Origin of the sequence: Membranihabitans maritimus, from assembly GCF_021729145.1 — a bacterium.
GTDB lineage: Bacteria > Bacteroidota > Bacteroidia > Chitinophagales > Saprospiraceae > Membranihabitans > Membranihabitans maritimus.
On record NZ_JAJSLW010000023.1, the window covers coordinates 1 to 57,671 of the forward strand.

At 39.1% G+C, this 57,671-nt stretch carries 48 protein-coding genes (1 of these 48 running past the window's edge); 16 read left to right on the plus strand and 32 right to left on the minus strand.

Annotated elements, in window-relative coordinates; all coding sequences use genetic code 11:
• Positions 1-378: 378 nt before the first annotated feature.
• The 13 genes from LVD47_RS20230 to LVD47_RS20290 form a co-directional block, all read right to left on the minus strand.
• A complete protein-coding gene (locus tag LVD47_RS20230; protein ID WP_236980113.1) occupies positions 379-945 on the minus strand; it encodes a HEAT-like fold family protein in 567 nt (188 codons plus the stop codon).
• Positions 932-2,080: a PQQ-dependent sugar dehydrogenase gene (locus LVD47_RS20235; RefSeq protein ID WP_236980115.1), complete on the minus strand. Its 1,149-nt coding sequence runs from the start codon at positions 2,078-2,080 to the stop codon at positions 932-934. The genes LVD47_RS20230 and LVD47_RS20235 overlap by 14 nt, the downstream gene beginning before the upstream one ends.
• Positions 2,073-2,747 carry an NUDIX hydrolase gene (locus LVD47_RS20240; protein WP_236980117.1) on the minus strand — a complete coding sequence of 225 codons (675 nt, stop codon included), beginning with the start codon at positions 2,745-2,747 and terminating at the stop codon, positions 2,073-2,075. The genes LVD47_RS20235 and LVD47_RS20240 overlap by 8 nt, the downstream gene beginning before the upstream one ends.
• Entirely contained in the window at positions 2,734-3,513 is a 780-nt protein-coding gene (locus LVD47_RS20245; RefSeq protein WP_236980119.1) for a uroporphyrinogen-III synthase, read from the minus strand. Before LVD47_RS20245 ends, LVD47_RS20240 begins: the two co-directional genes overlap by 14 nt.
• Positions 3,514-3,537: 24 nt before the next feature.
• Complete coding sequence (locus tag LVD47_RS20250; protein ID WP_236980121.1) at positions 3,538-4,602, minus strand: DUF4271 domain-containing protein; 1,065 nt, start codon at positions 4,600-4,602, stop codon at positions 3,538-3,540.
• Positions 4,603-4,605: 3 nt separating this feature from the next.
• Positions 4,606-5,577, minus strand: a complete 972-nt coding sequence (gene hemB / locus LVD47_RS20255; protein ID WP_255785378.1) for a porphobilinogen synthase — start codon at positions 5,575-5,577, stop codon at positions 4,606-4,608.
• 55 nt (positions 5,578-5,632) lie between these two features.
• Complete coding sequence (yidD, locus tag LVD47_RS20260) at positions 5,633-5,869, minus strand: membrane protein insertion efficiency factor YidD (protein ID WP_236980126.1); 237 nt, start codon at positions 5,867-5,869, stop codon at positions 5,633-5,635.
• The gene (locus LVD47_RS20265; RefSeq protein WP_236980128.1) at positions 5,866-6,351 is read right to left on the minus strand and encodes a DUF6702 family protein; all 486 of its coding nucleotides are present in this window, start codon (positions 6,349-6,351) and stop codon (positions 5,866-5,868) included. Before LVD47_RS20265 ends, yidD begins: the two co-directional genes overlap by 4 nt.
• Positions 6,352-6,427: 76 nt before the next feature.
• The gene (gene ahcY, locus LVD47_RS20270) at positions 6,428-7,738 is read right to left on the minus strand and encodes an adenosylhomocysteinase (RefSeq protein WP_236980130.1); all 1,311 of its coding nucleotides are present in this window, start codon (positions 7,736-7,738) and stop codon (positions 6,428-6,430) included.
• Between the two features lie 52 nt (positions 7,739-7,790).
• Positions 7,791-8,891: a glycosyltransferase family 4 protein gene (locus LVD47_RS20275; protein ID WP_236980132.1), complete on the minus strand. Its 1,101-nt coding sequence runs from the start codon at positions 8,889-8,891 to the stop codon at positions 7,791-7,793.
• Positions 8,875-9,933 carry an SDR family NAD(P)-dependent oxidoreductase gene (locus LVD47_RS20280; protein ID WP_236980134.1) on the minus strand — a complete coding sequence of 353 codons (1,059 nt, stop codon included), beginning with the start codon at positions 9,931-9,933 and terminating at the stop codon, positions 8,875-8,877. Before LVD47_RS20280 ends, LVD47_RS20275 begins: the two co-directional genes overlap by 17 nt.
• 8 nt (positions 9,934-9,941) lie before the next feature.
• Positions 9,942-10,256 (minus strand): c-type cytochrome, encoded by a 315-nt coding sequence (locus LVD47_RS20285; protein ID WP_236980136.1) that lies wholly within the window; start codon positions 10,254-10,256, stop codon positions 9,942-9,944.
• Between the two features lie 20 nt (positions 10,257-10,276).
• Complete coding sequence (locus LVD47_RS20290) at positions 10,277-11,680, minus strand: phosphohexomutase domain-containing protein (protein ID WP_236980138.1); 1,404 nt, start codon at positions 11,678-11,680, stop codon at positions 10,277-10,279.
• 745 nt (positions 11,681-12,425) lie between these two features.
• Here LVD47_RS20290 and LVD47_RS20295 point away from each other — a divergent pair.
• Positions 12,426-13,076: a protein-L-isoaspartate(D-aspartate) O-methyltransferase gene (locus LVD47_RS20295; protein ID WP_236980140.1), complete on the plus strand. Its 651-nt coding sequence runs from the start codon at positions 12,426-12,428 to the stop codon at positions 13,074-13,076.
• A 100-nt stretch (positions 13,077-13,176) separates the two neighbouring features.
• On the opposite strand, the gene LVD47_RS20300 is transcribed toward LVD47_RS20295, so the two are convergent.
• Together LVD47_RS20300 and LVD47_RS20305 are read right to left on the minus strand one after the other, a co-directional pair.
• Positions 13,177-13,725 (minus strand): hypothetical protein, encoded by a 549-nt coding sequence (locus tag LVD47_RS20300; protein ID WP_236980143.1) that lies wholly within the window; start codon positions 13,723-13,725, stop codon positions 13,177-13,179.
• Between the two features lie 380 nt (positions 13,726-14,105).
• Complete coding sequence (locus LVD47_RS20305) at positions 14,106-14,546, minus strand: nucleoside deaminase (protein ID WP_236980145.1); 441 nt, start codon at positions 14,544-14,546, stop codon at positions 14,106-14,108.
• A gap of 65 nt (positions 14,547-14,611) precedes the next feature.
• Here LVD47_RS20305 and guaB point away from each other — a divergent pair, with 65 nt between their 5' ends.
• From guaB to LVD47_RS20320, 3 genes are all read left to right on the plus strand, one after another.
• Positions 14,612-16,093, plus strand: coding sequence for an IMP dehydrogenase (gene guaB, locus LVD47_RS20310; RefSeq protein WP_236980147.1), 1,482 nt, complete (start codon positions 14,612-14,614; stop codon positions 16,091-16,093).
• Complete coding sequence (locus tag LVD47_RS20315) at positions 16,093-16,701, plus strand: DNA-3-methyladenine glycosylase (protein ID WP_236980149.1); 609 nt, start codon at positions 16,093-16,095, stop codon at positions 16,699-16,701. Before guaB ends, LVD47_RS20315 begins: the two co-directional genes overlap by 1 nt.
• Before the next feature lie 743 nt (positions 16,702-17,444).
• Positions 17,445-18,704, plus strand: coding sequence for a type IX secretion system plug protein (locus LVD47_RS20320; protein WP_236980151.1), 1,260 nt, complete (start codon positions 17,445-17,447; stop codon positions 18,702-18,704).
• Positions 18,705-18,973: 269 nt separating this feature from the next.
• Here the strand turns inward: LVD47_RS20320 and LVD47_RS20325 are convergent, their stop codons facing one another.
• The 4 genes from LVD47_RS20325 to LVD47_RS20340 all read right to left on the minus strand — a co-directional run bounded on the left by LVD47_RS20325 (position 18,974) and on the right by LVD47_RS20340 (position 22,960).
• On the minus strand, positions 18,974-19,186 hold the full coding sequence (locus LVD47_RS20325) for a dodecin family protein (RefSeq protein WP_236980153.1): 213 nt from the start codon (positions 19,184-19,186) through the stop codon (positions 18,974-18,976).
• An 89-nt stretch (positions 19,187-19,275) separates the two neighbouring features.
• Entirely contained in the window at positions 19,276-20,022 is a 747-nt protein-coding gene (locus LVD47_RS20330) for an SGNH/GDSL hydrolase family protein (RefSeq protein WP_236980156.1), read from the minus strand.
• Positions 20,023-20,052: 30 nt separating this feature from the next.
• On the minus strand, positions 20,053-20,676 hold the full coding sequence (locus tag LVD47_RS20335) for a trimeric intracellular cation channel family protein (RefSeq protein ID WP_236980158.1): 624 nt from the start codon (positions 20,674-20,676) through the stop codon (positions 20,053-20,055).
• Positions 20,677-20,695: 19 nt separating this feature from the next.
• Positions 20,696-22,960 (minus strand): FUSC family protein, encoded by a 2,265-nt coding sequence (locus tag LVD47_RS20340; protein WP_236980160.1) that lies wholly within the window; start codon positions 22,958-22,960, stop codon positions 20,696-20,698.
• Between the two features lie 101 nt (positions 22,961-23,061).
• Between LVD47_RS20340 and LVD47_RS20345 the strand changes: the two genes are divergently transcribed.
• From LVD47_RS20345 to LVD47_RS20355, 3 genes are all read left to right on the plus strand, one after another.
• Positions 23,062-23,427, plus strand: coding sequence for an MmcQ/YjbR family DNA-binding protein (locus LVD47_RS20345; protein WP_236980162.1), 366 nt, complete (start codon positions 23,062-23,064; stop codon positions 23,425-23,427).
• Positions 23,428-24,261: 834 nt separating this feature from the next.
• Positions 24,262-24,924, plus strand: a complete 663-nt coding sequence (locus LVD47_RS20350; RefSeq protein ID WP_236980164.1) for an ion channel — start codon at positions 24,262-24,264, stop codon at positions 24,922-24,924.
• A 6-nt stretch (positions 24,925-24,930) separates the two neighbouring features.
• Positions 24,931-25,950 carry a bestrophin family protein gene (locus tag LVD47_RS20355; protein WP_236980166.1) on the plus strand — a complete coding sequence of 340 codons (1,020 nt, stop codon included), beginning with the start codon at positions 24,931-24,933 and terminating at the stop codon, positions 25,948-25,950.
• A gap of 487 nt (positions 25,951-26,437) precedes the next feature.
• Here the strand turns inward: LVD47_RS20355 and LVD47_RS20360 are convergent, their stop codons facing one another.
• Positions 26,438-27,349, minus strand: a complete 912-nt coding sequence (locus tag LVD47_RS20360) for an aminotransferase class IV (RefSeq protein WP_236980168.1) — start codon at positions 27,347-27,349, stop codon at positions 26,438-26,440.
• 2 nt (positions 27,350-27,351) lie between these two features.
• Complete coding sequence (locus tag LVD47_RS20365) at positions 27,352-28,056, minus strand: sulfotransferase-like domain-containing protein (protein ID WP_236980171.1); 705 nt, start codon at positions 28,054-28,056, stop codon at positions 27,352-27,354.
• A gap of 432 nt (positions 28,057-28,488) precedes the next feature.
• Here LVD47_RS20365 and LVD47_RS20370 point away from each other — a divergent pair, with 432 nt between their 5' ends.
• Complete coding sequence (locus LVD47_RS20370) at positions 28,489-29,841, plus strand: MATE family efflux transporter (RefSeq protein WP_236980174.1); 1,353 nt, start codon at positions 28,489-28,491, stop codon at positions 29,839-29,841.
• On the opposite strand, the gene LVD47_RS20375 is transcribed toward LVD47_RS20370, so the two are convergent.
• On the minus strand, positions 29,838-30,416 hold the full coding sequence (locus LVD47_RS20375) for a lipocalin family protein (RefSeq protein ID WP_236980176.1): 579 nt from the start codon (positions 30,414-30,416) through the stop codon (positions 29,838-29,840). The genes LVD47_RS20370 and LVD47_RS20375 overlap by 4 nt on opposite strands.
• A 518-nt stretch (positions 30,417-30,934) precedes the next feature.
• On the opposite strand from LVD47_RS20375, the gene dcd reads away from it, so the two are divergent.
• On the plus strand, positions 30,935-31,471 hold the full coding sequence (gene dcd / locus LVD47_RS20380; protein ID WP_236980178.1) for a dCTP deaminase: 537 nt from the start codon (positions 30,935-30,937) through the stop codon (positions 31,469-31,471).
• Positions 31,472-31,518: 47 nt separating this feature from the next.
• Here dcd and LVD47_RS20385 read toward each other — a convergent pair whose 3' ends face one another.
• From LVD47_RS20385 to LVD47_RS20395, 3 genes are read right to left on the minus strand one after another with little or no spacing between them, the layout of a single operon-like run.
• Positions 31,519-31,821, minus strand: a complete 303-nt coding sequence (locus LVD47_RS20385; protein ID WP_236980179.1) for a rhodanese-like domain-containing protein — start codon at positions 31,819-31,821, stop codon at positions 31,519-31,521.
• Positions 31,822-31,825: 4 nt separating this feature from the next.
• On the minus strand, positions 31,826-33,727 hold the full coding sequence (locus LVD47_RS24170; RefSeq protein WP_236980180.1) for a T9SS type A sorting domain-containing protein: 1,902 nt from the start codon (positions 33,725-33,727) through the stop codon (positions 31,826-31,828).
• Positions 33,717-34,469 carry a PASTA domain-containing protein gene (locus LVD47_RS20395; RefSeq protein ID WP_236980181.1) on the minus strand — a complete coding sequence of 251 codons (753 nt, stop codon included), beginning with the start codon at positions 34,467-34,469 and terminating at the stop codon, positions 33,717-33,719. Before LVD47_RS20395 ends, LVD47_RS24170 begins: the two co-directional genes overlap by 11 nt.
• Positions 34,470-35,360: 891 nt before the next feature.
• Here LVD47_RS20395 and LVD47_RS20400 point away from each other — a divergent pair.
• Complete coding sequence (locus LVD47_RS20400; RefSeq protein WP_236980182.1) at positions 35,361-38,162, plus strand: T9SS type B sorting domain-containing protein; 2,802 nt, start codon at positions 35,361-35,363, stop codon at positions 38,160-38,162.
• 193 nt (positions 38,163-38,355) lie between these two features.
• Here the strand turns inward: LVD47_RS20400 and LVD47_RS20405 are convergent, their stop codons facing one another.
• Positions 38,356-41,625, minus strand: coding sequence for an amidohydrolase family protein (locus LVD47_RS20405; RefSeq protein ID WP_236980183.1), 3,270 nt, complete (start codon positions 41,623-41,625; stop codon positions 38,356-38,358).
• Between the two features lie 1,177 nt (positions 41,626-42,802).
• On the opposite strand from LVD47_RS20405, the gene LVD47_RS20410 reads away from it, so the two are divergent.
• Both LVD47_RS20410 and LVD47_RS20415 read left to right on the plus strand, forming a co-directional pair.
• The gene (locus LVD47_RS20410; RefSeq protein WP_236980184.1) at positions 42,803-43,627 is read left to right on the plus strand and encodes a hypothetical protein; all 825 of its coding nucleotides are present in this window, start codon (positions 42,803-42,805) and stop codon (positions 43,625-43,627) included.
• Between the two features lie 70 nt (positions 43,628-43,697).
• Positions 43,698-46,244: a T9SS type B sorting domain-containing protein gene (locus LVD47_RS20415; protein WP_236980186.1), complete on the plus strand. Its 2,547-nt coding sequence runs from the start codon at positions 43,698-43,700 to the stop codon at positions 46,242-46,244.
• Between the two features lie 132 nt (positions 46,245-46,376).
• Here LVD47_RS20415 and rocD read toward each other — a convergent pair whose 3' ends face one another.
• Positions 46,377-47,621 (minus strand): ornithine--oxo-acid transaminase, encoded by a 1,245-nt coding sequence (rocD, locus tag LVD47_RS20420; RefSeq protein ID WP_236980188.1) that lies wholly within the window; start codon positions 47,619-47,621, stop codon positions 46,377-46,379.
• A gap of 179 nt (positions 47,622-47,800) precedes the next feature.
• Positions 47,801-48,394 (minus strand): dephospho-CoA kinase, encoded by a 594-nt coding sequence (gene coaE, locus LVD47_RS20425; protein WP_236980190.1) that lies wholly within the window; start codon positions 48,392-48,394, stop codon positions 47,801-47,803.
• Positions 48,395-48,536: 142 nt separating this feature from the next.
• Here coaE and LVD47_RS20430 point away from each other — a divergent pair, with 142 nt between their 5' ends.
• From LVD47_RS20430 to LVD47_RS20445, 4 genes are all read left to right on the plus strand, one after another.
• Positions 48,537-49,007: a pyrophosphohydrolase domain-containing protein gene (locus LVD47_RS20430; RefSeq protein WP_236980192.1), complete on the plus strand. Its 471-nt coding sequence runs from the start codon at positions 48,537-48,539 to the stop codon at positions 49,005-49,007.
• 83 nt (positions 49,008-49,090) lie between these two features.
• Positions 49,091-50,497, plus strand: a complete 1,407-nt coding sequence (locus LVD47_RS20435; RefSeq protein WP_236980194.1) for a redoxin domain-containing protein — start codon at positions 49,091-49,093, stop codon at positions 50,495-50,497.
• A gap of 57 nt (positions 50,498-50,554) precedes the next feature.
• Positions 50,555-50,791 carry a hypothetical protein gene (locus LVD47_RS20440; RefSeq protein ID WP_236980195.1) on the plus strand — a complete coding sequence of 79 codons (237 nt, stop codon included), beginning with the start codon at positions 50,555-50,557 and terminating at the stop codon, positions 50,789-50,791.
• Positions 50,792-51,172: 381 nt separating this feature from the next.
• Positions 51,173-53,419 carry an FG-GAP repeat domain-containing protein gene (locus LVD47_RS20445; protein ID WP_236980198.1) on the plus strand — a complete coding sequence of 749 codons (2,247 nt, stop codon included), beginning with the start codon at positions 51,173-51,175 and terminating at the stop codon, positions 53,417-53,419.
• A 75-nt stretch (positions 53,420-53,494) separates the two neighbouring features.
• On the opposite strand, the gene LVD47_RS20450 is transcribed toward LVD47_RS20445, so the two are convergent.
• From LVD47_RS20450 to LVD47_RS20465, 4 genes are all read right to left on the minus strand, one after another.
• Positions 53,495-54,598 carry a serine hydrolase domain-containing protein gene (locus tag LVD47_RS20450; RefSeq protein WP_236980200.1) on the minus strand — a complete coding sequence of 368 codons (1,104 nt, stop codon included), beginning with the start codon at positions 54,596-54,598 and terminating at the stop codon, positions 53,495-53,497.
• Between the two features lie 127 nt (positions 54,599-54,725).
• Positions 54,726-56,297 carry a hypothetical protein gene (locus LVD47_RS20455; RefSeq protein WP_236980202.1) on the minus strand — a complete coding sequence of 524 codons (1,572 nt, stop codon included), beginning with the start codon at positions 56,295-56,297 and terminating at the stop codon, positions 54,726-54,728.
• A gap of 17 nt (positions 56,298-56,314) precedes the next feature.
• A complete protein-coding gene (locus LVD47_RS20460; RefSeq protein WP_236980204.1) occupies positions 56,315-57,208 on the minus strand; it encodes a LamG-like jellyroll fold domain-containing protein in 894 nt (297 codons plus the stop codon).
• A protein-coding gene (locus tag LVD47_RS20465; protein WP_236980206.1) for an aminotransferase class IV crosses the window boundary here: on the minus strand, positions 57,202-57,671 show its 3' portion. Its footprint extends 373 nt past the window's final position; only the last 470 of its 843 coding nucleotides appear in the window; the start codon falls outside the window, past its right edge; it ends in the stop codon at positions 57,202-57,204. Before LVD47_RS20465 ends, LVD47_RS20460 begins: the two co-directional genes overlap by 7 nt.

The following is a 57,671-nucleotide window of genomic DNA, read 5'->3' on the forward strand; positions in this document are numbered from 1 at the left end:
CACCAGGTGTGTATATCGTCCAGGTGGTGTACGAAGACGATCATGGACGGAAAAAGTCAAAGGTGGGGTCGGTAGTGTTATTGCGGTAAATATGTGGCAAATTATTAGTTACTAGTAAGTGAAAAGTTACGAGTCAGAAGTTAGAAGTCGGGAGTTATAAGCCTCTAGGTGAAACTTGATAATACAATTTGTGGGGTTTACTTTGTGCAGACCAAGGGGAACGCCTGGAGTGCTGGATGGCTGACTCCTTATTTACCATGGGAGATTATGCCAAATACAATCAAGAAATTAAACAAATATGTTTTTTTATGTGAAATGTAATTTCTATCGATACAGATGTGATATGTAGAGATATTGTATACCTATGCGATATAGAGGTTATTCTCTTATAGATTTTAAGATATGCCTTGCCCGGGCTTTATACCCTGCGGAATGTTGGTTGAAACCCGCATGGAGGATTGGTGTTAATTCCTTGTGGATCCATACATTTTCAGTGCCGAGGTAATACAGGCATTGCATGCTATGAGCTTTTACAGCTACTTTGTGATTCCCTATTAACCAATCAAAGGCCGTTTCTGTAAGCTTGTCAAGATGTTTTGAGGTAATGTTCTGAATAAAAACCGGGTTGTTCTTATGATAATATTCGGTGCAGAGAAGTTCACATATTTTGGAAAGGGAACGAATTGAGGAATCATTTTTGACTAAATGCAAGTGATTGAAAAAATAATCCAGATGGGGAATCAACCATTCAAGTTTCTTTTTACAAACGAATTCAAGGGACCAAAATGCTTTCCGCGATGTATCTGAATTTGTATCTGCAAAGCAATTTTTCAACAGGGAGGAAAATAATTCAGGAGAATTTAATATCCAATCAGCAATTTCTTGCCTGTTTTCCCGCGAAGAGTCCACATATTGCAGTCTTTCGTATAAATTATTTTCTATCATAACGTATACGGTAAATAGCATCGTGATAATCGTCTGAGACCAACAGGGATCCATCTGGTAGAATTTCCAGGTCTACCGGTCTTCCCAGGGTGGTTTCTCCTTCCAGCCAACCCTCGGCAAATGTAGTATAGTTAGTTGCCCTGGAATCCTCTATGTTTACCAGCGTAATTCGATATCCTATTTTGTTGCTCCGGTTCCAACTTCCGTGTTCGGCAATGAGTAGCTGATTTTGGTATTCATCCGGAAATTGATCACCGGTATAAAATTCCAGTCCTAATGGGGCTACATGTGGTCCTAGTTTAATGGCAGGAGGTGTAAATTCTGAACATTTGTGTTTTTTACCGAAGTCAGGATCCGGTAAATCCCCCTGATGGCAGTACGGGTAACCAAAATCCATATCATCTTCATTGGCGTGATTGAGTTCACAAGCAGGTCTGTTGTCCCCGAGATTATCGCCGCCGTTATCGGTAAACCATAATTCACCGGTTGTAGGATGCCAGGTCATTCCCACGGTATTTCGAATACCTTTGTGCACAATTTCAAATCCGGATCCATCTTTATCCATTCGAGTGATAGTAGCAAAAATCTCTTTTTCCGGTTCGCAAATATTACAAGGGGCTCCGACAGGAACATATAGCTTCCCATCCGGCCCGAAATCGATATATTTCCATCCGTGATGGGTCTCTTCTGGAAAATCATCAAATATTACCTCAAAATTGAAATTATCTTCTTTACCATTGAGAATTTGATCCAGAATATCGGGAAACTTCAATATTCTGCTGACCTCAGCTACATAGAGGTCCCCATTGTCCAATGCGACACCATTGGGCATATTCATTTCCCTGGCTATTTCGATTTTCTTATCACCAGAAAAATCTCTATTGACATCTATAATAGCGTATACAGATCCTTCATTTCTGGTTCCTACAAAGAGTATACCTTTATCTGAATAGGCCATTGACCGTGCATTTTCAATTTCAGATGCGTAGTATTCAATGGAAAACCCTTTCGGAAGCTTTATTTTATCCAACAGGGATTGGTCGGGGCTTTGGGTAATGCTGGTGCCGCAGAAAAAATAGGAAAAAGGAATGACTGCTATTGCAAATATATTTCTGAAAAATTGTTTTTTATTCATCGGAATGATTTTGAATAATATACAATAATTCTGTGAATATCATTGCAGTAGCTCCCCATAATTGATGTTGTCCAAGTTGGTAATGCGGGACCTGGAGTAAATGATTATTTCGGACATACATATCGCTTTTGTAGATTTTATAATATGTATCCAATCCTGTTAATGGGGCTTCAATAATCGAATCTACTTCTATCGTGTCTAATTTGTATTGGCCGATATCCCGCTGCAAACAAATAAAAGGGTGGATCATAAAATTACTTACAAAAACATAGAATGGGGAGAGTCTTTTGGGATTATAGTCACCGGGGATTTGGATGCCGATTTCTTCTTCCAACTCTCGGAAAGCGCACTCGCGAAGGGTTTCTCCAATTTCTTTTTTACCACCGGGGAAGGCTATTTGTCCACTGTGTTTGGTGTCTTGAGGAGAAACAGATCTTTTTATAAAAGTCAGATAAGGAATATTTCTTTTTTCGTGTATTAATAATACAACGCCGGCTTCTTGAATGTTTTCAGGATGATAATCAGCTGTAGAACCAAAAAATTGCCTTTTGTTTCTATTGCTAAATTCAGAAAATACTGAAGAAGTGGTATGGCCCGGAAGTTGTTCATCCGGGATGGTATGTATTAGATTTTTTAATTCATCAAACGTGAAATTAGTCCTCCCCATTTACTTCCTTGATATAATTTTCAAGGGCCATAGACATGGAAGGTGCTTCCTTTGAAGGAGCATGAATATTGATGGTCAAACCTTTGTCCAATACTGCCTTGCTCGTACTTTTTCCAAAAACAGCTATCCTGGTCTTATTTTGTTTGAAATCCGGGAAATTTTCGTATAGTGATTGTATACCCAACGGACTGAAGAAAATTAATACATCGTATGTGATTGAAGCCAGGTCCGACAAGTCACTACTTACGGTCCTGTACATCATGGCTTCCTGATAATCAATTTTCATGGAACTCAGGAAATTCTGGACAGGTTTACTGCCCAAATTAGAGGTAGGCAACAAGAATTTTTCAGACTTGTGCTTTTTAAAATAGGGTTCTAAATCATTAATAAGTCTTTTCCCAACAAAAACTTTCCGTTTTCGGTACACGATAAATTTTTGGAGATAATTGGCTATGGCCTCTGAAAGACAGAAATATTTAGTACTTGAGGGCATTTTAATCCTCATTTCTTCGCATAATCCAAAGAAATGGTCTATAGAGTTCCTGCTTGTGAAAATGATAGCAGTAAACTCATCTGGCTTTATTTTTGTTTTTCTAAATTCTTTCTCCGGAACCGGCTCTACATGGATAAAGGGTCTCCAATCTATTTTTATTCCGTACTTTTCTTCCAGTTTGTAGTACGGAGAATGCTCCGGTTTTGGTTGAGAAACTAAAATGGATTTGACTTCCAGTTGACTTTTTGCTTGCAATGGTGTCTTTGTCGCCATGCTAAAATTCTGTTTTTTAGCTTTTTAAAATGGTGTCAAAAATACAAATACCAAAAAAATTGGTATGATTTCGACGGCACAAAAATACAGAAAAATTTGAAAAAGATGTTTGGAAAGATAAAATCTTCCATGAATTAAAGCTTTTACTTGTCTGTATCCCAAAAATAATAATAGTATAAAACCTACTCCTATACTGGCTTTTGATAGAAATGAAGAGGGGAAAAACGATAACATTAAAATTATTGGAATTAATACAACTCCTATTAAACCGGAGTATAAAACAGTCCAATATTGATAAAATTTGACCTCAAATGGCTTTTCGATAAGGGAAGCTAAGAATTTTAATACCAGATGCTTGATGGAAAATAGTCCACAAACAGCTAGTAATATTATTAGGAATTTTCCAAACGAAGGACTAAAACTATAGGCTACTCCGGTCTTGTATATAATGAATCCCAATCCAAGTAAATACAAGAGATTTAGATACCAGAAAGGAAAGGATTTTCGCAGATAAAAATCCCTGTATAAAAACCGAAGGTAATTTTCGTGGACAGAAGCTTTCCGAATATGACCGAATATTTCCCGGTCATACATGAATAAACCGGTAACCAGGAATAATATTATTAAGTCAAATATATAAACCCAGTACTCACTTGAAGAAACTGTATTTAATTCCCGAGGGGTAAACGAAATTATAGGTTCCTTATTTTTTTTATTTTCAGGGATACGTTCTTCAAGTTGGGGCTCTGGCCCGGGTGCTTGAATCGTTTGGTCCTCTAGTACTACATTTTCTTCATTTTTGTCGGGAATAGAATCTTTTCTTTGACTTTCATCTCTTGTTTGTATATCAAGGGGGTTGGTTTTATCACTGTTCTTTTCTGGTTCCGGAGCAGTACTTATTTTTGGTTGAGTAGCTTTTGGGAGCGGGGATTTAATTAATTCTTTTTTTTGAGGAATTGTTTCCAGCTGGATACTATCTTTCGTCCTGGATTTTATATCAAATGGATTTTGAGCTTCTAACGCACCAAGGACGATTAAGAAAGAAGTTATAAAAAAACAAGTTCTAAATAAAATTGAAATTTTCGACACTATCTAATGGTTTAGTGATTTCGCATAACCTTTGGCCAAGTATGTGATAATTACATCGCAGCCTGCCCGCTTTAGTGACAACAAGGTTTCCGGAATGGCTTTTTCTCCGTCGATATAGCCTTTTTCAATGGCCGCCATTAGCATTGCACATTCCCCTGATACATGGTAGCCAGCTATAGGAAGTGGATAATTACTCTTTAACAAATGAATAATATCTAGATAGTGGACTGCAGGTTTTACCATGAGGAAGTCTGCTCCTTCCATGGTGTCCAAATCTGCTTCTATCATTGCATCTCTTTGATTGGACGGATCCATTTGATATGATTTTTTATCGCCAAATTTGGGTGCAGAATTAAGAGCATCCCTAAATGGGCCATAAAAAGCACTGGCATATTTAGCTGTGTAAGACATTATTCCCGTAGTGGTGTAACCATTCCGGTCAAGTATTTCCCTAATGTATTGCACGCGTCCATCCATCATATCCGAGGGGCCAATGAGGTCAAATCCTGCTTCCGCTTGTGCTAATGACATTTTGCCCAGAATTTCCAGTGACTCGTCGTTTAGAATCTTTCCGTCTTCCACAATTCCGTCGTGTCCATCCGAACTGTAGGGGTCCATCGCAACATCGCTGATTAGACAAATAGAAGGAAAAACTGATTTTAATTCGGAAGCAATCTGCAAATAAAAGTTTTCTGGACTATAACTATAGCTTGCATGACTGTCTTTTAATGATTCTTCTACAGCCGGAAATATCATAAATGACTTCAATCCCAAATCTATACACTCACCTATTTCTTCAATAATCCGGTCTTGAGAAAACCTGAAATTACCAGGTAGAGATTTTATTTCTTCTTTTTTATTTTCACCATCCATAACAAACATGGGGTAGATTAAATCGTCAGTTGTAACGAAATTTTCCCTTACCATAGATCGCAGTACTTTACTGGCTCGATTTCTCCGTGGTCTTCTTAGCATATCCATATTACAAAGGTACGGAATAATAAAAATAGTTAAATGATAAGATTGATTTTTAACCCTTGTTCTTATGGTTCTTTTTAGGCACAGGATCATGTCCGTGAGGGCCCCAGGGATGACATTTGCTAATTCTCTTTATCCCGAGATAAATGCCCTTGAATGGCCCCCATTCTTCAATGGCCTGGATCATATAGTGAGAACAAGTCGGTGTAAACCTGCAATTTTGTCCCAAAAGCGGTGAAATTACTATTTGATAAATTCTAATGGGAAGAATTAAAATTTTTTTTATCATGATTTAATGTTGATCTCTTCCTTAATATTATTTTTATCAAACAACAGTACTCTCGATATTGATTTGTCCGGAGTAAAGAAATTTAATATATTTTTTTGATCACTGTAAGTGTTTAGAAGTATATTATTGTATATTAGTATTTTATGTGGTTTTTCTTGAAGTTTTGATTCAATATATATCCAGGCTCCAGCGTAATCATCAGAACGTTCCTTGCCCAAAACAGTCAGCTGGATTTTCTGACCATCAGCCTCCATTACAAGGTGTTTTTTAATGTATGCACTAATAAGAGAATCTGCATTGGCAACTTCTTTATTTGTACAAAAAAATAGTTGATTAGATTTCTTTCCGGAAATACCATATTCCAGGTCATCGATGAAGATATGGGATGTAATCTGGAGGATATTGTTCTGAGGTGTGTATTGAATTGAAGTTTTACTTATATGGATAGGGTGGGGCCCCGTCGGTGGAAAAATTATGTTCAATAATAATATGAATAGTTGGAAGTACATGGAAATAAAAAACGGCGTCCCGAAAAGAACGCCGTTAAATTATAATTTATTAATATCTATAGTATTCGGGTTTATATGGACCCTCTTTGGCAACACCGATATATCGGGACTGCTCATCAGTCAATGTCTCGAGTTGTACACCAATTTTTGCTAGGTGCAACCGGGCTACTTCTTCGTCTAATTGTTTAGGCAGGGTATATACCTTATTTTCGTATTGATTATTGTTATTCCACAATTCAATTTGTGCCAATGTTTGATTGGTAAAAGAATTGGACATTACGAAAGAAGGATGTCCCGTAGCGCATCCCAAATTCACTAATCTTCCTTCTGCCAATACGATGACGTCATTACCTTCAATATTGTATTTGTCAACTTGTGGTTTTATTTCCACTTTTGTATCACCGTAATTTTTATTTAACCAGGCCATATCTATTTCGTTATCAAAGTGGCCAATATTACATACAATGGCTTTATCTTTCAACAGCCTGAAATGTTTTTCGGAAATTACATCTTTATTCCCGGTTGCTGTAACCACTATGTCAGCTTCTTTAGCTGCTTCTTCCATAGATTTTACTTCAAATCCTTCCATGGCTGCCTGAAGTGCACAAATGGGGTCTATTTCAGTAACAATCACTCTGCATCCTGCGCCCCGCAAAGAAGCAGTTGATCCTTTTCCTACATCACCATACCCGGCTACTACGGCTACTTTCCCGGCAAGCATTAGGTCGGTTGCTCTTCGAATTGCATCAACACAGGATTCCCGACATCCGTATTTGTTGTCAAATTTGGATTTGGTTACCGAGTCGTTAACGTTTATTGCCGGGATGGGTAACTTTCCATTTCTTTCCAGTTCATAGAGCCTTAAAACACCCGTGGTAGTTTCCTCACTAACACCCTGTATACCTCCGATTAATTCAGGGTATTTTTCAAAAATCATGGCCGTAAGGTCTCCGCCGTCATCAAGGATCATGTTAAGGGGTTTGCCCTCTTCAAAAGCAAATAATGTCTGTTCAATACACCAGTTGTATTCTTCTTCAGTCTCACCTTTCCAGGCATAAACAGGAACTCCTGCTTCGGCAATAGCTGCAGCAGCGTGATCCTGCGTTGAAAAAATATTGCAAGAAGACCATGATACTTCGGCGCCTAGTTCTACTAGCGTTTCGATAAGAACAGCAGTCTGGATCGTCATGTGAAGGCATCCGGCAATTCTGGCTCCCTTGAGGGGCTTATCCTTGCCATACCGTTCTCTCAAAGTAATAAGCCCGGGCATTTCTGCTTCGGCCAACTCAATTTCCCTTCGTCCCCAACCAGCTAAGCTGATATCCTTTACTTTGTAATTTAATTTAGTATCTACAGACATAAAATGATAAATTTGAAATGATTATAAAATTCAAAAATTTGATACAAATATATTAAAAATTGGGGAGATTCTTATAGATATTATGCACCTTCTCGGTAAGAACTTTAGAATTAAATCGTTCCAGGTGTAGTGACAAGCCTTTTCTGTCGTGCCGGAAGTTGTTGAGGCTTTCATCCAGGCCATGAGCTATAGATTGGGTATCAAATGGGTCAATGTACGTACAGTGGGCCCCTCCTGCCTCGGGCATAGAACTAATTTCCGAAGTTACTACTTTTGCTCCACAGGCCAATGCTTCGAGAACGGGTAAACCAAATCCTTCTATAGTAGAAGGGTAAATAACGGTCGAGGCCATTTTATAAAGACCCGGCAACAGATTGAATGATACGGGATTCCTTAATTGTACTTTCGGAGTTAAATTGTTATCAACTATGTAATTCTGAACTTTTTTTCTGAATTTATTTCCGCCACCAAATATGAGAAGAGGAATGTCTGTATTCATTTGTTCCCATCCGTGTATTAGACGCATGGTGTTTTTGCGCTTCATGACTGAACCAACATACAGGACAAAATCATCGGGTAGTTGGAGGGATTTTTTTAATTCGGTTTGGTATTCCTGCCGTAACGGGCTACTGTCAAATATTGGGTCATGGGGTTGATATACTACCTCAATCTTTGATTCCGGTACAGAATAATGATTGATTAACGCTTCCTTTGTAGCCTGACTTATCGCTATTATCAGATCTGTTTCCCGGATACACTTTACGGTTTTTGTCCGAAACACCTGGCGATCGAAAAATGAAAAATCTTGTGGTACCGATTCAAAAATAACGTCGTGTATAGTGACGACGCTGGCAATTTGTAACTTGTCGATTCCAAAAGGCAATTCATTGGAGAGACCGTGAAATATATCAATATTTTTGGTATCAATATCTTTCTTGATACCAAAACTCCTCCAAAGTGGATTTTTACTATTCGGAGTGACTACTTCAAAATTCGCAGATAATTCGGGAAAATTCTTTTTCGTTCCTGGCGAAAACAAGATGTATTCATCCTCCGGGAAATATTTTTTTAGATTCCAAAGTAGGGTCCTCGAATAATTTCCCAATCCTGTCCTGTTGTGGAAGGCGCGTTTGGCATCAAACCCTATTCGCATTTTCGCTTTTTTGTGACGTCTGTAAAAATAGAGGGGGAAAATTTTCTTTTTCTGCTTCTAAAAGTAATGAACAGGTTTCTTTAATCGTATTTTTAATGGGGATAAATTGTATGCCAATGTCGTTTTGGATCTTTTTGTTGTTGTAATTAAAATCCTCATAAGCATTGCGTATGCTATCTTCTGTTATAATCGGCCGAATGCCCGTAATAAGGGATTTATATTTTTCGAATGTAGCTATCGATTGTGCCAACCATTTAGGGGCATGATTCGAAGGTGGTTTTTTACCGAGGTGGTGGGCTATGAAAGTGAAAATTTCCCGAAAAGTGTAATTTGATTCATTGATAATATACCGTTCAGCTGAAATTTCTGATTCCATCAATTCTACAGTACAAGCGGCTACATCACGTACATCGACAAATCCGGTACTGCCAGGTGTATAATATTTCAAGCCTTTATGTACTTCCATAAACATTTTACAGGAAGTTTGCTGCCATGCACCTGCTCCGAGGATTATAGACGGATTGAGTATCACTGTTTTCAACCCCTCAGCCGCACCCCGCCATACTTCCATTTCACCCTGAAATTTTGATAAGGCATAGTGAGAAGTATGTTTATTTTGGACCCATTCGGTATCCTCATCAATAAGCCTTCCGTTTTTTCGTTTTGCAATCGCTGCTATCGAAGAGATGTGTACTAATTTATCCACGCCATGTTGGATACAAGCATTAACTATATTAGCTGTGCCATCAACATTTATAGAGAACAAATCATCCCGGTCCATTTTGGCAAAAGACACTAACCCTGCTGTGTGAACTACCTTATCCATTTCGGAAATAATATCATACATCCCCTGTACGTCCAAAATGTCACCTTCAATCCATTGTATTGCGTTTTGTAATTCTTCAGGTAATAGCGACTTTTTTTCAGCAGATCTGTATAGAGCGAAGATATTTTTATATCCGGTATCAAGTAATTCCTTTAGGATATATACGCCCAAAAATCCTGTTCCACCTGTTACCAATATCTTTTTGTCCGTTCTCATTGCATGGTTTATTTCTGCAAAGTTATAGTATATTTTGCAACAGAATCTATTTGAGCCGGAGATAATACTTCTTTGAATCCTGTCATGGTAATTCTTCCTTCATTGATTATCTGCTTGCGTGCATCCATCGAAATTCTGGATGCGCTTAAGTCCAGGGCACCATTGGTAGATAAAGTTCCATCCGCTCCATGGCAATTGACACAATACTTTTTATAAATTTCTCTACCCGAACTCAGCTTGTTCTCTTTGGAACCACAGGAGAATAAATATAAAATAAGTGGTAGCGAAATATAAAATAATATCTTTTTTTTCAAATTATTCATTCAAATTAACAGGTTCAATACTACAGCGCATTCAAAGTTTTGTGAACCGCATCTAAAACCTTTCGTACTTTTTCAGGGGATTCTGACTGGGCGTAAACTCTGAGAACGGGTTCTGTGCCTGATGGACGGATCATGGTCCAATCACCATTGTCAAAGGTGAATTTGTACCCGTCTAAAGTTTCAACTTTTTCCACAGAATATTCACCAAACTTTTCGGGTGTATTATCTTTTAAGTGGTTGAGGATGTTGGTTTTTTGACTTTCACTGATATGGAGGTCGTCGCGATCACAAGTGAATGCCCCTACTTTTTTATAGAGATTGTCAACTAATTGAGTAAGTGATTGGCCGGATTTAGCCATAAATTCAAAAATTACCAACCCAATCCAAATGCCGTCCCGTTCAGGAATATGCCCTGATATCGCAATCCCTCCTGATTCTTCTCCCGCTACCACTATCTCTACTTCCTGCATTCGTTGTGCGATATATTTGAATCCTATTTTGGTTATTTCGACTTCCAAACCATAGGATTCTGCTAATTTCTTCATTTTATCAGTTACAGAGAAGGTGATTATTACCCGGTCTTTTACGTTTTTATATTCGACCATATACTGGAGGAGTAATAATAATAGGTGATGGGAATCAACAAATTTTCCTTTTTCGTCATACATACCAATTCGGTCGGCATCCCCGTCATTTGCTAGTCCTACATCGAATTTCCCGGGGTTGGATGTAATCAATGAAGAAAGTTCCCCCAAATTACGATCAATAGGTTCAGGGGCCTGTCCAAGGAAAGAAGGGTTAAATTCACAGTGGAGTAACTCTGCTTTAGGGAATAATTTTCGGATGATATTTTGACCTGCACCATACATGGCATCATAGGCTATTTTCAAACCGGAATTACGGATAAGGTCAAGGTCAAAAGAATTTTTTATTTTTTCCAAGTAAAGATCTTCGAGACTTCTGTATTCTAACAACCCCTTGGATTCCATTTCCTCGAGCGATAAAACTTCTATACCGGCCTTGTCCGGGATCCTGTTTTCCACGGCTTCAATTTCTGAAGGAATGCTAGGTCCTCCGTAGCTTGATTTTAGTTTGTAACCGTTATAGGAGGGAGGATTGTGAGAGGCAGTGATTACAATTCCGAGATCTAATGCAAACTCTTTAACTGCCAAAGAAACCATTGGCGTGGAAGAAAATCCCTGCGAACTTAATATAACATGGATTCCATACGCGCCCAAAACACCTGCTGTAATGTTGGTAAAGCGTTCACCGCCAAACCGACAATCATATCCGATTACAGCTTTTGTTAATCCCTGGTCTTTCATGTATTGGGCAGTACCTTCAGCCACCCTTCGGAGATTTTCTTCCGTATAGTCTTTCGCAATTATAGCTCTCCATCCATCAGTTCCAAACTTGATCTTCATCGATTATTCTAGTTTTACGGTGATTAAAATATATAAATTATTAATATCAGTAATTTATTTTATCCTTTATAGGAAAAAAAGAAATTAAACCCACGTTAAACTTGACATCACCGCCACAAATTGATCCCTACGGCAAAAGATTTCGGGAAAAATAATGGTGATGAATAGTGATAAATGATTGATAAACAATCTTTTATTCAAGGTTTAATCACCTGACGATAAATGCCAGGATACTCCAGACCACTGCAAAAAATTTCTAGCCCATATGAGGGAAATACTCTCAAATTTATTTATTAACCTATATTGATTGATATCTATATTTTGCAATTCGCCTGACCTTTGGGCGAAAAATTCGGTAAATTTTTTGGGTTAACATAATCCTTTTGTAAATAAATTATTAATTCTATCGACTCAACTTGAAACTGGATATTCGTCTTACAAAAACAAATTGTACGCTTTTTGAAATGAAAATTGAATCTTTTAATCAGGTTCGTTATGTATCCTTTACGCATTCATCAGCGCATGGTAGAATATTCCTTTTAAGGATATGTTGTCTTAGCGCTTGTTCTGAAGGGGATTATAATTAAAATGAACCAAGAAGTTTAAATCAGAATGTCATATTGAAATTTAATTTAATATCTTCGTAGAAGGTGGAAGTGGATAGTAATTGAGCCTGTTGGTCATAAATGATGAAAATATAGGTTGTACTAATCACTTATGGTCAGATATTTTAGATATAGATGAGATGAAAGATTCATACAGACATAAAGGTTTGCGAAAAAGACTGGTAAGGGAAGTGAAAGCCAAAGGTATTTCGGATACAAGAATACTTGAAGTTATAGGGAAAATTCCCAGGCATTTTTTCCTGGATAGTGGTTTTGATGATTGGGCATATAAAGATGTAGCCTTTCCCATCGGGGAAGATCAGACCATTTCCCAGCCGTATACGGTAGCTTATCAAACGCAGCTTCTCAAGGTTCACCAAAAAGATCGCATTATGGAAATAGGTACAGGAAGTGGGTACCAGGCTGCGGTTTTATACGAACTTGGAGCTAGGGTATACTCCATTGAACGGCAGGAAACCCTCTATGTTCGTACAAAAGGGTTGCTCGAAAAGCTGGGGTATGGTGGGATCAGGACATTTTTAGGGGACGGGTTTCAGGGGCTGGAAAGATATGCTCCATTCGATAAAATACTCCTTACTGCTGCTCCGAAATCTATGCCAGAAACTTTGATAAGTCAATTGGAATCCGGGGGAATAATTGTATTCCCGATGGGTAAAAAAGATGATGCACAGCAAATGATCCGTATCACTAATACAAAACCAAAACTGACTATTGAAAAATTTGATTATTTCAGGTTTGTACCTATGGTAAAGGGGGTTCGTAAACGCTAGAAATGAGGGTAAATGCATTCATTGCCTAACATTGGTACGCTACAGAAGAAAGATGCAGTAGAATTTAACTTTTAATAGCGTCGAAAGCCGTCTTTACTTCTTAGCGGTGCCCCTGGTTTATTGTCCTGCCTTCCACTTCTTTGACACGCCGTTGCACTGTATTTCGGGTTTTGATATCGACAAGCAAAGTAGCATAAGCAGAGGATGCCGGTGTGAAATATTCTTTTCCATTATAAGACACCGTGCCATAATCTTCTTCCCACTTCTTAGCTAAAAGCCTGTATATCCCTTTTCGATTTTTTATCGGACCGAAAATTAAATAATTGTCGTTATTGGATTCAAATGAAATCGCAAGATGATTTTTTTGAGGGCTGAAAATATATTGTCCGGGAGTGCCTTCTTTGAAAATTATTTCCTCTACTTTTTTGCCCCTCTTAACCGTAATCCTTCCATGGTCTATGGCGGATTCACCACCCGATAAAGTGCGTGTTAATACGATAGGTTCGGATAAATAAAACTGAATATTTTCCAGGGCATAGTCGTCATATGCATATTCTTCAATTAAATTTTCCGAAAATGGCCGAAGGGATGTGCCGCAGCTACTAAGGATAAAAACGGCTATAACTGTAATTAATGTATATTTCATCATAGTAATAAAATGGCTGATTATAATTCTTAAATTAATAAATCTCGAAGAGTTCTTTTTGAAATTAAATGTATTTTAACCATGCTAAAGGATATTATAATTTTTTTAAAATGTTAAATATTGCATGCTCACAAAATGGAAGTTTGTGGGTGTAGAATTGTTTAAATGTAGTTCCAGGAGTTATATACCCCAGCCCAAAATGCAAACCATTTGTGGTCATTGGATTTAGAATAACTGTTGCTTCTCGTATCAGCTGTTTGGGTGATAGGATAAAAAAAAGTAAAGGCCATGGCCATAGAGAGAATCCGAATAAAAAATATGGATGGATTTTCCCTTATCATTTTTGTTGACCAGGGGGTGAAAACTCAAGACTTATGGTTTCCTTAGCGTCTTTTTTTTAGAAAAAAACGCTTGATTAGTTGTTCGCATTCCGTTGACATTACGCCAGAAAGGATTTCAACTTTATCAAGTAAAACAGATGGTTGGTAATTTGTAAATCCTTTTTTGGGGTCAGGAGCACCAAATACGACCCGGGATAATCGACTCCAATGGATTGCACCCGCACACATAAAGCAGGGTTCAAGGGTAACATATAAAGTGCAATCTTCCAGGTATTTTCCACCCACAGCATTGATGGCAGATGTTATGGAAATCATTTCTGCGTGGGCAGTTGGGTCGGTCAACATTTCTACCTGATTGAAAGAACGTGCAATGATTTTGTCGTTGTATGTAATCACACTTCCAATTGGAATTTCATCTCTTTCCAGTGCTTGTTTGGCAAGGTTTAAGGCCTGTTGCATAAAAATTGGATCGGTATCTTTCATGTCGCCAATTTAAATTTTTTTAATTCACAATTATACATTTTATAGAATAAACTCTATTTTTGCGCATGGAAATTAAGCAATCATCAGATCAAAAAGTTATTACACAGGGATTAACCTTTGACGATGTACTTGTCGTCCCCTTGTATTCGGAAGTTTTACCCCGAGAAGTAGATATCTCAGCTCAGTTGACACGTGAAATCAGAATTAATGCACCTATTATCAGTGCGGCGATGGATACGGTGACAGAGAAAAGGCTGGCTATTTCCATAGCGCGTCAGGGAGGATTGGGGGTAATCCATAAGAACATGACTATTGAAGAACAAGCTGACCAGGTACGGTCTGTGAAGCGCAGTGAAAGTGGGATGATTTTGGATCCCGTTACGTTATCTCCTAAAGCTACGATAGGTGAGGCGCAGCGTATTATGAAAAACTTTAAGATCGGGGGGATTCCTATTAAAGAAGATGATGGAACTTTGGTCGGAATATTGACGAACCGGGACCTGAGGTTTGAAACGGATGTCAATAAATCTGTTACCGAATTAATGACCAAAGATAACCTGGTAACTGTACCTGCGGGAACTGACCTGGAAAAGGCACAGGGTGTACTCCAGGCTAATAAAATAGAAAAGTTACCTGTGGTCGATGACCATTACAGGGTCATAGGATTAATTACTTACAAGGATTTGCTGAAAGTAAAGGATTATCCGGATGCGTGTAAGGATAGTTACGGAAGGTTGAGAGTAGGTGCTGCGGTCGGAGTGACTCACGACACTTTCGACAGGGTAGAAGCCCTGGTCAATGTCGATGTCGATATGATATGTGTAGATACAGCGCACGGGCATTCAAGAGGCGTACTGAATACAATATCAGAAATCAAAAAGAAGTATCCGGATTTACAGATTGTAGGTGGAAATGTAGCCACAGGGGAAGGAGCTAAGGCATTGGTAGATGCAGGTGTAGATGGTATAAAAGTAGGGGTAGGTCCGGGTAGTATCTGCACTACCAGGGTCGTTGCCGGTGTGGGTGTTCCACAATTGAGTGCTATCTATTCGGCTAAAAATGCGATTAAAGATACCGGCATTCCGGTTATTGGGGACGGAGGAATTCGTTTTACCGGAGATATAGTGAAAGCACTGGTGGCCGGAGCGGATACCGTGATGGCAGGGTCCCTTTTTGCGGGTGTCGATGAAGCACCTGGTGAAACGATTATTTTTGAAGGTAGAAAATTCAAGACATACAGAGGAATGGGATCGTTGGGTGCCATGGAATTGGGGTCTAAAGATCGTTATTTTCAGGATGTTGAAGACGATATAAAAAAGCTTGTACCCGAGGGCATTGAAGGTAGGACACCTTATAAAGGGTACTTATCTGAGGTGATGGTACAGTATATTGGGGGATTGCGTGCCGGGATGGGGTATTGTGGCGCAGCTACAATTAAAGATTTACAAAAGGCCAAATTCATATCAATTACTTCCAGTGGAATTACGGAAAGTCATCCTCATAACATCGTTATTACCAAAGAATCACCCAATTATCAAAGACGTTAATGGGTTTGGAGGTGCCTCAAAAGTACTTTCAGTCCTCCGATGCGGTGGGATTAGCAAAAAGTTTGTTGGGTATGCATTTGTGTACTTCATTTGAAGGCGTATTGACTGCAGGAGTGATCGTGGAGACTGAAGCATATAAAGCACCCGAAGACAAGGCTTGCCATGCCTATGGCAATAAACGGACCGCGCGAACAGAGATAATGTTTGACAGGGGCGGGGTGGCTTACGTTTATTTGTGTTATGGAATTCATCATTTATTTAATATCGTTACGGGACAAAAGGATGAAGCCCAGGCAGTTTTGATCAGAGCGATTGAGCCGGTACAGGGAATAGAAATTATGCAAAAGCGAAGAAGATTTACCTCAGGAAATAAATACAATTTGACCAATGGTCCGGGAAAATTGACCCAGGCTTTGGGTATTACCACCCAGTACACCGGACAGGAATTGACAAATTTTGGCCAGGGAACTTGCTGGCTGGAATATGGCGAGCGTATTCCTGATGAAAATATCGTTGCCTCGAAACGAATTGGAGTGGATTATGCGAAAGAGTGGGCTGAAATGCCTTGGAGGTTTACAATTAAGGGCAATAAATGGGTGAGTTGTTAGTTGGGTAGTTTGTTAGTCGGGTAGTCAGGTAGTTAGTTAGTTTGGGAGTTTGGTAGTTAGTTAGTTGGGTAGATAGGTAGTTTAGTAGTTAGGTAGTTGTGTAGTTTAGTAGTTGGATAGTTTAGTAGTTTAGTAGTTAGGTAGTTTAGTAGTTTAGTAGTTGGGTAGTTTAGTAGTTGTGTAGTTAGGTAGTTGGGTAGTTAGGTAGTTTAGTAGTTGGGTAGTATCGAGCAAGTAAAAGGAGGCCTGTACTTTAAAAGTATACTGAGACCCTTCCGGGGTCAGGGATAGAGCTAAATATTGATTCTGACATATTCACACCCTCTCCGGGGTCTTTGGAAGTAGGCACGTTGAGAGGGAGTAGGTAGTTGGCAAAAAGGCCAATAGGCAAATGAGAGTGATCGCAAGATTTGACTGTTTTCAAAGAACTCTTGAATCTGCTGTCCGCATTAACCAGTAACGAAGAAGTTTCAGTTTTTTAAACTGATTAGGTAGAGAAAAATCTTTTTCCATTACCACTTTAAAGGTAGGATAGGAGGTGATAAATTAGGTGGTAGTGAGAGCTGTAGATCTCTAAATAGCATTGACTGTTTTGTTGGAAAAAAATCATATGAAGTGGATGAATGTGTAGGCATTGGTTGAATAACCCACATGGGTAAATCTTATGAAGTTGTTTTTGCATAGAAAATTAATTCCTCGCCAAATGAACTTTTATATTTCAAAATCAAGTTATATATTCCGTTATGGAAAATATGATAAAGGGTAAAATAGTGCTGGTTATATGCTTTTCATTCGTTCTAAGTGCCATTTGGGGACAAGAGAAAACGGCATCTAGCATATATTCGGTAAAGATGGGGGTTCCCGGGACTAATTACAGTGTTCCGATATTTACCCTAGGTGATCCCAATGGATTGGTTTTGTCATTTGATGAATTGACAGAAGATGCCAAGTATTTGCGGTATAAGCTTCAGCATTGTGATCAAAACTGGAACCCAACCGATCTTCGTGAATTTGAATATTTGGAAGGTATTAACGATCAATTAATTAACGATTATTCCTTTTCCAACCAGACACATGTAAATTATGTTCACTACGAAGTTCAATTCCCCAACCGTTCATTGCGACCTAAAATGAGTGGTAATTACCTGATTACGGTATTTGATGAAGATACGGATGAGGTATTGATCATCCGAAAATTTATGGTCGTAGATAAGAATGTATTTGCCAGGGCCCAATTAAAAAGGCCTACCAGGGTGAGTGAGATGAGAACCCATCAGGCATTGGATTTTGAAGTGAATTTCAAAGAATTTCCCCTTTCGAATCCGCTACAGGATATACGAGTGACCATATTACAGAATGGTATTTGGGAAAAGGGTGTTTACGGAATTCCCCCGAGAAATGTTTTTAATAATACCATTGAATTTGATTGGAGAGCTAATGCTATTTTTCCGGGCAGTATGGACTTCAGGCCTCTTGATTTGAGAAGTCTTGATTACCGCAGTTACGGAATTGATGAGATCACAGAATACAACGATGGGTATGTAGTTACCAAGGAAGTTGAAGAGTCCAGGGCGGGAAAGACGTATTTTTTCGAACGGGATCAGAATGGCGATTTTATTATACAGAATCAAAATACTTTCTCTCAAAACCCTGAGACCAGAAGTGAATATGTGGAGGTTGATTTTAAGTTGAAAACAATGGATGTTCCTGGGGGTGATGATGTATATGTGGTCGGGGCATTCAATAATTTCAAACCGGATCCCAGATTTCGATTAAAATGGAATTCGGAAGCTGGTATGTATACAGGTACCGTCATGATGAAACAAGGCCGGTATGATTATCTATATGCTACTTCCTCTGACGGTGAAACTTTGAATTTTGATTCGTTGGAAGGCAACTCAAATGAGACAGAGAATTATTATTTGATTCTTACGTATTACAGGCCTTTTGGTGCAAGATATGATGCCCTTATTAGTGCCGATATTGTCACTTTTCAAGAGTAATAGAAAAGCCCTTTCTTTATTCTAGAGAGGGCCTTGAAAATTTAATATCTTCATTTTTACTAATTAGAGGTTGTTTATGTCAAGGGGCATCCCTTCGGAAAAAAGCCATTAATGAGTTATTGTTAAAGGTAAATTTTATTTTATACTCGGTATGCTTTCTTGATACATGTTCCGCATTTACCCTCGAAATCATCTTCGCCTAAAATAAAATTTATTACTTTATTCTTCCATCATGAAAATTTAAACAAGCTCTAAGAAATTATAATTTTCTATACATTCCCATCAGTCACCCGGAAGGAAACATTACATATTACACCGTAAGAACTGATTTTTCCGTCACTGACATGGCATTTCATATCTTTTACATATACGGAATCAATATTTCTCACTGTTTTGGACACTTCTGTTACGACAGATTGCACAGCATCATCAAAACTTTTTTCGCTGGAACCGATTACTTCAATTACTTTTACTATTGCCATTTTATTATATTTTATTTATTAAATATGCAAAATAATATAGCAATAAATAATTGATATTCCAAAAAGAAATAAAGAAGTTTATATGAGATTTAAAGACATTTTTTAAACGCTTTCAGCCAATGGCTGGCCATCAGTTGTGCACCGGGTAAAGCCGGGTGTACTCCATCTGGAGCCCAATAGGAGGCAGGGGCTTTTTCCAATGCCTTGTCAAAAATGGATTGGAAAGGCACAAATTCTGCCTTATATTTCCTTGCCAACTCTTTTGCAAAAGTACGGTATTGGTCAAAAACAGGGATCCATTTATCTTTTTCAATGGCTTTGCCATCGAGGAGTATAAACGGTTCGCAAATGATCAATTTGATATCTGGCAATTGATCTTTTGTTTTCTGTAATAAATTGTCGTAGTCTTCTCGATATACCTGTGGGGTGCCTTTATAGTCCCGAAGGGAATGCCAATGGTCATTTACACCGATTAGAATACTCAGGACATTGGGGTTGAGAGCAAAGCAGTCTTCTTCCCATCGATCGCGAAGTTGAAATACTTTATTTCCACTAATCCCTTTATTGTATATATCCAATTGCATTTCAGGGTATTCTTCCAATAATCCGGCTGCGGACAGGAAAGCGTAGCCTCTTCCAAGTGCATTAGTTGAATTAGGTTTCGGGTCCAGTTTGTCTCTCCCGGCATCGGTGATGGAATCCCCTTGAAAAAGTACGGTTTTTATATTTGATTTAGAAAGAGCCTTTTTGGTATAATGTGGAAAAGGAGTATTAGCTAGTACGGTTCCTGAAGCTAAAATGGCGGGGGTGGTTTTTACGAAATTTCTTCTTTTCATGTATTATGACAATTTATCTATTTGATTACATCACAATTTATAATCGATTGTTTGATGGATTAAAGTTAATGACCATTTATATCTTACTGCAAGAATACGGATAATAATTATTAAAACTACGGTCGCTATGATATTGATATCGTGATTGAAGTTAAAATTTTCTAAAATGAGGTAGCATAATCCTCCAGTCAGGCAGGCCGTAGCATATATTTCCTTCCTGAATATTAGTGGGACTATATTAGTGAGTAAATCCCTTATTACTCCTCCGAAAACAGCTGAAATAACACCCATCGTTAAAGCAATCACGGGATGAAAGCCTAATTCTAATGTCTTTTCCAATCCGAGAATAGTAAATATGGCGATTCCTATCGTATCGAATAAAAATAGTGTTTTCCGCAGTTTCAGGATGAATGGGTTGAAAAGCAGAACGAGTAAATATCCGGTAAAAACGTATAGTAAGTATTCAGGATTTTTAACCCACAGAACTGGTGCATCACCTAAAAGAACGTCTCTAAGCATTCCGCCACCCAATGCCGTAACAAAGGCTATTACTAGCGAGCCGAATAAATCAAACTTGTTGTTCAAGGCCGTCATAGTGCCACTGATAGCGAAAACAATCGTACCGAGAATGTCCAGAATTGTAATGTATTGCATATCCATACCGTTGGTTGTCTTAGCTGTATTTAATATTTAGGTTTCCTTGTTCAAGGATAGCTGAATTTCGGGCAGAACTACTGAGGTGTTGCAAAAGTTGCGTCAGGGAAAGTAACTCTTCGACAAAAAACAATTCATTTATCCGGTTGACATATACTTCCGTATATCCCCCGGAAAGTAGGGAAGCATCTTTTTGCAATCTGTCAATATCGTCCTGCATTTCCTTTTTCATGTTGTTGACAATTTCATGGGTCATATTATGGTCTTCCTGCTGCAAGTCAATATCATTGATTACGGTTGTCCAATACTTACGTACAAAATCAAAATACGATACTAAATACGCCTTTTCTAGAATATAATCCTTGTGACGTTGGAGAAAAAGACCAAAATTAGAACAAACAGATAGGATCCCGGAAGAAAGTAATATCCATTCTGAATATTCCGATACAGGGCCTTGTTTGGTCTTGGGTTCAGACAAAATACGTTGGTAGGAGTTCATGAAGTTTCCCATTTTCAGTTGGGCGTCTTTTCTATTGATTTTATAGTTCGTAATATTTACCTCCCTGTGGCCTAATTCTGATAATATACTCTTGAAATAAAGGAGGGAAGCATTGAGTGAGTCAATCAGAAAATATTTTATGCTCTTGTTCTCCCAGTAAGGAAATAAAAGCCGGATTGAAAAAATACATAAGACTGCTGCCAGGCAAGTATCTATAAACCTGAAAAAGGCGGATGGAATAAAATCACGGTCCAGAAACCGATAAAGGAAGAGGATGTAAACCGTAAAAAAGATGGAGGCTACTACATAGTTTTTATTCAGAAATGAAAAACCACCGAAAAAAGCAATCAAAAAAAGAATACTGCTAATGACATGGCCGGGACTGGCAGTGACAAACAGGAAGTAAGCCAGGATTACTCCACCCGTAGTCCCCAGTACCCGATAAACCAGTCTTTGTCGAGAAACCCTGTATCCTGGTTTGAGAATTACAAGCGACGTGAACAGGGCCCAATTGGGATTTTGAAAGTTTAGTAACTGCGCAATTAAATAAGCAGACAGGGCCGTAACAGCGACACGTAGAGCATACCTGAAATACCCGGAATGAAATGTGAAATGACCGGCCAGTCTGTCAATACGAAGTCGATCACTGGTTTCAAAATGTCTGATGGTTTGGGGGGTAACGTCATCCATTGAAAAATTTTTATCTTCTTGTACAATGGAAAAGAGTTGATTTAAAGTAGCTAATTGCTGCTTGATATAGATTTGGATGATTTTGTGGGTTCTATATGCATAATCCGAACTTAATTCGTGTTCGGAAATATCCCGCAAATTATCCATTTCATTTTGTAATTCTTGAGTCTTTTGCGATAATTCGGATTTCAGGTCATCAAAATTAGCCCGAGAATTTTGATCAAAAACGTCGTTCAGTACACGGATAGAATGTCCAATATGTGTATTGATTTCTATCATGAGCCTTTTTGCCTGGTTATCATCGTCGATATTAAAGGCCTGGTATAATTTCCAGGATGTAGCTATTGCTTCATCGAAAAGGTCAACCAGGGCTGCGAAAATATAGAGAAACCGTCCCATTCTATTTCTCGGGTTGATTTTGTAACCATAGTCGCGCATAAGCATAGCCCTTACTTTTTCGTGACTCGCACTGACCTCCGCTTGCTTATTGGATAGTTCCATTTGGATTTGGGCACTATCAAAATCGGGTTGGAATAATTTTTCACGCAATTCAAAGTATTCAGCTGTCAGGTTTATGGTTTTTGACAATCTTCGTGACACCTGGATGGGGCGCTGGATAAAGTGCATAACCGATGCAAAAATAATATACCAGGCACCGCCAAAAAAAATCAACAAAGTAGCATGAAGTATTTCAGATGGACCGGATAAATTGGATGCAAACCCCAGGGAAAGCATAATTGCAAGATTGGATACAAAGGCTACCTTTCCGAAATGGTAAGAGAAAGGGGCTAGAAAGCTGAATAGAAATATAAAACCGAAAAGAACAGCATATAGTAGGATAGGAAAAGAGGCAGAAAATGAAATAATGGAAAATAATAGCGGGCTTGTTATCAGGGAAAAACCCATTAATTTGAGTTTTCTCGGTAATTCAGCCGGTAAATCAATTCCAGAGATAAAAGTTGATCCTAGTAGTAAAAGCAATCCATCGGTAGGCTTTCCAAGGAAACTCATAATTACAAAAGGAATGGCTCCACCCAGTACCATCCTAAAAGCAAATTCAGTATCTTCGGATTTAAGGAATTCTTTTACAGCCACAAATTGTATTTTTAATACTATAAAGGTTTAATTTAAAAATTTTGTTTGCAATTTTTTTGATAAGTATTTTTAAAAATTATTTATTTTTATTTGCCTGAGTTATGGATATTTTATCTTTTAGAGATTATTGTCTTTCTTTGCCCGGGGTTACAGAATCTTTTCCTTTTGGAGAAGATACCTTGGTATTTAAAGTAGGTGGTAAGATTTTTGCATTGGCAGGGATTAATTTATTCGAGTCGTTTAATGTAAAATGCGATCCTGAGAAAGCAATCGAACTGAGGGATCAATACCCCGAAGTCATTCCCGGATATCATATGAATAAGAGACATTGGAATACAGTTTCTGTAACGGGGAGGGTACCTGAAAATTTATTGAAAAACTGGATATCCGAATCGTACCATCTTGTGTTTCAGAGTCTGTCAAAAAAGATCCGAGAAGAATTAGATAAGAAGGATACAGATAGGTAATGATTATTATTTACCCCTGGCGTAGATTTAAAGTAAGCCTAATATTTGAATTTTATCCGTTCCTATTTTACGTTATGTTGGATTGACTCGATTTTTTTATCGAAATACCGTCGATATCAGTAATACACCTGAATATTAGTAGAGTCGGATAGAAATTCTGGGGGATGGTTGCAATTTTATATCCCGTGCCCTTTAATTTTCATTTTTCTTTTGAACTATAATCCATTTAGTACAATGTGATTTTATCCATCTCTTCTTGTCCCTATTTCATTTTGATAAAAGAGTATCGGTATTTCTATGGTATTCTCACTCTTATTTTGTGAGAATTTTTTTACGAACGGGACAAGCAAAAGAACATTGTGGACAGTATTGGAAAGTAAAGAGAGCGAAAAGGTTTTTATTTTAACGTGAGTTCGACAGAGAATATAAGAGCTCTGAAGGGGCGAAATATTATTAACCCTGGGTGCCGACCCTGGGTGGAAAACAAGTAAAATCGTCTATTCTGGCATTGATTTCCACAAAGTGATGCCTTGGGCATTGCATTTTCAGCAAAAATAATGACAGAATCAATTATTCGTCGAGCTGACGTTATTTTATGCAATTGAGTAATCCAGGAAGGTTAGAAGAATTTAAAATAATGAGAAAAAAATTTCAGGAATAATGGCCAGTAATTATTTTATTCCACATTTCAATGCTGTAGTTGGGGCAAAAATCTACATGGAAATATTTGCTGTGACTAATGAGAAAATTTAATGTATCTTTTTCGTTCCAATGGAATAATTAGGATAAACAGAACTGCAAGGGTATTGGCAAGTTTGATTTTTAAAGCATGTAATGTATAAATATTTAGAGAATAGAAAATATGAAGTTCTTCTAACCGCATTAATTTTACATTTATATATTGGAATCTTCTTAAGTAATCTATTACTATATATAAAAGTAATCTGGCCGATCAATATGGTCATTTTAGGTATAGCCAGTCTGGGGATTTACCTCGGTAAAGGCAGGTCGCGTACTCAAATCAAAAACGTATTACTTCTTTTAGTAATAGCTTTACCCATTAGTATCCCGTTCTTTAGCGGGTGGAATTATTTTATGCCCATTTTAAGTTTTATATATTGCCTGTTTTTTGGGTATATTTTTATTGATATCTTTAAATTCCTGGTTAAGCCGGGGTATATAAATACAGACATTATTTCTGCTTCCATTTGTGGGTTTTTCCTGATTATAGAAATGGCTGTTTTTTTATTACAGGGATTTTATTATTTGAATAGTGATACTTTCACTCAAATAAATGAAACGAATCCCGCTACCGTATTTATGGACCTGGTTTATTTTAGCACCATTACAGTTACTACGGTAGGGTTTGGGGACATTTCGCCGGATACCTATTCAGTGAAGCTTATTGTATCCGTCCTGACAGTAATTAGTCATTTCTATACGGTGGTACTTATTGGAATTTTAATCAGTAAATTTTCGTCAAATCAAAATAAATAATTATCAATGCATACCGGTAGTCATTATAAAGTAAGAGAGTTTTTATTATGGACCAGAAGATCTATTTACAAATTGATCTTGATAGCGCTACTACCTACTTTATTGTATGAAGTTTTTGATTTAAAGTGGTTGGCTATTCCCTGGGTTCCCATCGCTTTGGTAGGAACTGCTGCTGCGTTTATTGCAGGATTTAAGAATACTCAAACCTATAACAGGTTATGGGAAGCCCGTAAGATCTGGGGTGCTATTATCAATGACAGCAGGGCATGGGGCATGATGATCAGAGATTTTATCAATAATAAAATAGCCACTTCACCTAAAAGCCATGAAGAATTGCACGTGATTCATACCCGGATTATATATAGACATATCGCATGGTTAACAGCCCTTCGCTATCAATTGAGACAACCCCAGGACTGGGAGAATTCAAATAAAGCCCATTTTAAAGAATACAGGAAGCACTATAGCGTTCCTGAATGGGAAGTGCCCATGGAAGAGGAAATCAAAACATTTCTTTCAGTAGACGATCTAAATTATATTTTGTCCAAGAAGAACAGGGCAACGCAGTTATTAGCCCTGCAATCCCATGAGTTGAAAATTTTACGTGGTGATGATTTCATAGAAGAACATGCATATGTGAAACTCGAAAGTACATTGAAGGATTTTTATGCGCACCAGGGTAAGGCAGAACGAATTAAGAAATTTCCCTATCCACGCCAATTTTCCAGTATTAATCTATTTTTTATTATGCTACTGGTCGTTTTGTTGCCGTTCGGATTGCTACAACCTTTTGCGGAATTGGGGAAATATGGAGTTTGGTTGACCATCCCTTTTACGGTGGTTGTTGGATGGGTTTTTATGTCCCTTGAGCAAGTGGGCGAGAGTACGGAAAATCCTTTCGAAGGAGGAGCCAATGATATTCCTATGGCGGCACTTAGCAGAACTATTGAGATCGACCTTCGGGATATGTTGGACGAAGAAGAGTTACCCCCCGCAGTGGAAGCTGTGAATAAGATATTGATGTAGTATGCCGGCCAGGTAAGGATTAGAGTGATTCATGCCGAGGCATCTCTCAATGCTATAACCCTAAGGTTTCATCGATTATAAATTTATCTCTTTAGGTCTTTTTTGGATCCTGTCACTTTCATATTTGTACAAGGGTACAAGGTATAGGTAGTTTTTATTTTGTAGCATATTCTTTGTTCATTTGTCTTGAATCAAAGGAATCAATATTCAAGACAAAATAATCGCTTTCGCATATAGCTGGGCTCATCCCACCTTCGAGGCGGAGCTCTCGGTTCGCTCATCAACCGTACATTTAGCACGCTTGGTCTTCGACTTCATTCAGTCATGTATTTTGTCACCTGCTTCCGCTTCAATAGAGTTTTGAATACAAATAGTATTAACCAGAAAATCTTCTGTCGGCCGTAGAGCCGGTTAATAAGTAGAACCCTGGAGAATGTGAAAATATAAGCAATTGCTTATGCAAAAACGAGTGATTTTGCATTTCGTATTACCCTTCTAACTCAACAATAGGAATACTCAGTTTGGGGATCAGTGAACGGAATTCTGATTGTATATTGTCAAAAAGATTGTTACTGTTGTTTTTGATTTTACGGCCATCTATTTCTACAATAGGTGTAAGTTCACCCATTGATCCAGTAGCAAAAACTTGATCTGCACTGTAACATTCCGATAGACTTATATTCCGTTCGATACATGGTATTTCCAGGTCTTTGCAGCAATCGATGATACATCCGCGGGTTATTCCATGGAGACAAGCGTCAGCAGTAGGTGTGTATACGATATCGTTTTTGATAATAAAGATGTTTGTCCCATTTAATTCCGCAACAAAGCCGTAGGCATCTAACATGAGCCCTGCATCAACTCCGGCAAAATTGGCTTGTATTTTGGCAAGAATATTATTGAGTAAGTTATTGTGATGGATTTTAGAATCCAGATGGCGGGGAGAATTTCGCTGGATAGCTGAACTTATTACCCGAATTCCCGATTGATTGTCATATACCGGGGGTTTCCATTCGGCAAGGACTATTAGACAAGGACCGAATTGGTTCAGCCTTGGATCCATGCCGCTGGTAATTTTTTCACCACGGGTAAGGGTAAGGCGGATGTGTACATCCCGATCCATCTTATTGGCACGAAGAGTCTGAAAAATAGCATTGCGGATAAATGTCCGCGAAGGAATTTCTTTAAAGGCCAATGCCTTGGCAGAATGAAATAAACGGTCCAGGTGATGATCCAGGACGAAAACCCCTTCCTTGTATACCCTGATTCCCTCCCATACGGCGTCCCCTCCTTGCACTGAGCTATCGAATACAGAGACTTTTGCTTCGTGTCTGGGTACCAATTGATCTTTTACCCAAACCTGTATGTCCTCATTGCGCGTATCAAATTGTTGCAGCATTTCTATTTTGTTTGATTTTTCAAATATAAATAATCCTCCAGGCACTTGTCGAGTAAGTATTGTAATTCTTTGGGGAATTGGGCAGATTCAATATCAGAAGGTGGTTTAAACCCAGTTGATTTATGAACGCCATTATACCAATAAGGTGCCCAGGTGCCGTCGTAGGATTTGGGACCCGGAGGCCAGGTAAGCATAGACGGGGTAAAGGGTATATTAAAAAAATGGCATAATTTTTTTAATTCAATTTCCGGATTTAATAACAGATCATTAGAGTCCAGGATATAAGGTTTGTTGTTTTGTTGGTTCAGATAATCGAACCAATTTCTTTGGGCCGTTATGCCGAGATCTTCAATGGCCGGTTTTTCAATTACTTTAGTAAAAGAACGAATAAGTAATTTAGGATGACGGATTAAAAAACAATGTTTCCATTCCGGATTAGAAATAAAATCTTTTTCTACAATGTGGTGCGCCATATTTTTTACAAAGACAAGAGGTGCGTTTGTCGATCTAATCCAATGGTAAATATCTTCCCTGTTTGAAGAAAGAGATTTCATTATTTTTTCCCGGCCCGGATGGTGTTTTCCTGTTTCTTTTAAGTAACAGGCGTAAAAAGGTTCGTCGAGACATTTAGTATCTTTCCGTTGACCAAAACTATACATAAAAGCGGTAGATACATTTCGGGGACTGGGGATCAAGTTTAGGATCATAGGCCGATAAGTTTATTTTGTAGAATAAATAACGGACAAATCTATTAAATGCCCGGTATGGTTAACGGGTAAAAATGATAACTAAGGGAATTATTGGATTATTCAATCAAAAAAAATATAACATGACCATGCCCATCGTACTTTCCTATCCAATAGATAGAATTATGTAAGAAGAGACTTCATTATACAGCCATCTAGCAGAACAGGCCTTCAGGTAGATGGAATATAAATTGTAAAGCAAATTTGGATATGTTGAATTTGGAACCGGTAAGTAATGGAGAGAGATTTCGACCATACAAGAGGATCTATTTATGGGAATCTAAATAATGAATGGGATGTGTACCTCGAATATATTAACCATTCCTGTGAGACCTTTTTTTGAGATCATAAGGTTTTATAAAAAAAAGTAGGTAAGATTATTGAAATTGACAAGTGTTTGCATATTATTATGACCTTATTGAAAGTAGGATATTGAAGCATCATTACAATAAAATTAACCGCGAAATTTGGGCACTGGCACTGCCCAATATAATTAGTAATATTTCAGTCCCTCTACTTAGTACAGTAGATACCGCTCTGATGGGGAGATTGTCAGCTACCCATCTTGGTGCTGTAGGTATTAGTGCGATGATTTTTAATTTCCTGTATTGGAATTTCGGATTTTTACGAATGGGTACTACAGGTATGACCGCCCAGGCATATGGGGCATCGGATATGAGGTTGGCCATGCTGACCCTCTATAGGGCAATGGGACTTGGGTTCTTTATTGCCATTATTTTATTTCTTTTAAGAGATCCACTGGCTGATCTGGCTATAAAAGCGTTTCAGGTGGATGGGAAACAGGCCGAATTGGTGCTAGAGTATTTTTATATCCGTATATGGGCAGCGCCGGCATATATGGGATTTTTGTGCCTTATAGGGTGGTTTTTTGGAATGCAAAATGCTATTATCCCTTTGGTCCTTACGATTGTGGTGAATGTATTGAACATGGGATCCAGTTTTTACTTTGTGCAGAAAATGGGATGGGAGATCAGGGGGGTAGCTATTGGTACCCTCATTGCTCAATACAGCGGGGTATTGATCGGAACCCTAATTTTGTTAATCAAGTACAGGAATATTACTATTCGTACTACCTGGGCTTCATTTTTTAAAATTGATGAATTTCGCGTATTTATTAGCACAAACAAAGACCTGTTTATTCGAACGGTTTTGCTCACATTTGTTTTTGCTTTTTTTTATAGCCAATCCTCTGCTTTCGGGACCATTTCCCTTGCTGTAAGTGTAGTACTTATGCAATTTATCAATTGGATGTCGTATGGAATTGACGGTATAGCTTTTGCTTCCGAAAGTCTCGTGGGTAAATATAAAGGGGCCCGTGATGGTCAGGTATTGGATGATACCATTAGACTGGTGTTTTTGTGGGGATTTGTTTTTGCTGTAGCTTACGGGGGACTGTACGGAATTTTCAGTGATTCTTTATTCAGGGTTTTTACGGATGAACAGGCAGTAGTAGTGGCAGGCAGAGAATACCACTTTTGGTTGGTGTTAATTCCGGTTATTGGGTTCGCATCTTACCTGTGGGACGGTGTATTTATAGGGCTTACTGCGTCCAAATCGATGCGTAATGCTATGATCCTACCATGTATCTTATTTTTATTTGTCTATTATGGATTTCGTTCATCGCTGGAATTACATTCACTTTTACTAGCACTCTCGGTTTTTCTACTGGCACGGGGATTAATCCAAACCCGGATGTTTTGGAAAGAAGGAGTGGACTTGGATTAAGGTAAATTGATTTTGGACAAATGTTTTTGTTCAACCCAGATAAGGTCAGAGGTATTGTACCCGGCGTTTTCTGCTTTCTGTAAGAATCTTTTTTTTATTGATTCGGGGAGTTCTGGTTCCCGGGATAAAATCCAAAGATATTTGAAGGTCCCACCTCCAACTAACGCATATTGGTAGTCCGGATCAATGTCTAGAATATTATACCCGGCATAAAAAGGACCAAAAAAAGAAACCTTGAGCATTCCGACATTTTCTGTTTTCGCAAATTTCGCTTTCCCCTCTATATCAGTCCATTCATTTTTCAAGGTGTCATAGCCGCTATTTACTACTTTTATTTTACCATCATTTCTAATGGAATATTCGGCTGTGGTTTGATTGAGGTTTTTTTCGAACCGGTTGTCTAGTCTTGCTACTTCATACCATTTGCCCAGGTACTTTTCTTTTTCAAATTGTTGGATGGCATTGACACCCTGGGGGATAGATGTACAGGCAGTAAAAACGAAAGGAAACAAAATCCAAATTAACGAAGTAAACTTCATTATTGGTGTTTTGAATTGGACTTGTATAATTTTCATGTTCGTTTAATTACATTAATTAGTTTGCTACAATTTCTTTGTAAGTTAAATAAACACACTTCATGAATTGTTTATCCATATTTGGTTTTACATTGTATAAATAGGGGCGAAAGAGTGACTCATGGTACTGAATCAAAAGTCCTATATTTATGCGGTATGGCTATCCCTCCAACGAGTATTGATGAATAAAGTCAGGAACAATTTTTGTCCTCAGGCCCCTGCTCAAATTCAAGTGTTTTGGTTATTATAGCATAAGTGTACAAAACTACTCTTATTCTAAAATTCACGTGAGTTCGACAGAGAAAAAAGAGCTCTGAAGTGCCTGTTCCGACTTGAAAATGTCGGGAAGCGAAATATAATTAACCCTGGGTGGAAATTTTCCGCAAAAATAATGACTGAATCAATTATTCGTGGAGCTCACGTTAAAATTCTTATGGACGCTTTTGGTTTAAAGTTACTTTACCGCCAAAGTTTCTATAAATTTGATTTTCTTTGCGAAAAGCAATTAATCCAGTACTATGATTTTAAGTGATAAAAGTATATATGAATCTATAAAAAATGGGAAAATTGTGATTGACCCATTTAGAAGGGAGTGTCTGGGGACCAATTCCTATGATGTTCACCTGGGGAAGTGGTTAGCATACTACAAAGACCATATTCTGGATGCACGGAAACACAACCCTATTGAATATTTAGAAATTCCGGAGGAGGGTTTTATTCTACATCCCAATACTTTGTATCTCGGTGTCACGGAAGAATATACGGAGACACACAATGCAGTACCCTTTCTTGAGGGTAAAAGCAGCGTGGGCCGATTGGGTATAGATATTCACGCAACAGCGGGTAAAGGGGATGTCGGTTTTTGCAATACCTGGACACTGGAAATTTCCTGTACGCACCCGGTACGGGTTTATCAGGGAATGCCCATTGGTCAATTAATCTATTTTACCGTAGAAGGAGAAATAGAAAATTATTACAATCAAAAGAAAAATGCCAAATACAACGAACGAACGATTAAACCCGTCGAATCAATGATGTGGAAAAACAAATTTTAATTTCATTGTAAATGAATTGTTGGGAATATAAGTATGTATTTTAATTATTATCCCTCAATTTCATTTTGCCAGGCTAGCATTCCTCCTTTAAGGTTTAAAACATTCTCAAATCCATTTGTTTCCAGGAAGACCTGTGCTTTACCGCTGCGGTTGCCTGACCGGCACATAACCACGATCTCTTCTTCTTTCCAGTCTTCCATTTCATCTAGAAAGTCCATTAATTCTCCCAAAGGCATGAGTTGGCCTCCGATATTTGCCTCTTCATATTCATAAGGCTCCCGAACATCTATGAGGTGAAAGTCCTCATTGCTGTCCAGTTTAGCTTTGAGTTGCTGAACTGTAATTTCCATTATCCTATTTTTTTATGATTTTATAAGTGCCAATATATTGATTTTTTTGATAAAGTGATAAAAAATAAATACCACTTCTTAAATCATAAATGGATATGCTCGAAGAATTAATCGTATTGCGACGAATTAATTTACCTGATATATCATATAACTGCCAATGCGATATTTGAATATTTGCAGGTGCTTTTATATATAGTTCAGATGAGGATGGATTGGGGAAGATTGAAATATTCCTATTAATTTTTTGATTGGCTTTGCTGCTGAGAAATTCAGCTTGCCCGACCACCGGCCTCATCATTACAGCCCCTACATTTAGGGGCGAAGCTTCAGCTACATTTTGCCAGCCACCTCCTACATCAAAAAATATGAAATTATTAGCATCTATCTGGTTTTTGTCAAATCCGAAAGGGATGAAATCCCTGTCATTACCCTGAGGGTGTTCCCATCCAATATAAAATTTACCCTGTGGTAGAAGTATACCTTCTTCTAAATAATCTTTTAATATATATTCGGTGAAAGGTTGATAGTATGTTCCCTGTTCGGGCTGCAATCCTGTAATTTTGTAGTCGGGTTCTTCTTTAAGTTCTCCAATATAAATTAGTAGATTAAATCTCTTGTCCGTATAATCTTCAATAATGTAGGGAAATAAAATACGGACGGATTGAAGGGAATCCGGTTCAAATATTTCATATTCCGTAGCGATTTTGGCAACGATACCGTTGCCGTTGTAAGTAGCAAGGGAAGATTCGACGGTTCCGTCATCGAAGGCTATATAATTTGCGAGTTTCGTCGTTCTTTTTACATTATTATTAGCCTGGAATGCCGGGAAATTATCTTCAGACCGAAGAACATATTCATATCGGGATTCGAGTACGAGAACAGAATCATTCGTTTCTTCAATATAATCACGAATGGAAAAAGTAGGAAAAGTATTGGTAAACTCGGATAAACCCGGATCTATATTCCGTTGGTTTACTTCCACGATGGGGGGAATTTCCAGCAAAGAAGCATCCCGAAAGAGTACTTCTCTGGTCCTTGCATTGACAATTTCAAACAAACTGGTATCAATGGTGTGGCGATCACGTGAATTGTTTTGAAGGGAGATAGGCAGCTGATTGTTAATTAGGTCATCGCTGTTTTTTAACTGTTTTAACGGATACGCAGTATAGGGATATAGGACAAAAGGAGCAGGTGAAACAAACGATACGTCATCTACATATTGATCAGGCTGTTGACGAGTTACCATCACATAGTCGATATGCCATAGTGATTCCAGTCCTTTATTGGAACTGTAATTGCGAAACCTGAATTGAAAGTTGCTGTGGAGAAGTGAATCTGAAATGGCAGTGGAAAATCGTTGGAACTGCGGGGCTGGTTGGGTTATATATTCTTCTTCCAACCCCTCGAAAGTATGCAGATTAACCCAGTTTCCAACAGGTCCTTTGCCTTCGAGTACTAAAGAATCCTGGACACGGGGGATAAATCCTATTCCTTTGCCCTGGATATAAAAAGACAAATAGACGGTGTTTTCTCCGGAAAGATCTATAGGTTGTGATGTCAAAGTATCAGAGCTTCCATTTCTTGGATATGGAATTCCTTCTGCATTGAGACCGTCAAAGGTTGCCACTCCGTATGACGGGGGATTAAGGGGTAAGTTTTGGTTAATAAATACCTGATTATCTGTCCACAAATTTGGGTTGGGGTAGGGGCCCGGATTCGAAAAATCATCTACAAAAGGGAGATTTACGACCTTTTTGGAACGAGTAGTCGGTTGTGTCCCAGGGTTGGATAATTCTATGTTTCCGGAAACAGGGACCTCACCAATTGTTTGCGCATTGGAATTTTTAGGTTCAACAATTACTGAAAACAATACCACAATTATTAAAGAAATAAGGTTAATCTTCACAGTTGAAAGGTTTTGTCGATGAAAGGAAAATCTGAATGGTATCACCCGTGAGAATATTTTCACCGGCATCGGGCAATTGATCATAAATGAAAGCCCCATATTCATCCTCCAAAAGTCCGTCTTTAGTAATTTCCCCTATTACCAGGTTTAAGTTTTCGACGTAAAAGGTTGCTTCGGAATATGTTTTACATATTAGGTCGGGCATGACTATTGCCCCTCCGATGTTTTTAGAAAGGATAAATTGAAGTATATCTCCTTTTTCGATTTCTATATTATTTTTTCTTCCCTCCCTGGATATGATAGTATTCCCTTTGTACATTACTTTTAATATCTGGTCGGGGGCACCCTGGTCATATTCGTAACCTACTATTTCTGAAGTTAGCTCAAAGGATTGTTCCAGTTCATTTTTCTTTCTTTCAAAATCTTTCCCATACAGTTCAGGAATCTGTTCTACTTTTATTTTATCAGGAGTATATTTGGAAACAGTAACGTATACCTTTCTTCCTTTCTTTACTTCGGAATTTTTTAAAGGATTTTGATCGAGAACAATTCCGCCAGGCGTGCCTACTTCAAATAGAGAATCTTCTACTACAATTTGCAATGACTTGTTTTTGGCTAATTTCAATACCTCGTTCATGGGCATTTCTACGAAGTTGGGTAATACCATCTTCTCACCGTGGCGTGTATAAGCACGCAATCCAAATTTAACTAATAAAAAAACTCCTACAATAAAGAGGAGCATAAATATTAAATTTTTCTTTAACATAAAACAAATATATGGGTTTATCAGGGAAAAATCACAGAAATTTCCGGGGTTTGGGATTGATGAACGGTAAAATTAGTAACGTAAAACCTGAATTTATAATTATGTCATATCTCCATTTTTTCCCTGTAGGTATATTGCCAATGTTATCCTTTATTTTCTATTTCACTGTCTATTGTAGTGTTTCATAAAACATTATAAATAATTAAGTAATGAAATATAGTGAAGCCCCGAAGGTGGCGCAATCACAAAACGATGGGTGAAGCCCATCGCTATGGGATATGTTTCAAGAGCCCTGAAGGGTTGTAATCTCATGGCTTTCGCCCTTTCTGGGCTTAGAAGAAGATATGCATGTCTGCCGTAGGGCTACACCCTACGTTGAGAAATTCCGCCCTTTCTGGGCTATCATTTTATTTATAAAAACTTATGAAACACCACACTATTGATCTGTTTTAAAAATTATTATAGTTAATTGGTGGCAGCAACCACTGCCCCGTAATTCAGGGTAATCCATTGATAGTTAATGTGCCCCTGTCGTGTCCGTCGACTCTGGCGAGTGCACGGACTCCGCTTGAGGCTCCAGAGTCGCCAGTCAGGATACATGCAGGCATTTATCGCCTGAACGCCAGCGCGACCACTCTGCCTTCGCACATGGCTCTACTGCTCCAAAGGGATCACTTTGTGACAAGTGGGAGGCACAATTAATTATATAAACTTATGCTAGGTTATGCCGCAAATACGATAGACGTAATATTTTGGAGAATTGTATGTTTTCAAAGAATTGTTACTCTTTATAGTGAAATATGCTGATGTTTTTTGATAGAATATGCATTTTTAGTATTATTATACTATAATATATTTTTTATACTTATGAAATGGCTGTGTGTATTAATTATTTTCTTTTTAATATTTGAAAATAGTGCTCGTAGCCAGGAGGTATATACCATCAATAAAGGACAGTTTTACAAGTATAATTTATATACCTGTCAAAAGGAAGAGATGCCGGGACTATCAGTTTTTATTGGAGAAGGTAACACTTTGCGAAATATGTTTTTTCATCCCGATGGTTTTGTGTATGGCATATTTAATGATTCATTACTGATTCGTTATCATCCTGTAAAGCATAAAACTGAAACTGTAGCTGATATTTTTGATTTAATTGAAATGCGAGAATACAGTACTTCTGTATATGGTATTGCTATCTCAGAAGAGGGTGTGTTTTATTTATCCCCCAACCATTTTGTATATGACTACGATGTTCGAAACGGTGATATAAATGAAATTATTTATGAAGGAGATCCGTTTTTAATACTTACCGGACTGATTAGTGGTTTTTACGGTAATTTGATATTTCGGGAATTAGCAGGAGACGAATATGTAGTTTGGGACCCCGAAGCAGATACTGTAAAACGATTTGAATTTGAATCATCTCTTCCTATGGCCCGAAGTAGTGGTAGAAACGGACTTCTTTATGAAAAATGTGGTTCTAGGTATAATATTACTCATGTGAGGAATTCAGTAAGTACTTCTTCTATTTTTGCCATAATTAATTTTGACGAACAAAAGTATTCGGCCAGGTGTCCTGAAGCTGCAAGTAGTTTTGCAGCCAAAATTCCCTATTATAGCATTACAGATCCAACTATGTTCCGCCAATCACCGCTTCGAATTGACCTTGATGCAGACAATTCAACAGGGCATATAGCGGCAGGGTATTATGATACACTTACCATGTGCCGGGATGATGTACCGATAGTGGATGAAGATATAGAGCTTTCTGCTTGTGATGCCGAAATTGATTATATCTCCTTCCGGTTAAAATATTATGATGATCCTTATATAACAAGTGAGTATTTGGATGTACCGGGAGGTAAACAGTTATCGGACTCCCATTGGATATGGGAGAACCCTCATGGTAGTGATGAGGATAAAATCAAAGAGTTCCTTAAAAGTATCCGTTACTATGCCCAATGGACCGGAGGGAAACAAAAAGAGAGAGTAGTAATTACCACGATGCATGTGGGAGAGGATAGTACCTCTTCATGGTCCGTAATGGCACTGGAATCAGATGAAGTATTTGCAGGGCGGGATACGATGGTAGAATATTGTAATCCCGATTCTACCATTGACCTTACGACTTATCTCGAAAAAGGAGTAGATAGGGAAAATGGCCGTTTTGAGCCGGAATTGTCTGGCTCGGGAAGTATTTTTGACCCCGGTACTGATCCTGATGGGCCGTATTTTTATATTTTGGAGAAGGATGCTTGTATAGATACAGCGGTATTGACGTTAGAATACGTTTCGCTTCAGAACCTGTCTTTTGATACGGTGCGTATGTGCCCGGGGCAACAACTACAGGTCGGGTTTCCCCCGGGCTTGTATGATCGTGTACAATGGGGAGAAGATACAATAGGAGATTCTATTTTACTGACCGGAAATGAAAGTAGCATTTTGCCCGTTGAATTGTCTGCTATGGGGTGTGTTATTGTTGATACCATCAATATTTTAGTAGAAAGTGATTACAGTGCCGTAAAAGACACCACGATACTATATTGTGGAGGAGAATCTTCGATTGATTTGGGTAAATATTTGCCTTATCCGGAATCCGGAAGGTTCCAACCGTCTTTGGCAGAAGGCCACTTAATTTTTAGACCTGGTATCGATGATCCTGGTGAATATTTGTATATCGTAGGTGAAGGGGGCTGTGCGGATACGGCCAGTGTAATTATGGAAATCCGGGAACTTACAGGCCCTGAAATAGCTAATATTACCTTATGTCAGGGCAGCAACAAGCGGTTAGGTGTGCCTCCGGGTGAATATGATTCAGTGGAGTGGTGGAACGGAGAGACGGGAGATACGACTTTGTTGGAGTCATCGGAATTGGTTGATTCGTTGTGGGTTCGGGTAACTCTCGGATCTTGTTCGGTTGTTGCTTCATTTGAAGTAAATATGGTATTGGAGGAGATCCGGTTTCCGGAATGGATAGGGGATACTGTAGAAATTTGTCAGGATAATCCGTATTTATTTCTGGATTCGATGTTGGATTCGCTGATTGTAAATAGTCGGGATAGATATGTCCCACCCGCTGATTCTATTTATTTAGATAACAGTGGTTATTATCTTTTGAAGGGGTATAGAGGAAGTTGTTCGATCGAGAAAGAAATTTGGGCAAATATAACTCCTGACCTGGGAACAGAATATAGTGGGGAAGTGGAATGGTGCCCGGAAGAAGAATCCCAACTAACCTTACCTGAAGGAACTGATTTTACATCCATGTGGGAGGGAGGAGAGACAGGTGCTATAAATATTACAGCAGGGGGATTATATCCGTTTGTCATACGTACTGAAAATTGTGTATATAATGGAGAATACAATGTAATTCTCCCTGAAGACTGCAAAGAAGAGGATTGTAAAGTAGTAATTCCCAATGCCGTATCCCCTAACGGGGACGGGATAAATGATGGTTTAAAAGTCTATACTCCAGGCTGTGCCGGTATTGAATCATTGGTCCTGTGGGATAAATGGGGGAATAATTTATTTTCTTCAAATGGGCCGGAAGTCGGATTTGAAGTATGGGATAGACTACCTCCGGGGGTGTATTTGGTACAAGTGATCGCCATAGATCAAAATGGGGACTCATTTGTTGGGTCCGGTTCCGTATTGGCCATTAAATAACGTGAGCTCGACGAATAATTGATTCTGTCATTTTTTTGCGAAAAATGCAATGCGCAAGGCATCACTTTGTGGAAATCAATGCCAGAATCGACATCTTACCTTGATTTCCACCCTGGGTGCCAACCCAGGGTTAATTATATTTCGCTCCTTCAGAGCTCTTTTTTCTCTGCAGAACTCACGTTAAATAAACAAATCAATGCATTCCACAACCACATTGTCCGGGGAGTTTGCCGTGTGAATCCAATTGACCCGGTGCGGTGTAGCCACTTCCTTTTTCCTGGAAATAAAAATGGGGGGCAGGTTGTTGTGCCGGCCAAAGCTGCTTCATGGTTTCACTTTCAAATACTTCACCATTAATTACCGTATATTCCAGGTCCCGGCTATTGTGGATGTCTTCCAGGGGATTGCTGTTAAGAATGAGAAAGTCTGCCAATTTCCCTTTTTTCAGACTGCCGATTTGATGATCCATTCCGAGGTATTGGGCTCCATTCATTGTTGCCGCTTTCAGGGCTTCGTGATTGGACATTCCTCCAGAGGCCAGCATCCAGAGTTCCCAATGGGCACCTAATCCCTGCAATTGGCCATGGGCGCCCAAATTTATTTTGACACCGCTTTCTTTCAATTTCTTCAGGCTTTCAGCGACTAGCATATGGCCGTTAATATATTCTTCTTCGGGGATTTTGGTCCTGTGCCTGGCCCGGCTGTCCAATACAAATTTTGGAGTGAAATTCAGGAGTTTTTCATTTTCCCAAACATTGGATTTTTGATAATAGTAATATTCTCCTGTAATGCTTCCGTAATTCACAATGAGGGTTGGAGTATTATGGCTACCCGAGGCGGCCCAAAAGTCAATGACATCATTGTATAACGGGGCGACAGGAATGTTATGCTCTATTCCCGTGTGTCCATCGGCAATTTGATTCATATTGTGATTGAAAGTCGAACCTCCTTCGGGCATTACCAGGATATTCTCTTTTATTGCAGCTGAAATAACTTGTTGTCGTTGGTCCCTGCGGGGCTGATTATATGATTTTACACTAAAAGCCCCATATGCTTTGGTTCTCCGGATGGCGGATAATGCGTCTTCTTTACTGTTTATCACCGCTTTGAAATCACCATCAGCACCGTATAATATCGTACCGGTAGAAAATAACCGTGGACCTTTCATCTCCCCGGCCCTGATCATTTCGCTGTGTGAAAAAATCATTTCACTGTTGCTGGACGGATCGTGTGCAGTAGTTACACCATACGCCAGGTTGGCCCAATAATACCAATTTTTTTGAGGACTAAGGCCATATCTGAAGTCTCCAAGATGGCCATGCACATCTATGATCCCGGGCATAATGGTTTTGCCCTTGCAGTCTATTACTTCCATTTCTTCCGGGATCGTTAGATCCTGGCTTCTTCCGATTTGTTCAATGGTATTACCATTGACTATAATGGTTCCATCTTCTAATATCTGATCGTTTTCCATGGTAATGACTCGAGCATGGGTGAATGCGATCCTGCTATCGGGTTGAGCGCTTTCAATATCGAGGTGAATAGAGATGCCGGTGGTGTCCATGGGAGGGAGGCTGTCCCGGCTTCCTTCGAGGAATGTAAAGCGGTCCGTTAGTTGGTCCGTAAAATACGTCTCCCCCAGCATCCAGTGCAGTTCCTTGCTATCGGCACTCCAGTGGATATTGATTCCTGCATCTTTGGCGACTTGTGCCAGGGGAAGGCTTTTCATGGAATGGTTCAGGGTCAATTCCTTCCCGGATTTGGGCAACGGTGCAACATACACTTTGTATAATTCGGACCACGCTATCCATTGATTATCCGGGCTGGGGACAAATCGATGCGCATATTTGGCTTCATATAATTTTTCCGATTTCCTGCCATCCAGATCAATTTTGTGAAAACTTTTGTCGATTGATCCAAACAAGTAACCTCCCTGCTGATAGTAAATAAAATTGTCGTCTTTTGAAAATGAAGGGAACTGCCCGTCTTCAGTTACCAATTTCTCATTGGTTCCGTCTGTATTCATTATGTGAATGCCCGGATCGAGCGTATAGGTATAACCCTGATGGATATTGCCGCTTTCTTTCCTGAAAACAATTTTGCTTCCATCATTAGAGAAGGATGGATTTCGGTAAATTCCTTTGTGGGAAGTAATTTGGACCGGCTTGCCACCATTGAGATCCATGATCCATATAGCTCCCTTTTCAGTATCAGACCAACTGACGAAAACCAGTTGGTGCCCGTCTTTGCTAAAGTTGGGTTCGAATAGAAATGGCTCCATATCCACGAGTACCCGGGGATTGCCATTGGGTAAGTCTTTTTCCCACAATTTACCCAATGCGCTAAATATAAGTGTTTTTCCATCCGGACTGGTCTGTGCATGGCGGATAACTTTTGCCCGGAAATGCTGCGTAAAAGCGTCGTTTTGGAAAGATAAAGCAGGAACTATATCTTTTTTTGCTTTGACCTGGAAAGGAATGGTCTTAGCTGTTTTATCTTCAACATTGACTTCCCAAATCTTTCCTTGCGACCAGATTATGATAAATTTGCCATCGGGTGTCCAGTCAAAACCCGGATAGGTCCCGAAAATAGCCCAGGCTTCCTGCTGGTCTTTTGAAAGTCTTTTCCAGATTGGAAATATTTCACCTGTTTCCAGATCGAAGATGTTAAGTATTGATTGAGTGCCCACTCTCCGGACAAAGGCCAGTTCCTTACCCGATGGGCTGACCTGGGGGCGGGAAGAACCACCGGATATATGTATCAGCGTTTTGGTTTTTCCGCTTTCAAAACTATATCTTTTGATGGCGTAGATGGTCTTGTTAGGGTCTTTATTGTATTGAAAGCTTCCACCGGGGTAGACATCTTCACTGTAGTACATGTATTTCCCATCCGGTGATATGGTTGGCTCATTGACGTCTTGTTGGTCGTTTTTCCTTTTCGTCAGTTGAATACCGGATCCACCTGTTTTGTGGTACATCCACATTTCTCCGGCACCGAGGGATCGGCCGGAGGTGAAATGCTTCCTGGCAACAATATAATTACCATCGGGCATCCAATCGCCGTTATTGAGAAGCCGGAAACTTTCCTCCGTTATGGCCTTTGCATGGTTTCCTTTCGTGTCCATTACCCATATATTGTCACCGCCACCCGCATCACTGGTGTATAAAATTTGATCCCCTGATGGACTGAATCTTGGCTGTATGTCCCAGGAGATACCTTCTTTTAGGGCTTTGGCCATTCCGCCTTCACGCGGGACCGTATAGATATCTCCCAGTATATCAAATACGATGGTATTGCCATCCGGGCTCACGTCCAGATTCATCCAGGTCCCTTCATCCCAGGAAAACTCGTAGGATTCATAGGGGAGGGGCGGATGGTTAACATTCCATTGGGATGTGTCTGATTGCGCCCCTAAATGGATAATCAAAAATAGGTGGATGATAAGTGTGTATAATAATTTCATAGCTCTCATAAATGTTAGTCCATGCACTTTTTTGTGTAAATATGGAACACAAAAATAAGAAACTATTTTCATCCAATTTTTTGATATCCGTTACCGGTGATTTCTGCTGAAATTTTAAATTCACCTGTAGCATACAGTCTGATTCCTGGCTCTTGCCATAGGTGTAATTCTGTGACAGACTTACTTGCTCACCGGCTTGTAATCTGTCTACCAGTCCTAAGTGGAAACCGGATCGTTAACCCGCGTATAAGACACATGCAGGGAAAGGGCTGGAGTGCCGAATTATTGCCGTATGTATCACAGAATTTTCCTGATATAAGTTTGCGCTATCTAAAAAAGTAATTTTTTTTTGCATTTACATTGCTGTAAATATCATTATCAGCAATTTCTACTGAAAATTTTTCTTCGTTAAAACTCCATTTGGCCTGTTCGAGTTATTATTTTATTTGTTGCGACAGGGTCCCGAAAGGGTCTGTCCCGACCCCCGAGGGGTTGGATTCTATTAGCGATTCGTCAAAACGATTGTTTCGACCTCAGAGAGGTCGGATAAGCTCCCATTCTTCTAAAATTCTCCCTTCCAATTTTTGGGTTGGATTGAACATCAAATAGTAAAACAGGTAATCCGACACCCTCCGGGGTCGCCGATCCTGTTTTGCGCGTCCTTCTAACTCATTTTTACCTCAAGTGAAATTGGGATCTTTACCCCGCGTATAAGCCACATGCAGGGAAAGGGTTGGTGAGCTGAATTACTGTAGATTATGTTAGAGCGATTTCCTGAAATAAGTACCTTTTTGATTATCTTTTTTTCTACTATTAAAAAAAGTAAGATTTTTATGAATTTATATTGTTGTGTATGATTATTGCAAATGGTTTATGTAATATATTGATTATCAGTCTATTTTTGAAGTTGCTATTTTTATATAGACAACAATGTTATTACCAAATTATATTCTTGATATTGATTTAAATTTATTTTTTAGATTTATAATTTTGATTTTATAGAATTTTCTATACTTTTATCAAAGTAATTAATTTGTTAATACTTAAATTTTTTAGATTATGAAAAAATCACAACTTTCAACTTTCAACTTTCAACTTTCAGCGTAAATTCTTTCTTTATTTCGGGTTGATTTTCAGTTTTATTTCTTTGTTTTCTTGTCAGCAAGAAAGTGATATTGTGCCTTCTCCAAAAACCATTACTATCGAAGAGGAGAATGGTTACCTCGTTTTTAAAGATATTGATCAGGTAAAAGACTTTTTACAAGAACGTGATAAATACTCGATTCCGGATGGCTTTGTTACTTTGAATAAGCGGTTAAATAACTTATTGGCGCAGTATCATAATGACGGTACTGAAATAGAAGACTTATCAAGTTATTATAAATTACCAAAAGGTTCTTTGCCAAGATCATCTTTTCGGTTTCATAGTTTTGGCCCCATTTTGAATACGGACCATCTCGTGAAGATCGGGAATGACCTTTTGAAATTTGACTTTGACGAATTGAAATCGGCTAATTCTTCTGCAATAGAGTCCTTTGAAAGACAAGATTTTGAAATATTGAAAACAACTTCTACACGAAAGTATATGGTGAAACCACAGACCCGGGACTGGGAAACAATAGATGTACCTTGTGGCAATGCTTACTTGGATATGCAGGAACTATATGGAAATATTTTCGCTTTTATGGGAATTAATTCCGAATATCCTATGCAATCAGGTTGGACGGTAATTGGAGTAGATAATGGAGGTACCATTTCTTACACCGGCTATTCTACTAATATACCGGTTGATGTATATCCCATGCCTTCAAGTTATGACGGTGAAGAAGAATGGCCTCAGTTAATAGGAAGTGGTATCGCACCATGTGGGAATAAAACGGTTACTTTGTATTTGGATGACGCTCGTGCCGATTGGTTAGGGTTTATAAACGAGGAAAATGATCACTGTGGTGGGTATAAGCTTCTTGGGCAAATATCAGAAGTCATGAATCGTTGTAATTAGTGGAGAGCTTATATCGTTTATGAAAGGAATTTTGAGTAGCAGGTACATATTTTTGAAAATTAAAATAGTAATGATATTCATCTGGATTTTTTCCCAGATGAATATCATTATTTCACAGGAAGACTGTTTTGGAGCTTCTATGGGTCAGGATATTGTGATCTTGAATCCTGATTTTTCAGATGATATCTTAGATGATCGGACTGGTGTGTTGTGCGGAGGAGGAGGGATTTCGGTTAATTATAATCAGGACTTCGATTATATTGATACCGACTCCTCGACTCAATCCGGTGTCAGGTTACTGGTTTTTACTTCAGATCCGGATCTTGATGGTTGGACAACCCTGGATAAGTTACTTGAACATCCTGGATTGTTAACAGATGAAGAAGGGAATCCCCTGGTCGTTGGTTCGGACAGTTCTTTCAGGATTGCACCCAATGGTCCACGTGATACCCCGTTCGGCTTAACACGGCCTTCTCGCGTATGGCTGGTTCCGGTTATCATACATAACATGGAGCCAGGACCGGGTGGATCATATTTTGAAAATGATTGTATCTTTCTTGTTCCTTCCGAATCGGTTTCGATAATAATGGTGAATAGTGATGGTCCAAATCCAGAGTATTTTGAATATAGTCGGGAACTTGAGCAATTTTTATTTACTATGAAAGGCGGTTTACCGGAATATGATCCAGAAATATTTGAATACTATTTTCATGTAGTTGATGCAATTTCAGGAGATTCCTTAGATATTATCCGACATTCAAGGAACGTATTTGGATTTAGACCATTGAATATCAAGAGAGTTTATAACATTCTAGGGGGAACAGCTAACGGTCCTGGTTGTGATGGTAGCATAATTGGGTTGCCTCTTTCCATACCACAACCGATTCTTTATATTCAGGATACCGCCACCTATACAGGTGAACAGGTGTGCCTTCCGGTAACGGTGGAAGAATTTGTAGAAATTGATTCTTTTACCTTTGCGTTAAACTGGGACCCGGAAGTATTAGCGTTTAGCGATATCGGGGGAATTGATTTCACTACTTTTTCTTCCGGGCAGTTTTCCTATGATTACAATGAGGGGGAAGATTTTGTCACCGTTACCTGGACCGGTGGGGATGGGCCCGTGACCCTGGATGACGGGGCTGTGTTGCTGGAATTGTGCCTGGATGCAGTAGGGGGAAACGGGGACCGCAGCGATGTAAGGGCCGAAGGGAGCGACCACCGTTTTTATATCGGGCACGAATATCTTCCTCCGAATATAGGTGAAGGTACGGTCCGTCTGGTTACAGAAAACTTTATCGATTTTTCGTATTCGGAGATCTCCTGCGTTGCTGCGGCTACCCGCCGGGTCCATGTAGTTTTTTCAGTAGTAGGAAAGTACCCGCCTTTTACGGTATCCCTGGATCCCGAGTACGGCGGGCCATTTACCCTGGAAACCAATCGCGATACCGTTTATGCGATACCACAGGGGGATTATACTATTACGATTACGGATTCGGAAGGGAACCAGGGGATAAAAGCGAACCAGCGCATCGAATCCCCGGGGAATTCTTTTGATCTGGCCATAGATGATATTCTTACGATGGATCTACTCTGCCACGGGGCGGCCACCGGGCAGATCGGCCTGGAGATCTCAGGTGCTGATATTGCGGATGTAGATCTGTATTATTCCACAGGCGGGGATACCATAGCATTGGACAGTTCTTTAATTAAAAATCTTGAAGCGGGATCGTATCATATTTGGGGAAAGAGTACTTCGGGCTGCGCCGATACGGCTTCTCAAACGGTCACCCTGTTTGACCCTGTGGCATTGGAAGCTTTAGTGCCGGACGGGGAGGTCAATTGTGATGATCCGGGTTTTATGATTGATATCTCTGAGGGCGTTGCAGGTGGTTCGGGAATATTGGAATATTCTTTGGATGGGGGACAGTACCATGCGTTGTCTTCAGATACAGTGCTGTACCCGGGAAGTTATACAATACAGGTTCGCGATGAAAACGGGTGTACGGTATCGGATGAATTTAGTATTATCTCATCGGGTTCGCCGGTATCGTTTTCGTTTGAAGTAGGAGGGGATACTTTATTTGTAGAAAAAGACAGTCCTTTTGATGTAATGGCCGATGTAAATTCCGGAGATGGTGAGTTGGAATATGATTGGCTTCAGGACGGGGGACAATTGCTTGGGTCGGATCAAAACCAGGCGGAATTTGTGTTTGGAGAGAACGGGATTGTGGAATTAACCATAGCAGATCCCGGGGGATGTTCATTTACCGATATACTGCCTATCGTTGTCAGGGATAAGGAGGAAGAAACGGATGTTGATATTACGATGGCTAATGTCATTACCCCCAATTACGACGGAAGGAATGAACGTCTGACGATATGGCCAGTGCAGGATGTCAATACGGTGTATAGAATGCGGATTTTTGACCGGTACGGAAATTTGCTATGGAATAAGGAAGGGCTGAACCCTGCTGACTTGAAACAAACCGGCTGGAATGGTGAAACGAGTAATGGCCAATCGGTCCCGGATGGAATCTACCTGGCCATAGTAGATATCGAAATGAACAATGGGGAAATAGTACAGATTTCCGGGGATGTGTTGTTAATTCGGTAAGTGGATGTGTGGGCTTAGGAATGAGTCTTTTTTGGGCCGTCAAGTGGGGGGGAGAAACCTATTGATAAAGCCTTGTGGAGTTTACTCCAGGCAGACCAACGTGATCGCCTGGAATGCAGGGTGGTTTACCCCTTATTTCATAGGCCATTCTTCTGTAAATAATTCTTTTAATGTATTCACTATAATTCTACAGCATTCTTTTATTTCCTCTTCTGTAATAATCAATGGAGGGGAAAACCGGATGATATTCCCGTGAGTGGGTTTGGCCAACAATCCATTTTTAGCCAATTGAAGACAGATTTTCCAGGCAGTATCAGACTCCGGGGAATCGTTGATCTCTATAGCATTCATTAAACCCTTTCCCCGCACTTCCCTGATAATGGGGAATGTATCTTTTTGTTGGGTCAATTCATGCCGAAACAGTTCTCCCATTTTTTGAGCATTTTCCGCCAGGCTTTCATCTTTGAGGACCTGGAGGGCGGCCATTGCGACGGCACAAGCCAGGGGATTGCCTCCGTATGTAGAACCGTGTTCCCCAGGTTCTATTGACAACATTACCTCGTCATTCGCAAGTACAGCGGATACGGGGTATACCCCTCCCGATAATGCTTTCCCCAGGATCAGGACATCCGGTTGAATGTTTTCGTGGTCACAACACAGAATTTTTCCGGTCCGGCACAATCCCGTCTGGATTTCATCTGCTATTAACAATATATTATGATCCCTGCATATAGCGGAAGCTCTTTTCAAATATCCGTCATCGGGAACTATTACCCCGGCTTCCCCCTGTATAGGTTCTACTATAAAGCCTGCTACATCCGGTGATTGGGCAGCTTTTTCCAATGCTTCTATGTCATTGTAAGGAATCACGGTATACCCGGGTAGGAAAGGACCAAATCCCCGGGTACTATCGGGGTCTACGGATGCACTGATCGCCCCTAGTGTCCTGCCGTGAAAATTGCCCGAAGCAAATATAATCCGTGCCTTATTGGTGGGAATATTCTTGTGTCTATAAGCCCATTTTCGACAGAGTTTTATGGCTGTTTCTACCCCTTCAGCTCCGGTATTCATAGGAAGGACTCTGTCGTAGCTAAAATATTGGCAAATGTATTGGGCGAATTTCCCCAAAAGGTCGCTGTGGAAAGCTCTTGAAACGAGACTGAGTTTTTCGATTTGTGCTTTTAGTGCATTGGTTATTTTGGGGTGATTATGTCCCTGGTTAACCGCTGAATATGCCGACAAAAAGTCATAATATTTTTTGTCTTCCACATCCCATAGAAATACTCCTTTTCCTTTGGACAATACTACAGGAAGGGGATGGTAATTATGTGCACCGTATTTATTTTCTAAGTCGATGAATTTTTTTGAGTTTTCCATTGATCTGTAAGATTTGGAATCCAATATAATGCTTTGGAATGGATCGGCAAAAACATGATTATTGGGTGTTTATCTTGTGTCGCTAATTGTCTGCATGGTATAAATACATAAATATGCTTAGGGCCCCATGGCATACAACGGAGGACTAACTGAGTGCCAGAAAGGAAAGATCAATGGAATTATTCCCAATCCAACAATTTGGAATGAATTTCCAGTATTTGTGGCAGAAGGGGTATGGTGCCGCTATTATCGATAATATAATCAGCATACGAAAGTTTTTCTTCTTCTTTCATCTGGGAATTGATTCGATTTCTCACCTCGACTTCTGAAATAGTATCTCTTTGCATGACCCTTTGAATCCTGATTGGTTGTGGAGCGGTTACGACAATGAGGAAGTCAAGTGATTTATAAGATTGACTTTCAATAAGCAGGGCCGCTTCTTTTAATGTATATTTTGAGCTTTGAAAGGAATGCCATTCTTCGTAGTCTTGGCCTACTGCGGGGTGTACGATATTATTAATTTTTTTTCGCATATAAGGGTTGTCAAAAACAGCTTCGGACATACGTTTCTTATTAATTTTCCCATTGGGCTGGTAGATATCTTTTCCCAGGAGGTTAATCAGGTCTTTTATTAAATCAGGAGAAGAAACCATAAGCATAGTTGCCCTGATATCCGCTATATAGGTGGAAATCCCCAGATTGTTAAAGATTTGAAGGCAGTGGCTTTTCCCACTTCCTATTCCACCGGTTATTCCAATTTTCTTTTTTGTCATTCGTGAAGTACAAGTTACATTTGATAACTCAAGTTATATAAAAAATTGTTTTCTTATAAAATTGTTATCTGAATTGGATGGAGAAGTTGAATGGAATTATTATTATATTTTTGCACATTTACGATAGATAAAAAAATTGAATATGAAATTTAAAGATCCTAATGCACTTAGTTCCGTTGCCGAATTCCACGATACTTTTGGATTACCAGTGGTGGAAAGTCCTGGGATTCCTTCCAAAGAGCGGTGTGAATTGCGTATTAATTTACTACAGGAAGAACTCAATGAATTGGCTGAAGCGATAAAAGATAAAGACATTGTTGAAGTAGCGGATGCACTAAGTGATTTACAGTATGTACTGTCCGGAGCCGTATTGGAATTTGGATTGGCAGACAGATTTAAGGCGTTGTTCGATGAAGTACACCGGTCAAATATGAGTAAGACCTGTTCTACTGAAGAGGAAGCTCATGAAACGATTCGGCACTACAAGGATACAAAAAAGCAGGAGGGGTATGTGGAACCCAAAAATGATAAGTTTATTGTGTACAGAAAGGGGGATGGGAAGGTTTTGAAATCGGTGAAATACAGTGAGGCGAACCTTAAAAGCATCGTTTGACAGGCCAAAATATATAGAAAAAGTAAGGATTTCGAAACAATAATTTTACTGAGTTTTTTATTTTAAAATAAACATTATTCTCAATGAAATACTTATGGCTTTTATTCGGAGTGTTTTTTCAATTTTCTCTATCAGCGCAGGAAGAGGGATATAAGGTGGATTTACATCTCGATAATGCCCAAAGTGATAAAGTTTTCCTCGCATACTTTTACGGGGATAATCAATATGTGGCAGATACGGCATTCAAAACGAGTGAGAACTTATTTCAATTTAGTGGAAGTGAAAAATTGGGTAAGGGAGTTTATATGTTTGTATTGCCCCCGGAGAATACCTTTTTCCAAATCCTGATAGGAGATGACCAGCATTTTAAAATTACTGCTGACGCGAATAATATAACGCCTACTATTTCAATTGAAGGTTCCGAAGACAATAATGTATTTTATGATTACTTAAAATATTTAGATTCTGCCAGGAAGGTAAAGACGGATTTGCAGGAGAAAATCCAACATGCGGAAACGGATACCGAAAAAGAAAAATTAGAGGAAGATATAGTTGATTTGGACCGCGGGGTATTACATTTACAGGATGAAATAATGGAAAAACACCCTGAGTCTTTGAGCAAAATGATGATCGCTTCAAGTAGGGAACCACAGATTCCGAAATATGATGATGAAGATGAGAAAGTGCGTCAAAAGAAATCCTATCGCTATTATTACAATCACTTTTTTGACAACCTGGATTTAAAGAATGAGGCTATTTTGAGAACACCGTTTATCCACAAAAAAGTGATGACCTTCTTTGACCAGTATACACCCCAGGCACCTGATTCTCTGAATAAATCGATTGATTTGTTTATGGGTAAGTTGGAAGAGGGGACCGATGTTTACAGGTATTTTCTCGTTAAATTACTAAATAAATATGCCAACCCCAAAATGGTGGGACAGGATGCTGTATACGTACATATCGCTCAAAACTATTACGGGAAAGGGAAGGCTCCCTGGATTGATGAGGATAAATTGACAGAAATCCTGGACAATGCGGAGCGTTTTAGTTATACTCTTATTGGTAAACCTGCGCCCAATATTGAATTGTATGATATTGATGCCAAGAAAAAATTTAAAATATTAGATGTCGAAGCCCGGTATACGGTTTTGATTTTTTGGTCATATGCATGCTCACATTGTGAAGAGGTAATGCCTACCTTACCTGAAATTGCCGAAAAGATAGATGACGAATCCATTAAAATAGTAAATGTATGTACAAAGGCAGATGATCCCTGTGGGGAATTCCTGGATGAAAATAATATTCGTCATGTTGGGATCAATTCACTTCCTGTCAGTTCGTATGGAAGGTTGTACGATGTACGGTCTACTCCGAAAATTTTTATTATAAATGAATCCGGCAAAATTGCATCCAAGGGAATTGGATTTTCACAAATACCTGAGGTAATTGAATTACTCAAAAAAGAAGACTTAAGTTCTGTAAATTAAGTGTTCTCTTTCCTATATTTTTTTGAGTCTTTAGATAGGAATTTTTTTATCAAATTTTTGTCGCATTTTAAAGGAGAAAATGGTCTTTATAATATTTTGGGATCATTCGAGGATGCCAGAAATATTGTACAGGACCAGGAACTCAAATTGGCAGAAGATCCACCGGTTCAATTGAAAAATGAAAAGTCTAATTTGATCAAATCTGTAATATATCCACTCAAATCTATTGTGCATTCTCCGTATAAACCTTACCTAAGGCATGAGAGTTACCAATTGTACCCACTTTCTACGTGAGTATCTACCGAAGGTGCGTAAGGACGGCACTGTCCGAAAATGTCCCGGCGGGACAAAGAATGCGTAGCAATAGAGTAGAGACATTATATCGCGTGCCATAGGTACGCTACAGAAGATAAAGGGAGTAGGATTTAACCAGAATGAGATTGTTAAAAAAAAGATATGTACCAACGTTAGCCTTAGTGAGTTGGCAGTCTTTTATCACCGTCATTGAGCGCAAGTCAAGCTTGTCCCGAGGGTTCTTTGGGGTGAGCCGAATAATTTTTGAACCGTAACATTGGATAATTAATAGAATCAAATGTAATTTTGAATTAAACTTTTAGGAATAGTTGATCCTTGTTATAAAATTTTTTAGTTCATTTGGTATTTGAAATAATTGCCATGTTATTAATTGTGAAGTTGAGATTACCCAATTACATATTATTTGCGGTAGCACTAATAATTAGTTGTTTTGAAATTGGGATTACGCAAAACCCATTGAAAGAAAAATCCTCGGGGAAAGAATTCCCCCTGTCCTGGTACCGTCCTGTGGACCAGCCTGTATTTACTAATCAATACGGGAATAATCATGATGCCATTATATTTAGGGAAGAGGGAGGGGAATATCCTTATTATTTGATAATCAGCCATGAAAAATCCGCAGCCCATCTATGGAGAGCAAAGGAATTTACGTGGTCCAGTGAAGATTGGGAATTAGTTTCTGATCAATATATTATTGATAATTACTATGAGTTCGACGATGGTGTAAAGGTAGGTGATCGTTATTTTATATACGAGGGTGGAAATGTTTATACTTTTTCGGGTAATTTGGAGGATGGCAATAATAGATGGGAAAAGAGTGGAAGTTTTCCAGTTGAGAAATGTGATGATGTTGGTGTCTATTATGAAGATGGCTGGTTTCATATTTTCGGAGAATACGGAGAATTCCCACATGGTCCCGATGGAACGAGTTTATCTCATTATCGATCGAGAACAGGATTGGGAGAGTGGGAATTAATTGATGAAAAGGCCGTAGACCCCAATCCCGATGGCGGACATAAGTATGGTGTAGGCGATGCAACAATAGAGAAAATAGGTGACCGGTATTATTTGTTCTGTGACCGGGAGACAATGAACTCTCCTTATAGAATTATTGCCTGGACCTCTAAGGATATTAATACTCCTTTCCAATTTCTGGATGTTGTTATCGAACCAAGATCGGATCAAACGAAAGATTGGGATAATCATCGGATTCAGGACGGAGATATAGTTTTTGTTCCTGAAAAATCCCTGTATGCCATGTTTTGTAATATGAAAGATGTTGATGGTACCCCGGGACCTTCTGCAGGAAATAATTTTGAAAGTAGCCATTTGGGTAAAGGGGAGACCAGAGTGGTGGGAACTTTTTATCTCGATAGTTTTCAAGAAGATAAAAGGGATTCATGGCCTATGCATGTATTGGATAAGGATCCTCCTTCGGGATCGGATGGGGTGAAAGTGGCAGATGTAAATAATGATGGATTTAAAGATTTAGTATCCGGATTTGAGGAGGGAGGAACCAGTCGTATTTATATTCATCCGGGGAATGATAAGGTTAAAGGGGGCTGGGAATATGTTGAACTGCCTTCTCCCGATGTTGAAGATGCAGTTTTAGTGGATTTGGACAAGGATGGTCAATTGGATCTGGTTACAGCATCGGAGGGGAAAACAAATGAAATTCGTATTCATTGGGCGCCAGATGATAAAGATCAATATTTGAGTTCAATAAAATGGAAAACAATGTCGATTCCAGTTGTAAAAGATTTATCTTCCTGGATGTATATCGTTCCTGCTGATTTGGATGGGGATGATAATTTAGATCTTATAATCGGTTCCAAGAGGAAAAGAGGACTTAAAGGAAATGACAGGGGGTTCATAGGATGGTTACAATCACCCGATAACCCGAGGGAGATGGGGCATTGGAAATTTCATTCTCTTTCGAAAGCCGGATGGATAATGTCCATAGAAAGGACGGATATGGATCACGATGGTGATTTGGATATTTTGTTGTCTGACCGAAAAAATAGTTCTAAATCCGGTGTCCGTTGGTTGGAGAACCCGGGAGTAGAGGAAGATTTGATGGACGAATGGGAATCCCATACGATTGGTGTGGGAGATGGAGAACCAATGTTTCTCACCCAATATGACCTGGACAGTGATGGACAAAACGAAATACTGGTGCCTGACCTTTACAAAGGTTTGACGATATTGAAATGCGGAAATGACCCAAAACAGAAGTGGGAAAAGCAAATAATTCAGTACCCCGAATGGTCCGGTACCAGGGGGAAGGCAGTAGCGGTAGGAAATATTATAAATAATGAAAATCCACATATAGTTCTTTCCTTTGAGGAGGAGGGAAAGGTGGAATCCTTGCCTTTTGAAGAATATGTGTCGATCGGTAAATATAGTGTGATAGGTGCTTATGCGCAAGGCAATCCGATTTCAGGTAACTGGAATTTTTACAAAATCAGTGGATTAAAAGGAAGAAAATTTGACCTTGTAAATTTAATAGATATGGATGGGGACGGGGATATCGATGTTTTGACCAATGATGAGAATGAAGAAGGAAATGGACTCGGAGTTGTGTGGTATGAAAATCCCAGTCAATAAAATTTTCAGCGGATCTTTTATTAGTGGAGACAAGATATTCTTGTTGGTTTTGTGGATTAATAGAAATGTTGAACATCAATCCATAATCTGATCCAAATATTCCCAGACTTTATTATGGAATATTACGGGCACTAAAGAATCGGAAGGTGCTTCACCCATCCTGACAACCACCAGGTTTTGACTGGGAATAACATCAAGGTATTGCCCGTTTTTTCCCGCTGCCGTAATCATGTCTTGAGCCGCATTGGGTGCAAAACTCAGTGGTAAGATATTTGTAGAACCCGGAAGAACGATCTCATCCTTGCCATTTAGCCACCATAGATATCCGTATGAAGGATTGAAAGGCTGCGATGTCGTGGTCATTTCTTTGAAATAATTTTGGTCGGATAAAATAATTTTTTGATCCCAGGCCCCTTTGTTTAAAATAAGTATTCCAAACCTGGCCATGTCTCTTGCTGTACTCCAATAGACATTATTGTCACCGGTCATTACCCAATTCCCCTTAAGCCCGATCGTCTGCTCCAGCAATTCATCTGTTAAAGAATTATAGTCCCGGTTACTTGCATTTTCCAATACTTTTCTCAAAAGTGTATAAGGAGCGTTGTGATAATACCACTGCGTACCGGCATCAACACCGTACTTAAGGCAACCTGGTGTAGTGCAATCCAAATTATCTTCTTCAATAGCCAGACCGGTTGTCATAGTTAGCTGATGCCTGATCGTTATCAGGTCCTCTTTATTTTCAGGTAAAGATGTCCAGCCCTTTCCCAGAAATTTTGAGGTCCTGTCTCCTATGTCAAGTAGTTTGTTTTGTTGAGAGAGTCCAACCAATAGTGATGTAAGTGATTTACCTGCCGATGCCCAGTACCACATCGAATTTTGGTCAAAATCACCCGTTTCAACTATTTTACTTCCCCAATACTTTTCTACGACTATTTTACCATCTTTAAGAATCAGGAATGCCCGTGTGCCGTTTTCAGAGAGGTAATTATATAAATTTTCCATCACGCCGGCATCCCAATTTAGCTGTGCAGGTGATTGGGTTTGCCAGTTGTCTGAATCCAATGGAGGGAAATAGATTTCAGAGTGGTTTTCGGTGGGGCTAATGTTGGAATCTCTTTCGCATGAAATAAGTGCAGTATTAAAAATTAGAAACAAAAATAGAATTAGTAATCTCATAATTGTAAATTTTGTTCTTTACTAACTAGATGTAATTGAATACCGGAAGTTTAATTCCTGCTGTGAGTTTAACAAAGTAGCAAGACTGAGGTCCATACTTTACAATGGAAAAATTATCTATTTCATGTCAATCCGTGTAACCGTGATATAGATAAATCGCTCCGTATGTCCAGTTGGGACCTTGCATACCCGGAAAGTTGTAACGGTCCATCATCAAGGCAACATATCTAAATGGATATTCTTCGGGCAATTGGACCACATTGGGCCATACGCGAGAGCCCGAATCATCGGCCCATGGGGGAAGGTCCATCTGTAATATTCCCGATTCCCGAAGGTCCGGATACGTGTATACGAATATTTCTCTTTCGGAACTGCCCGAAAAACAATACCGTTGACTCCCTATTTTTTGTATGGAAGTACCTGTTGAATTGTGAGATACCGGCCCCGCAATTTTTTTATATTTCCTATTCCAAAAATCAGATTCCAATAGTATGGCTTTATAGCCATCCTCATTTACACAAGTAAGTATTCTCCATTTGGAAACTTCTTCATCAAATATAATATGAGGATCTTCAATATCACCGATTATTCCAAATGTATCTGCTTTCATAATCGAAAAACCAAAACGCGGATCTCTTTCACTTTCTACAGCAAGTAATTGTTTTTCTTCTTCCGGGTTGGCAAAAGCGCTGAAACCGGTAGTAATCCCTCTCCAAACTTCTTCGTTACGATCGTAAAAAATATGGGATGCAATTTCGTTTCTCAATAACCCGTCATTACGGTCAAATACAATTATGCCTTCGAGCTGAATATCAAAAACGGTAGGATCCATACTGAATACTCCCTGTATATGATGAGGCAATGCTCTTCCCCGGATGGACATGGTGTGCCACAGCCGGTTTCGGTCCAGAAAAGGGGAGCCGTCTTCATAGGTTATAGCCCTGATATCTGCAAGCCCTACCCCTGTGGTCAGGTCCATCGATACTTTATTAATAAGTACATTTCCGTTTAGTATTTTAGTATATAGTCGCGATTGGAATGAATTTGTATATTCTTTTTCTCTCAGATCAATATAAGGTGTAAAACTTCCCTGACCAATTACCTGTGGAAGACCACTGTCCCTGTGATAAAGTACGAAACCGCTACCCAGCATTTGAAGAATTATTTTACTATCTGCTGTTGGTACATTTTTGCCGGAAATTGTAGAAACGACTTGGTTCGATGAATCAATTGATTGGTTTCCAATATGAAGTGTTGCGTTTTTAAATCCTGATTCGTCATATGAAACAGTAATAATTGCTTTTTTTGAATTGTCAGGCGCTGAAAATTCAAATCCAATTTCACCATTGCCATTAGTAGATTCAAGATCTATGGTATATGTTGCAAAAGGATTAAACCCGCCAATCCATATTCCCGAAGAAGTTCTCGAATTAGAGGAGATGTTTAACGTATTATTGGAAATTGAAATATTTGGGTGGTCGGAACTATATATATTTGTGGGGTGCATGGATTGAAATCCGATACTATTTCCGGGATCTAATTGGGCGAGGGGAATGGATTGGTTATTGTCAAAAATTAATCTTTTAACTCCTTTTCGAACAAATTTTATTTGATCGGGACTGGTCTGTGCTACTAATGGGCCCGTAAGAAAGAAGAAGAATAATAGGGGTAGGAAGCTTTTCGGTTTTAGCGCGATCATTTTGCATCGGTTAATGGTTAGGGAACCAATTTAATCAAATCTCTTTCATTTAATGCTTTCCTGTATATAGCAAGTCCTCCGATAAGGCCTTTAAAAAAATTACCCATGCCTCTTTTCAACAATACAGCTCCCACGGTAAAATCGGACCCGTTGTCTCCCATGCCGTGGGGAAAATAATATGGATTTTTTATTTGTACGAGTCCTTCCGGGTATCCCGGGAACCCTTTTGTGTGTTCAATTAGTTCCGGTTCTCGGGATAGAGATTTACCATTGAGATAAGAGGTAATGTATTCGCCGTCGTATGTAAACGCTACTGTGCACCACTCGTCGACAGGAACCGTTTGTTTACTTGCCGAATAGTCAATGGAATATGGGAATGGCGGAGTAGGTTTTCCCGTGTGTGAGATATGTCCGCAGACTTGATCCGCACCGTTATAGTATGGGAGGTCAACAAAGAGACCGTACTGTCTTTTTCCGCCTTCTGCATATTCATTCCACATGCCACCGATAAAACCGGTTTGCTCACCTGTCCATTTTATCCATGCTACTACCGTTACCTCCTGATCTTTCCCGTGAAGATTGAGGGTGCCCGTTTGTGAATTTGGTAAACTAAGGTACTTATTGCCATCCAGATAAATTGATTTGCCGGATATAGGACCTTCGTTTATTCGTTTTACCGGGCCGTTCCCTTCTTCAAGGATGAAATTTTCTTCACCCAATGCTCTTCTGGGATTACCGGTCTCCTCATCAAATTTCCACAATGCTACCAGGTTTCTTTCGGAGAGTATTTTTTTTATCAGTTTGTCATTTGAGTTTACTGTTATTTCCTGGCCTTGTAAAGGGGAATACCAGCAAAGTAAGGAAAGTATTACCGTTATGATAAAATGATTAATTAATCTGCCAGTCAACATGATAGGATATAATCAGTTTTAAATGTTGAAAGCAATGCTGTTAATTTTTTCGTAGTATTCCCAGGCATACCTGTTCCTATCGTCTGATTATCTATTTTCGTAACGGGCATTATTCCTTTTGTACTACTGGTTATAAATGCTTCTTTGGCTTCAAATGCTTCCTGGGAGGATATGTCTCTAATTTCTAATTCGTAATTGATCTTAGCTAGCTTTATTACGTTTTTGCGGGTAACCCCCTCCAGCACATAGGTTTTGGGTGTTATAATTTTATCGTCATCAGTGACTATAAAGAAATTGGATCGGGAAGATTCACTTATAATATCATTATGTACAAACAAAACATCCAGTGCTTTACTACTTTCCAGGTGATCCCTTTCCAATAAAACCTTTACATAGTTTAAAGATTTAATCTCGGGATAATCCCTTTTATAATTAATAGTAATCAATTTAACACCATTCTCAT

Bases quoted from the DNA above. Each gene is read 5' to 3' on its own strand.
- LVD47_RS20280 (WP_236980134.1), bottom strand. From the start codon at position 9,933: ATGAGAACGGACAAAAAGATATTGGTAACAGGTGGAACAGGATTTTTG.
- yidD (WP_236980126.1), bottom strand. From the start codon at position 5,869: ATGATAAAAAAAATTTTAATTCTTCCCATTAGAATTTATCAAATAGTA.
- LVD47_RS20325 (WP_236980153.1), bottom strand. From the start codon at position 19,186: ATGGCAATAGTAAAAGTAATTGAAGTAATCGGTTCCAGCGAAAAAAGT.
- dcd (WP_236980178.1), top strand. From the start codon at position 30,935: ATGATTTTAAGTGATAAAAGTATATATGAATCTATAAAAAATGGGAAA.
- LVD47_RS20245 (WP_236980119.1), bottom strand. From the start codon at position 3,513: ATGGCGACAAAGACACCATTGCAAGCAAAAAGTCAACTGGAAGTCAAA.
- coaE (WP_236980190.1), bottom strand. From the start codon at position 48,394: ATGACAAAAAAGAAAATTGGAATAACCGGTGGAATAGGAAGTGGGAAA.
- LVD47_RS20285 (WP_236980136.1), bottom strand. From the start codon at position 10,256: ATGAATAATTTGAAAAAAAAGATATTATTTTATATTTCGCTACCACTT.
- LVD47_RS20290 (WP_236980138.1), bottom strand. From the start codon at position 11,680: ATGAAGATCAAGTTTGGAACTGATGGATGGAGAGCTATAATTGCGAAA.
- LVD47_RS20350 (WP_236980164.1), top strand. From the start codon at position 24,262: ATGTATAAATATTTAGAGAATAGAAAATATGAAGTTCTTCTAACCGCA.
- LVD47_RS20405 (WP_236980183.1), bottom strand. From the start codon at position 41,625: ATGAAATTATTATACACACTTATCATCCACCTATTTTTGATTATCCAT.
- LVD47_RS20320 (WP_236980151.1), top strand. From the start codon at position 17,445: ATGGAAAATATGATAAAGGGTAAAATAGTGCTGGTTATATGCTTTTCA.
- LVD47_RS20330 (WP_236980156.1), bottom strand. From the start codon at position 20,022: ATGAAAAGAAGAAATTTCGTAAAAACCACCCCCGCCATTTTAGCTTCA.
- LVD47_RS20385 (WP_236980179.1), bottom strand. From the start codon at position 31,821: ATGGAAATTACAGTTCAGCAACTCAAAGCTAAACTGGACAGCAATGAG.
- LVD47_RS20300 (WP_236980143.1), bottom strand. From the start codon at position 13,725: ATGATGAAATATACATTAATTACAGTTATAGCCGTTTTTATCCTTAGT.
- LVD47_RS20450 (WP_236980200.1), bottom strand. From the start codon at position 54,598: ATGAGATTACTAATTCTATTTTTGTTTCTAATTTTTAATACTGCACTT.
- LVD47_RS20395 (WP_236980181.1), bottom strand. From the start codon at position 34,469: ATGCTCCTCTTTATTGTAGGAGTTTTTTTATTAGTTAAATTTGGATTG.
- LVD47_RS20415 (WP_236980186.1), top strand. From the start codon at position 43,698: ATGATATTCATCTGGATTTTTTCCCAGATGAATATCATTATTTCACAG.
- LVD47_RS20460 (WP_236980204.1), bottom strand. From the start codon at position 57,208: ATGTTGACTGGCAGATTAATTAATCATTTTATCATAACGGTAATACTT.
- LVD47_RS20315 (WP_236980149.1), top strand. From the start codon at position 16,093: ATGGGTTTGGAGGTGCCTCAAAAGTACTTTCAGTCCTCCGATGCGGTG.
- LVD47_RS20360 (WP_236980168.1), bottom strand. From the start codon at position 27,349: ATGCTGCAACAATTTGATACGCGCAATGAGGACATACAGGTTTGGGTA.
- LVD47_RS20275 (WP_236980132.1), bottom strand. From the start codon at position 8,891: ATGCGAATAGGGTTTGATGCCAAACGCGCCTTCCACAACAGGACAGGA.
- LVD47_RS20400 (WP_236980182.1), top strand. From the start codon at position 35,361: ATGAAATGGCTGTGTGTATTAATTATTTTCTTTTTAATATTTGAAAAT.
- LVD47_RS20365 (WP_236980171.1), bottom strand. From the start codon at position 28,056: ATGATCCTAAACTTGATCCCCAGTCCCCGAAATGTATCTACCGCTTTT.
- LVD47_RS20435 (WP_236980194.1), top strand. From the start codon at position 49,091: ATGAAATACTTATGGCTTTTATTCGGAGTGTTTTTTCAATTTTCTCTA.
- LVD47_RS20230 (WP_236980113.1), bottom strand. From the start codon at position 945: ATGATAGAAAATAATTTATACGAAAGACTGCAATATGTGGACTCTTCG.
- LVD47_RS20375 (WP_236980176.1), bottom strand. From the start codon at position 30,416: ATGAAAATTATACAAGTCCAATTCAAAACACCAATAATGAAGTTTACT.
- LVD47_RS20430 (WP_236980192.1), top strand. From the start codon at position 48,537: ATGAAATTTAAAGATCCTAATGCACTTAGTTCCGTTGCCGAATTCCAC.
- LVD47_RS20240 (WP_236980117.1), bottom strand. From the start codon at position 2,747: ATGGGGAGGACTAATTTCACGTTTGATGAATTAAAAAATCTAATACAT.
- LVD47_RS20345 (WP_236980162.1), top strand. From the start codon at position 23,062: ATGGATATTTTATCTTTTAGAGATTATTGTCTTTCTTTGCCCGGGGTT.
- LVD47_RS20355 (WP_236980166.1), top strand. From the start codon at position 24,931: ATGCATACCGGTAGTCATTATAAAGTAAGAGAGTTTTTATTATGGACC.
- ahcY (WP_236980130.1), bottom strand. From the start codon at position 7,738: ATGTCTGTAGATACTAAATTAAATTACAAAGTAAAGGATATCAGCTTA.
- guaB (WP_236980147.1), top strand. From the start codon at position 14,612: ATGGAAATTAAGCAATCATCAGATCAAAAAGTTATTACACAGGGATTA.
- rocD (WP_236980188.1), bottom strand. From the start codon at position 47,621: ATGGAAAACTCAAAAAAATTCATCGACTTAGAAAATAAATACGGTGCA.
- LVD47_RS20445 (WP_236980198.1), top strand. From the start codon at position 51,173: ATGTTATTAATTGTGAAGTTGAGATTACCCAATTACATATTATTTGCG.
- LVD47_RS20235 (WP_236980115.1), bottom strand. From the start codon at position 2,080: ATGAATAAAAAACAATTTTTCAGAAATATATTTGCAATAGCAGTCATT.
- LVD47_RS20305 (WP_236980145.1), bottom strand. From the start codon at position 14,546: ATGAAAGATACCGATCCAATTTTTATGCAACAGGCCTTAAACCTTGCC.
- hemB (WP_255785378.1), bottom strand. From the start codon at position 5,577: ATGCTAAGAAGACCACGGAGAAATCGAGCCAGTAAAGTACTGCGATCT.
- LVD47_RS20295 (WP_236980140.1), top strand. From the start codon at position 12,426: ATGAAAGATTCATACAGACATAAAGGTTTGCGAAAAAGACTGGTAAGG.
- LVD47_RS20335 (WP_236980158.1), bottom strand. From the start codon at position 20,676: ATGCAATACATTACAATTCTGGACATTCTCGGTACGATTGTTTTCGCT.
- LVD47_RS20455 (WP_236980202.1), bottom strand. From the start codon at position 56,297: ATGATCGCGCTAAAACCGAAAAGCTTCCTACCCCTATTATTCTTCTTC.